The organism is Marinobacter sp. ES-1, assembly GCF_000475255.1.
Taxonomy (GTDB): domain Bacteria; phylum Pseudomonadota; class Gammaproteobacteria; order Pseudomonadales; family Oleiphilaceae; genus Marinobacter; species Marinobacter vinifirmus.
In genome coordinates, this window is sequence record NZ_AXBV01000027.1 from 1 (window position 1) to 56,210 (window position 56,210).

Below are 56,210 nucleotides of genomic sequence, written 5' to 3' on the forward strand. Positions count from 1 at the left end.
CTCCCCCTCCTACTCGATCTTCAGAGGGCTTCTGCCGGCTCGTTCTCGTACTCGAACACCAGCTCGTCGCCTTTCAGGTGGATAAACACATCCCCACCCTTCTCTGCCAGGCTTCCGAACAGGATCTGCTCGGCCAGTGGCCGCTTGATCTTGTCCTGGATCAGACGCGCCATCGGGCGTGCGCCCATGGTCACATCGTAACCCTTCTCGGCCAGCCACACCTTGGCAGCCTCATCCACATGCAACACCACGTGTTTCTCATCCAGTTGCGCCTGCAACTCGGTGAGGAACTTGTCCACCACATGGGTAATGGTGGCCTTCTGCAGGTCAGCAAACTGGATAATGCCATCCAGGCGGTTACGGAACTCCGGCGTGAAGGTCTTGCTGATCACTTCCATGCCGTCAGTGCTATGGTCCTGCTCGCTGAAGCCGATGGAACGGCGAGCCATGCTCTCGGCACCGGCGTTGGTAGTCATCACCAGGATCACGTGGCGGAAATCCGCCTTGCGGCCGTTGTTATCGGTCAGGGTACCGTGGTCCATCACCTGCAGCAGCAGGTTGAACACCTCGGGGTGCGCCTTCTCGATTTCGTCCAGCAGCAACACGCAGTGCGGATGCTTGTTGACCGCCTCGGTCAGCAGGCCGCCCTGGTCGTAACCGACATAGCCCGGAGGCGCGCCGATCAACCGCGATACGGTATGTCGCTCCATGTATTCGGACATATCGAAGCGAACCAGTTCGATGCCCAGAACCTTGGCCAGCTGCTTGGTCACTTCCGTCTTACCAACACCGGTCGGCCCGGCAAACAGGAAGGCACCTTCCGGCTTCTCAGGTGCTTTCAGGCCGGCGCGGGCCAGCTTGATGGCGGTGGCCAGGGATTCGATGGCCGGATCCTGCCCGAACACCACCATTTTCAGGTCCCGCTCCAGGTTACGCAGCAGGTCTTTGTCGCTGGTGGAAACGTTCTTCGGCGGAATGCGCGCAATATTCGCCACCACGTCTTCGATATCCGAAACTTCGATGGTCTTCTTGCGCTTGTCTTCCGGCTGCAGCCGCTGCCGGGCCCCGGCTTCGTCGATCACGTCAATGGCCTTGTCCGGCAGGTGGCGGTCGGTGATGTACCGGTCCGCCAGCTCTGCAGCCACCCGCAGGGCCTGGTCGGTGTAGGTCAGGTCGTGGTGTTTCTCGAAATTCGGCTTCAGGCCTTTGAGAATCTGGTAGGTATCTTCAACACTCGGCTCGTTCACATCGATTTTCTGGAAGCGACGGGCCAGGGCGCTGTCTTTCTCGAAGATTCCCCGGAATTCCTGGAACGTTGTCGAACCGATGCAGCGCAGTTCGCCGGAACTGAGCATCGGCTTGAGCAGGTTCGAGGCATCCATCACACCGCCGGATGCCGAGCCGGCACCGATGATAGTGTGAATCTCGTCGATAAACAGGATGGCATGATCCTGTTTTTTCAGGTCGCTCAGCAGGCCTTTCAGGCGCTTTTCGAAATCACCGCGGTACTTAGTACCGGCCAGCAACGCGCCCATATCGAGGGAATACACCACCGCATCGGAGATGATATCCGGCACCTGGCCGTCAACAATGCGCTTGGCCAGGCCCTCGGCGATGGCGGTTTTACCGACACCGGCCTCGCCCACCAGCAAGGGGTTGTTCTTGCGACGGCGCACCAGGATCTGTACCACCCGCTCCACTTCGTGCTCGCGGCCGATCAACGGGTCGATCCGGCCCTGCCGCGCCTGTTCGTTCAGGTTGGTTGCGTAGCTGTCCAGCGGGCTGGACTGGCTGCCTTCTTCTCCGGCTTCTTCGTGGGCAGAATGATCCATCCCGTCCTGGTCTTCTGCACCCTGTACCCGGGAAATGCCGTGGGAGACAAAGTTGACCACATCGATCCGGGCAATGTTCTGCTTCTTCAGCACGTACACCGCCTGGCTTTCCTGTTCACTGAAGATCGCCACCAGAACGTTGGCACCGGTGACTTCTTTCTTGCCGGAAGACTGCACATGGAATACCGCCCGCTGCAGCACACGCTGGAAGCCCAGTGTCGGCTGGGTTTCGCGTTCGCTGTCGGTGCTCGGTATCAGAGGTGTGGTTGAATCCACGAATTCGACCAGCTCTTCCTCGAGCCGCTGGAGGTCTGCACCACAGGCTTTGAGAACGCCCACCGCCGATTCGTTGTCGAGAAGGGCCAACAACAAATGCTCCACGGTCATAAACTCATGACGCTTGTCCCGGGCATTTTTGAAGGCCGTATTCAGCGTAATTTCAAGATCTTTGCTCAGCATGGGCCACCCCGCCGTCTATCAGTCAGCACGTTCAATCTCACAAAGGAGCGGATGCTCACATTCCGAAGAATACTGATTCACCTGTGCCGCCTTTGTTTCTGCGATGTCACGGGTATATACCCCACATACGGCTTTTCCCTGCGTATGGACGAGCAGCATCACCTGCGTCGCCTTTTCCTCATTCATTCCGAAGAACTTCATCAATACTTCCACCACGAAGTCCATGGGTGTGTAATCGTCGTTCAGGAGCACCACCCTGAATCGGGCCGGGCGCTTCAGGGCAGGCTTTTCAGGCGCAACACTGACCCCCTCATGGCGCCCTGGCTGTTCGTCCTCCCCCTGATTGAATACTAGTAGAGAATTCTTAATTGTCCGCATGGTTCTGTTTACCGGTTATTCGGTTTCCTGACTAAATGTGGTTGCCCGACTGCGGCTTTTCAAGCCGGAAGCGGAGCAAGCGTGCGTTATTTATCAATACGGACATGATACAGCTTCCAGACCTGCTTCAACCACTCATTCACCCCGTCAGAACTCTTGACTCAGACGCCGGATTGGCAGAGAGTTAACCTGCATTGTAAAACAATGTAAATAAACGCAAGACTTATGTAACCAGAAGCAACACTCGCACAACGCTCAATCCAATAATAAGACAGACAGGGAACAAGGGAGTTCATCATGCCAAGAGGCAAAGTCAAATGGTTCAACAACGCCAAGGGATACGGCTTTATTATCGAAGACGGCTGCAGTGACGATCTGTTCGCCCATTTTTCTTCGGTACAGATGGAGGGTTATAAAACCCTGAAGGCGGGCCAGTCGGTCACCTTCGACAAAAAGCCGGTCGAAAAAGGCGTTCACGCCATCAACATCGTACCCGATGAAGCGCCAGCAAAGCGGGAACCGGGCCAGGAGTCCGGGCAAGGCGGCGAGTCCCCGGATAGCGGGCTGTCAGGCCACTCGGGGTATCCTCCGAGAGCTGTGAACGGCTGAGACAGGCGCGGCGATTATTTCCCCGATTCCTGCCGGGTAGCCGGCAGGCCGTGTTTTTTTGTGCTTTTTCCGGAATTCCGAATCCTTTAGGCTTGCCATTCCTTCGCATTACCAACAGGAACCGTGCATGGCCGAGCTGATTCTGTTCAACAAACCTTTCCAGGTGCTGAGCCAGTTCACCGATGACCGCGCCGGACAACCCCGCGCAACCCTTGCCCAATGGATTAAAAAGCCCGGTTTCTACCCCGCCGGCCGGCTGGACTATGACTCCGAAGGCCTGTTGCTGCTGACCAACCACGGCGCGCTGCAGCACCGGATTGCCTCCCCCACCAACAAAATGCCGAAAACCTACTGGGTCCAGATTGAAGGGGAGATCTCCGACGATGCAATCGCACAACTGTGCAGCGGTGTCGAACTGAAAGACGGCCTGACCCGCCCCGCCAGCGCCAGGCGGATGGCAGAACCGGATGTCTGGGCCCGGGTACCTCCGGTGCGTTACCGTGAATCCATCCCCACCAGCTGGCTGGAACTCACCATTACCGAAGGCCGTAACCGGCAGGTGCGGCGCATGACAGCCGCCGTGGGCTACCCTACCCTGAGACTGATCCGCTACCGGATAGGGGACTGGACACTGGACGGCCTGAAACCCGGCCATTTCCGCCTTGAAACCATTCACTTGCCAGACACTCCGCCGGCCGGCAAACAAAACCCGCGCAGGGCCAGGCCCGGGCGCCGCACTACCAACAGGAGGCCAAGCCGAAAATGACCTGGAAACCCCATGCCACCGTGGCCGTTGTGGCCGAAGACGAACAGGGCCGCTTTCTACTGGTTGAAGAGGAAAGCCACGGCAAGGTCGTTTTCAACCAGCCTGCCGGGCATATCGAGGAAGGTGAAGCCATTCTGGATGCAGTCCGGCGCGAAGCACTGGAAGAAACCGGCTGGCAGGTTGAGCCGGAGTCCTTCCTTGGCGTTTACACCTACAAGGCCCCGGCCAACGGCGTTACCTACTACCGTTTCTGTTACGCCGCCAAAGCCATCAGGCAAATCACCACCGAGCTGGATACCGGCATTATCGCCCCGCACTGGCTTACCCTGGACGAAATCCGCAACCTGGGCACCCGGCTGCGCAGCCCGCTGGTGCTGCAGTGCATCGAGGATTACCGAAACGGCCGGCGATTCCCCCTTGAAGTGGTGGTCGACGGACAGACGTAACCGCCACAAGATGGTAAAATCGCCCCTTTTCAGCGGTAACCCGGAAAACCAATGACCCAGACTGCAGAACCCAAGACTCCCCAGAACACCCGCGTGATCGTCGGCATGTCCGGCGGCGTGGACTCCTCCGTAGCTGCCTGGTTGCTGAAAGACCAGGGCTACCAGGTGGAAGGCCTGTTCATGAAGAACTGGGATGAAGACGACGGCACCGAGTACTGCACTGCCATGACAGACCTGGCCGATGCCCAGGCGGTGGCCGACGCCATCGGTATCAAGCTGCACACCGCCAGCTTTGCCGCCGAATACTGGGACCGGGTGTTCGAGCACTTCCTGTCCGAATACAGCGCAGGGCGCACCCCGAACCCGGACATCCTGTGCAACAAGGAAGTAAAATTCCGCGCTTTCCTGGATTACGCCGTCACCCTGGGCGCCGACTACATTGCCACCGGCCACTACACCCGCCAGCGCCCCCTCAACGATGGCACTGGCAAGGCCCAGTTGCTGAAAGGCCTGGACCCGAACAAGGATCAGAGCTACTTCCTGCACGCCGTCTCCGGCGACCGCATCGCCCGCACCCTGTTCCCGGTGGGCGAGCTGGAAAAGCCGGAAGTGCGCCGCATTGCCGAAGCCCAGGGCTTTGTAACCCACGACAAGAAAGATTCCACCGGTATCTGCTTCATCGGCGAGCGCAAGTTCACCGACTTCCTGAAGCAATACCTGCCGGCCCAGCCCGGCAATATTGAAACACCGGACGGCAAGGTGATCGGCAAGCACCAGGGCCTGATGTACCACACCATTGGCCAGCGCCAGGGCCTGGGCATTGGCGGCCTGGCCGAGTTTGGCGATGAACCCTGGTACGTGGCAGAAAAAGACCTGTCCCGCAACGTGCTGATCGCCGTTCAGGGCAAGAACCACCCGCTACTGTTTTCCCGGGGCCTGGTCTCCGGCGCCATCGACTGGGTCGCAGGCGAACCGCCGGCGCAGCAGTTCCGGTGCAAGGCCAAAACCCGTTACCGCCAGCCGGATCAGGACTGCGAAGTCACGATCATCGATGGAGGCGTGAAGGTGGTCTTTGACGATGCCCAGCGTGCGGTGACCCCTGGGCAGTCTGTAGTGTTCTACCAGGGCGAAGTCTGTCTCGGCGGCGGCGTGATTGAAGAAACCTGGCGCGATGGCGAACCCCTGCCCGCCCGCCTGGCTGCGGAAGCCGACGCATGAGCCGTTCCCTGCACGACCAGACCCTGGCCCTGGCGGGTATCTTTCAGGCAGCCGCGCTGGTGCGGGAAATTGCCCATACCGGCTACTGCAACGAAGCGGCCATGGAAACCTGCATCCGCTCGCTGTTTGCCACAGATCCTGAGACCACGCTGGATGTTTACGGTGGCGAGTTGTCCGACATCCGCGATGGCCTGCAGGTGCTGTCGACCGTATTCGCCCAGCAAGCCCGCCCGCAGGACGCAGAGGTCCTGCGCTATGTGCTGAACCTGATTCACCTGGAATCCAAGCTCAAGCGCAAGGGCGATGTGATGGATGTGCTCGGCAACCGCATTGAGCAGGCCCGCCACACCGCCAGCCATTTCGGTTACACCCACAGCAACCTGCTGAGCAACCTGGCATCCGTATACAGCGACACCATCAGTACCCTGGGCCCGCGCATCCAGGTCAGCGGTAACCCCAACATGCTGCAGCGGGAAGACAACCAGCACAAAGTCCGTGCCCTGCTGCTGGCCGGCATCCGTTCGGCTGTACTCTGGCGCCAGAGTGGCGGCCACCGCTGGCAACTGATCTTCAAGCGCAAGAAAGTGATCCTGCACGCCAGGGAGCTGCTGCGCTGATTCGCAGCGCCCTCTGGTGTATCATTAACGCCTTCGCATTTTTCCGATCCGATTTTTCTTTGATGAACTGAGAGGTTTTCGATGGAACTCACCGCCCTGACCGCTATTTCCCCGGTCGATGGCCGCTACGGCAGTAAAGTCAGCGTATTTCGCAGCATCTTCAGTGAATACGGCCTGATCCGTAACCGGGTAACCGTCGAAATCCGCTGGCTGCAACAATTGGCCGCACACCCGGCCATTACCGAAGTGCCGGCGTTCTCTGCCGAAGCCAATGCCTTCCTGGACAAGCTGGTCAGCGAATTCAGCCTGGCCGATGCCGAGCGCATCAAGGAAATCGAACGCACCACCAACCACGATGTGAAAGCAGTCGAATACCTGATCAAAGAAAAGATCGCCGATGTGCCCGAGCTGCACGCAGTGACCGAATTCGTGCACTTCGCCTGCACCTCCGAGGACATCAACAACCTGTCCCACGCCCTGATGCTGCGTGAAGGCCTGGATCACGGCCTGCTGCCAGGCATGGACAAGGTCATCGACAAGCTGGCTGAGCTGGCGAAAGAGCATGCCGAACAGCCCATGTTGTCCCGTACCCATGGCCAGACGGCCTCTCCCACCACCGTCGGCAAGGAACTGGCCAACGTGGTGTATCGCCTGCGCCGCCAGATGATGCAGATTCGCGAAGTGGAAATCATGGGCAAGATCAATGGCGCCGTCGGTAACTACAACGCGCACCTGTCTGCCTATCCCGAGGTGGACTGGGCCGCCAACGCCGAAGAATTCGTGGAGAGCCTCGGCCTGGACTGGAACCCGTACACCACCCAGATCGAGCCCCACGACTACATTGCCGAGCTGTATGATGCCATTGCCCGCTTCAACACCATCCTGATCGACCTCGACCGGGACATCTGGGGCTACATCTCACTGGGTTACTTCAAGCAGAAGACGGTGGCCGGCGAAATCGGCTCCTCTACCATGCCCCACAAGGTGAACCCCATCGACTTCGAAAACTCCGAAGGCAACCTGGGCATCGCCAACGCCATCTTCGGCCACCTCTCTGCCAAGCTGCCGATTTCGCGCTGGCAGCGTGATCTGACCGACTCTACCGTACTACGCAATCTGGGCGTTGGCTTTGCTCACAGCCTGATTGCCTACGAAGCGACCCTCAAAGGTCTGGGCAAGCTGGAAATCAACCCGGCCCGTCTGAACGAAGACCTGAACAACGCCTGGGAAGTACTGGCGGAGCCGATCCAGACTGTGATGCGCCGTTACAACATCGAGAAACCCTACGAAAAGCTCAAGGACTTGACCCGCGGCAAAACCATGAGCGCGGAAGTCATCAAGAATTTCGTGGAGACCCTGGAAATTCCGGAAGAAGCCAAGGCCGAACTGCGCACCCTGACTCCGGACACCTACATCGGTAATGCCGTCGAACAGGCCGGCAACATTTAAACGGGAGCAACACCATGGACATGCTTGGCGGATTGACAGCTTCTGAATTTCTGCGGGATTACTGGCAGAAAAAGCCCCTGGTGATCCGTCAGGCATTTCCCGGTTTCCAGTGCCCGGTCAGCCCGGACGAACTGGCCGGCCTGGCTTGTGAAGAAGCGGTGGAATCCCGCATCGTCATCGAGAACGATGCAGGCAAACCCTGGCAACTGCACAACGGCCCGTTCAACCCGGATCGCTTCAGCGACCTGCCGGAACAGGACTGGACCCTGCTGGTTCAGGGCCTGGACCACTGGGTACCGGAAATTGCCGACTTGCTCGACAACTTCCGTTTCGTCCCCAACTGGCGCCTGGATGACATCATGGCCAGCTACGCCCCGAAAGGTGGCAGCGTCGGCCCTCACTACGACATGTACGACGTCTTCCTGCTGCAGGCCCAGGGCCATCGCCGCTGGACCTTTGGCGGCCACTGCGACCATACATCGCCACGGGTAGAAGGCACGCCCCTGCGTATCCTGAGCAGCTGGGATGGCGAAGAAACCGTCACCCTGGCACCGGGCGATATGCTTTACCTGCCCCCGGGTATCGGCCACCACGGTGTGGCGGAAGACGACTGCATCACCCTGTCGGTTGGTTTTCGTGCGCCCACCATCGACGACATCCTGACCAGCTTTACCGATTTCCTGAGTCAGAAAGAAAAGGCCGCCGAACACCTGGACGACCCGGACCTGCAGGTTCAGGACAACCCGGGCACCATCGGTGCGGAGGTTATCGACCGGCTGGATACGGTAATCCGCGAACAGCTGGGCGACCGCCGCAACCTGGCCCTGTGGTTCGGCCAGTTCACCACCGCTCCCAAGAGCATGGACATCGTGGTGCCGGCAGAGGAACCCGCTGAAGCAGAAGACCTGGCGGAAGCCATCCGCGCCGGCGAGCAGCTGCGCTGGAACGAAGGCTCCCGCTTTGCCTACCATGAACTGGCTGGTGAAACCGCCCTGTTTGTGGATGGTGAGCAATACCTGCTGAAAGGCGATGCCCAGCCACTGGCGCCCTTGCTGTGTGCCGGAGCCCGCATTGATATGTCGGCCCTGGCCGAATTTGCCGGTGACGAGGCCCTGCTGGGCCTGCTGACCAACCTGTATAACCAGGGTTCGTTGTACTTCGAGTAAGCCATGACTCCGAGATTTCGCAAATACAACTGGCAACTGGCCCCGGCCTCTATCCGCGACGTCCGCCAGCGGGTGTTTATTGATGAGCAGAAGGTGCCGCCGGAGCTTGAGTGGGATGACACTGACGAGATTGCCGACCATTACCTGGCAGTCGATCAGGGCAATACCCCCATGGCCACGGCACGGCTGTTTTCCACCATGGAAGAAACCGGTTTTATCGGGCGAATGGCTGTGCTTCCGGAATACCGTGGCCAAGGTGTGGGCGAGGCGCTGCTGCGGCACCTGATTGCGGAATCTGCCGGGCGCTTCCAGGAACTTCGGCTATCAGCCCAGAACCACGCCACCGGATTCTACGAGCGCTTCGGCTTCCACATCTGCTCCGAGCCCTACGATGACGCCGGCATCCCGCACCTGGATATGCGTTGCCTGGCGCCTTCCCTGGCCCACCAGGCGCTCGCTGACCGCACCCAACCGCTGATTCTCGGGGCCGACACCGAAAGCTGGCTGTTTCACGACGAAGCCACCATGCTCGGCCTGATGGATTCGCTGGTGGGCCAGGCCGGCCAGCGCCTGTGGCTGTATGACAACCTGCTGGACCACGACCTGTACGACCGTTACCGGCTGCGGGAACTGATTTCTGCCGTGGCCCGGCGGCACCGCCTGAGCGAAGTCCGACTGCTGATCCACGACGACAAACCCCTGGTGAAACGCCGACACCAGCTGGTTGAGCTGATGCGTCGTCTGAGCAGCCGCATGGAGCTGAGGCTGGTAAACACCGATTACCCGATGGAAGACCAGCCGTTCATGCTGGTTGACCGTGAAGGGGTTCTGTACCGCCACCACTTCAACAAACCCGACGGCTTTGCCGGCTTCGCCGCATCAGGCCGGGTAAAACTGATGGAAGAATCCTTCCAGCGCATGTGGGACGCCGCCCGCCCCTCCATGGAACTGCGGGAACTACCGCTCTGAGTGTTGCCCGTAGATTGCCTGGGGCGATTCGAAACGGGCACCGAACGGCGCAAACTCCTCATCCACCTCCTCGGCCACTTCAATAATCAGCCGGCGCAACCACTGATGGTCACTGTTGTGCTGCAGCAAGGGACTCCAGGCCATTTTCAGTTCGAACGGCGGGATTTCGAACGGCGGCACCTTCACCACCAGGTTCGGATTATCTTTCTGCAGCCAGGCCGCCCGTGACGGCAGCGTTGCAATCAGGTCGTGCTGCTCGGCCAGCAACATGGCCACCTGGTAATGGCGAGTAAACACGGAAATCTGGCGTTTACGCCCCATCCGCCCCAGAGCTTCGTCTACCCACCCCAAACGCTGGACATCTTTCGGGTTTACCCCGACACCCACACCAAAACCGGTTTTGCTGACCCAGATATGGCTGGCTTCCAGGTAGGTGTCCAGGGTGAACGGCTGCCTGAGGATCGGATTGTGGGAATTCATCAGGCAGGCAAAGTATTCGGTCCAGAGGGTTTTCTGGTGAAACGACTGGGGAATCTTGTCGAAGCGGTTGATAGCCATGTCGAGCCGGCCCTGCTCCACGTCCAGGAAGCTGACATCACTGGGGGTCAGGACATCCAGGGTCACATGGGGCGCTTCCTGGCGAATCCGCCGCAATACCCTCGGCATCAGGCAGGATTCTGCGTAGTCACTGGCCATGATCCGGAACACGCGCTGGCTGTCGTGGGCGGCAAACGGCGTCTTTTCCTGCACCGCCTGTTCGATGTTCGACAAGATCCCCCGCACCAGGGGCTGCAGCTCCCGGGCCCGTTCAGTCGCGGTCATGCCTTCGCTGGTACGAACCAGCAAGGGATCGCCGAACAAGTCCCGCAAGCGGCGCAAGCCGTTACTCATGGCCGGCTGGGTAATACCCAGATGGTTGGCGGCCTTGGTCACATTGCGCTCCCGCAGCAACACATCCAGGTATACGAGCAGGTTGAGGTCTACGCGGGAAATATCCATGGGCGACTCCATCAGGGGTTCACGGCCAGACAACCGGCCGACTATTCACCGCTTCAATATACAGGAATCACATAATTCATTAAATGAATGGCCGATGCGGTTACGCAGGTTAACGGACTGATCCGGAGAATTCTGCTACGCTCTGGCGCAAAACACCGCGCTTATCCAGGGATCCACCACCACCGTGTTCAAAAGTTTCAGGCAACGGCTCTCCTACCGCCTTACCCGGGACACCGTTCTGGTTGCCATGGCCGTAGGCCTGGTGCTGAACCTGATCCAGATTACCCTGGATTATTTCGACGCCCGCGATTCCATGGAGCGGGAAGTCAAAGCCCTGATTGAAACCAGCCACAGCCCCGCGTCCCAGATTGCCTACAACATAGACATGCGGCTGGCAGATGAACTCCTCGATGGCCTGCTGCAGCACCCTGCAGCAATCGATGCCCGGCTGATCGATAACGAAGGCCAGACCATGTCGGCCTCCAGCGAAAGCAGCCCGGAATCCCGTTACCGCTGGGCCAGCGACCTGCTGTTCGGCGCGGACCGGGTGTTCCGGGAAGACCTTCGGGTACCCCAGCTGGCAGACCTGCCCCTTGGCCAGCTGGTGGTGACCATCGATACCTATCACTACGGCATACGGTTCCTTGAGCGCGCCACTTACACCCTGGTTATCGGGCTACTGAAAAGCCTGGCGTTATCCGGGGTGTTGCTGGCCATTTTCTATTTTGTGCTCACCCGCCCCATGCTGAACGTGATCAATGCCCTGAGCCAGTTAAAACCCAGTTCGCCGGAGAAAGTGCGCCTGCCGGTTCCGGAAAACCACCGGGAAGACGAGATCGGCACCATGGTGGGCATTATCAACGAACACCTGGAAAACATGGACAACAGCGTTTCGCAACTGCGAACGGCTGAAGCTACCATGAAGAACTATTCCAGCCAGCTGGAACAGGAAGTTGCGGACCGGACCCGGGAAATTTCCGAGAAAAACGACGCCCTTCAGCGGGGTAACCGGGCCCTGGTCAAGGCAAAGGAGGATGCGGTACGGCGCGCCCGCACGAGGGCCAACTTCCTGGCCAGCATGAGCCATGAAATCCGAACGCCCCTGAACGGCGTGCTGGGGATGCTGGGGCTGGCGCTGGAAAGCGAAAAAGACCAGGGCCAGCGCAATCGCCTGGAAATTGCCCTGAATGCCGGGGAAAACCTGCTTGGCCTGCTCAACGACATCCTGGACATTTCCAAGGTGGAGGCCGGAAAGCTAAGCCTGGAGACCATACCGTTCAGCATGCGCGAGCTGATCGACGAATGCACCACGCTGCACCGCCAACAGGCCGAAGGCAAACAGATCCAGCTGATCAGCGAAACCGATCCGGACTTACCCGACTGCTTTCTGGGTGATCCGACCCGCACCCGGCAGGTCATCAATAACCTTCTGAGCAATGCCATCAAATTCACCGACAACGGTAGCGTGAAAGTGCGCACCAGCTGGACCGGGGGCAGCCTGCGTATCGAAGTGATAGACACCGGCATCGGCATGTCTGACGAAGGCCTTGACCGAATTTTCTCGCCATTTTCTCAGGCGGATACCGGCACAACCCGGCTCTATGGCGGAACCGGTCTGGGCCTGGCCCTGTGCAGGCAGCTCGTGGAACACATGAAGGGCCGGATCCTGGTCGATTCGCGCATAGACGCTGGCACCCATTTCACCGTCATCCTGCCCCTGGCAGTGGCGAAGACCGAACCCCGGATGCCAGCCTCCGAACCAGCAGACGAATCTTCAAAGGTGTCACCCCTGAAGATTCTGCTGGTGGAAGATAACCGGGTAAACCAACTGGTTGCCAGCGGGCTGCTGAGAAAACTCGGGCACCGGGTTGACATGGCCGAGAACGGCGAGCGGGCGCTGGCTGCACTGCAGCGCCAGCAATATGACATCATCCTGATGGATTGCCAGATGCCCGTCATGGACGGCTTCGAGGCAACCCGGACCATTCGCCAGAACCCCGAGTGGGCCGAACTTCCGGTTATTGCCGTTACCGCCAACGTGTTACAGGGCGACCGGGAACATTGCCTGGCCTGCGGCATGAACGATTACATCACCAAACCCTATAAACGGGACGAGCTCAGGGCGGTTATTGAGCGCTGGGCTCCGCCTGCTCAAGAACCGCCAGCAGTCCCCTGAGTTGCTGGCGCAGCGCCACCAACTGAGCGGGCTCCACGTCAAGCCCGCACAACAACTGTTCCGGTATGCCCGCGGCCCGGGCCTTCAGTTCGCGGCCAGCATCGGTCAGGGCTATGCGCACCACCCGCTCGTCATCCCCCCGGCGGGTACGCAACAGCAATTTGCGTTCTTCGAGCCGCTTGAGCAAGGGTGTCAGGGTTCCGGAATCCAGCCGCAACCGCTGCCCCAGGTCAGACACCCTTGGCCCGGTTCCACCGTCATCCAGCTCCCACAGCACCAGCATCACCAGGTACTGCGGATAGGTGAGCCCGAGCCCGGCCAGTAAAGGACGGTACCGGGCCGTCACAGCCCGGTTGGCCGCATAGAGCGCAAAACAAATCTGGTTATCGAGTGCCAGCATCGGGCTCTGGTCCGTCATGGATTCAGAGCAGCTTCTCAATGTCAGCGCGGATATCCTCCGGCTTGGCGGTGGGCGCATAGCGCCGGACTACAGCACCATCACGGTTTACCAGAAACTTGGTAAAGTTCCATTTGACCTTCTCCGACCCCATCACACCCCGGGCTTCTTTTTTCAGGAACCGGAACAGCGGATGGGTGCCCTCGCCGTTCACCTCAATCTTGGCAAACATCGGGAAGCTCACGCCGTAGTTCAGCGAGCAGAACTGGCTGATAGCGTTATCGTCACCCGGGTCCTGGCTCAAAAACTGGTTGCAGGGAAATCCCAGCACCTCAAAGCCCTTTTCTCCCAGATCCTTGTGCAAGGCTTGCAGCCCCTCGAACTGGGGCGTGAAGCCGCACTTGGATGCGGTATTCACGATCAGCAAAACTTTGCCCCGATAATCCGCCAGGGACGTTTCGTTGCCCTTGATGTCCGTGGCACTGAAATCGTAAACGGTTGCTTCCGACATAAATCACCTGTCCTGTTGTGAGTCGAATGAATTTGAATTGTGCACAATTTAATTGCTTAAAACCAGAGCTGCTATGTGATCAACACATAATTCGCCACAATTGGTCACAATTGCCCCTGTTACCCCGGTACATCCCTCCGCTAGAATAGTAAGCTTCCGTTATCCGGAAACTTTTCCCGTTTTTCGTTAAGGACGCATCACGCCATGCAGAACTATTTCAAATCCGCCAAACTTGACAACGTATGTTATGAAATTCGTGGCGTGGTTCTGCGTGAGGCGCGTCGGCTCGAGGAAGAAGGCCACCGGGTACTCAAGCTCAATATCGGCAACCCGGCCGCCTTCGAACTGGATGTGCCCGAAGAGATCCAGCAGGATGTGATCTACAACATGCACCAGGCCCAGGGCTATGTGGAGTCCAAGGGCCTGTTCTCTGCCCGCAAGGCGGTCATGCATTACAGCCAGCAGCGCGGCATTCCTCGGGTGGACATTGATGATATCTACCTGGGTAACGGCGTCAGTGAACTGATCGTGATGTCCATGCAGGCCATGCTCAATACCGGCGACGAAGTGCTGATACCGGCCCCCGACTATCCGCTGTGGACCGCAGCCGTCACCCTGTCCAGCGGCAAGCCGGTACACTACCGTTGCGACGAGCAGCAGAACTGGTTCCCGGATATCGACGACATCAAGAAGAAGATCACCCGTCGCACCAAGGCCATTGTTCTGATCAACCCGAACAACCCCACAGGCGCGGTGTATTCCGATGAGCTGCTGCACCAGGTGATCGAACTGGCCCGCAAGCACAACCTGATCATCCTGGCTGACGAAATCTACGACAAGATTCTGTACGACGGCACCGTGCACACGTCCATCGCCTCCCTGGCCGAAGACGTGCTGTTCTTTACCTACAACGGCCTGTCGAAAAACTACCGGGCAGCCGGCTACCGTTCCGGCTGGATGATCATCAGCGGCGCCAAGCACCGGGCACGGGACCTGATCGAAGGCATCGAGATGCTGTCGAACATGCGCTTGTGCGCCAACGTGCCGGCCCAGCTGGCCATCCAGACCGCCCTGGGCGGCTACCAGTCCATCAACGACCTGGTGGCACCCGGCGGCCGGCTCTATGAACAGCGCGAAACCACCTGGCGCATGCTCAACGACATTCCGGGCGTCAGCTGTGTGAAGCCCCAGGGCGCCCTGTACATGTTCCCGAAGCTGGACCCGAAGCACTTCCCCATCGCCAACGATGAAAAACTGGTGCTGGACTTGCTGCTGCAGGAAAAAATCCTGCTGGTACAGGGTTCCGCCTTCAACATCGACGACAAGCAACACCTCCGGGTGGTGTTCCTGCCCCGCCAGGACACCATGGCAGATGCCATGGGACGGCTGGCCAACTTCCTGGAACACTACCGCCAATAATCGGGATCTATCATGGCCGACATTCATGTCGAGGAATTTTACAAGGACGTAGCCATCGCCCTGGCGCAGTTGTACGCTGCCTTCCCCAGGCGCACCAACCTGTTTGTGGAAGACATTGCCGGCCCGGATGAGCCGGACGAATTCGGGCTGCACAGCAAACGCCACATGGCTTGCTTCGGCGCCCTGCTGTGGCTGCAGGAAGAAGGTTTGCTGCGATATGTCGACACCATCCGCCAGGAAGCCCTGGACCAGGCGGTGCTGACCCGGGAAACCTTCGTTCGCCTCAGCGCACCAGCACCACAATCACTGGCCCGGAAGCTGAAGGCCCTGCCCGAGGAAGCGAACCTTCCGGCCTCAGTCCAGCAGGACCTTTCTACCTATATCCACCTGCTTCGGGCCGCCCTGAAAAACGGCAGTTCCACCCGTATCAGCCTGGCCGTGCAGGCCGCTTTCTTTACGGATTTCAGTGCCGAAGGGCTGCATTAAATCGCGGTAAGGATCTTGAAGCAGTGAACCCGGGCCACATATAACGGTCAGACAGCCAACACGATTCAGCGTACGTCACTACAGGAAAACTCTATGCGCATTCTGTTGTTTCTGGCCACTAACCTGGCCGTTATTCTGGTGGCAAGCTTTACCCTGCGCCTGCTCGGGGTCGACAGTTACCTGGCCGGGCAAGGCATTGATTACGGCTCCCTGCTGGCCTTTGCTGCCGTCTTCGGCTTTGCCGGTGCGATCATTTCCCTGCTGATCTCCAAACCCATGGCCAAGTGGAGCACCAAGGCGCAGGTGATTGAGTCGCCCCGCACCCCTGCCGAGCGCTGGCTGGTGGATACCGTCGCGGAACTGGCGAAGAATGCCGGCATCGGCATGCCGGAAGTCGCGATTTTCCCGGCGTCCCAGTCCAACGCCTTTGCCACCGGCTGGAACAAGAACGACTCGCTGGTCGCCGTTAGCGAAGGCCTTCTGCACCGTTTCAACAAGGATGAAATCCGGGCGGTGCTGGGCCATGAGATCGGCCACGTGGCCAATGGCGACATGGTGACCCTGACCCTGATTCAAGGCGTGGTGAACACCTTCGTGATTTTCGCATCCCGGGTGATCGGCTCGTTTGTCGACCGGGTGATTTTCAAGAACGAAAACGGCCACGGGCTTGGTTTCTTTGTGGTCAGCATCGTTGCGGAAATCGTCCTGGGTATCCTGGCCAGCACTATTGTGTTCTGGTTCTCCCGTCGCCGGGAATTCCGGGCTGATATCGCCGGCGCCCAGTTGGCAGGGCGCGGCGCCATGATCAATGCCCTGGCCCGCCTGAAACAGGAAAGCGAGGTGCCGGACCAGATGCCGGATACCCTGCAGGCCTTCGGTATCAACCGCGGAGCCCGCTCCGGCCTGGCGGCCATGTTCATGACCCACCCGCCGCTGGAAGACCGGATTGCCTCGCTGCAGAACGCCAAGCTGTAAGCGGATCAGCCAGGCCATAACGAAGAAGGGGCGCACTATGCGCCCCTTCTGCTTTTCGCCAACCAGGCAAGAACCAGGCAAGCATCCTGGTCAGATTTTCAGCTTGAAACCGATGGCCTTGAAACTGTCCTGCAGGGACTTGCTACTGCCCTTGAGCTGAACCTTCAGGCTGGAGCATTCCCGCCGTACCGGGTAGTCCCGGCGCAGCTGGTCAAAAGCCATGCCCCGCTCTTCCGGGGCTCCTGTCATCGCCAATCGCAGGCGGGCGTCGTCCTGGCGGGGGTCATAACAAGCCCGGAGCGCAATGCGGATCGCCGCATCCTCGGCGGCATTGCTGGTAAACGAGACCTTGCTCATGGCCGGTTCCGGCAAAAACTGGCCGGCCTTCTTGCGCACCGGCAACCCCAGAAACTGACTCAGAGCCTGGTAGATCATCTCTGTGCCCTGAACCTTGCCTTCCAGGCTATAACCGGCAATATGGGGCGTCGCCAGCCAGGTCAGCGCCACCAGTTCGGGATCGATACGGGGCTCGCCTTCCCAGACATCCAGCGCTGCCAGTGGTGCATCAGCCTGTTCGAGGCGATGTTTCAGGGCCTGGTTATCGATGACTTCGCCACGGCCAGAATTGATCAGCAGCTGGTCGGACCGAAGTGCCGCAAGCTCCGCTGAGGAAATCATATGGTGGGTAGCATGGGCACCGGTTCGGGTCAGCGGCGTGTGCAGGGTCACGACATCGCACTCCAGCGCTTCCGCCAGGCTCACAAAGGCTTCGTCTGACTCCGGCTCGGCGTCCTGCCTCGGCGGATCACACAACCGAACCTCGAAACCGAGCCGGTCAAGAACCCGGGCGAGGGTTCCGCCAACATTGCCAACGCCGACAATCCCGACACTCAGAGAGCTCCAGTCATCACGCCCCTGGCGCTCGGCAAACAGCGAAAGCACCGACAACACGTATTCCGCCACGCTGCTGGCATTACAGCCGGGGGCAGCCGCGAAGGCAATGCCCTGCTGTTCCAGCCAGTCCAGGTCCACGTGATCGGTGCCGATGGTGGTGGTACCGACAAACTTTACCCGGGTGCCTTCCAGTAACCCGGGCCCGACCGGGGTTACCGACCGCACCAGCAGGATGTCGGCATCTTCCACCTGGTCCCGGGTCAGGGTTCTTCCGGTAACCCGGCGAATCTCCCCGATATCCCCGAAAAAGGCATCGAGTAACGGAATATTCTCATCTGCAACGATCAACATAACCTGTCTCCGGGTTCCCGATCAGTTGCGGCGCGGGCGCGGACCACCACGGCCACCGGAACCACGGTTGCCCTGAGGCCGGCGACCTCCGCGCTTGCGGGTGATCGGCGGATTTTCCATGGCAGCCATCAGGCCCTCGTCCGGCACCGCGGTCTTCAGCTTCTGGCTGATGTATTTCTCGATCTCCGGCAGCGCAAACGCATCTTCTTCGCCGGCGAAGCTCACCGAAACACCGGTACTGCCTGCCCGGCCGGTACGGCCGATCCGGTGCACGTAGTCCTCGGCGTTCTCCGGGAGGTTATAGTTGAACACGTGGGTGACACCGTTCACGTGAATACCCCGGCCCGCCACATCGGTTGCCACCAGCACCTGGATCTGTCCTTTCTTGAACTGGTCCAGGGTTTTCAGGCGCTTGTTCTGGGCAATTTCTCCGGACATCAGGGAAACTTTAACGCCCTGGTTACGGAGGTCTTCTTCCAGGTCACGGCACTGGTCACGGCGGTTGGCGAAGACAATAGCCTTGTCCACTTCCGGACGCTTCAGGTAATTCACCAGTACTGGCAGTTTGTCGTCGTCAGACACCAGGTAGACCGTTTGCTCAACCCGCTCGGCGGTTTTCTGTTCCGGCTCGATTTCCACAAACTCGGCGTTACGGGTCCACATGGAAGCCAGGTTCAGTACGTCCTGGTTGAAGGTGGCGCTGAACAGCAGGGTCTGGCGCTCATCCTTGGGCGTGCATTTGCGGATAATGCGTTTTACGTCCGGGATAAAGCCCATGTCGAGCATCCGGTCTGCTTCGTCCAGGATCAGGATGTCGAGCTGGTCCAGGAACACATCCTGGGAGCCCAGAAAGTCGATCAGCCGGCCCGGGGTAGCCACCAGGATGTCCACGATTTCGTTCTGCAGCTGTTCCCGCTGCTTGTCGTAGTTCATACCGCCTACCACGGTCACCACGTTATGGCCGGTGTACTGGCACAGCTGCTCGGCGTCCTTGGCAATCTGCATGGCCAGTTCACGGGTCGGCGCCAGGGCCAGGACCCTCGGTTCCGAGGCAAAGCGGTCTTTCTCGTCGATCGGGGTTTCCAGCAGGGTCTGGATGGCGGTAATCAGGAAGGCCGCGGTTTTGCCGGTGCCGGTCTGGGCCTGGCCGATCAGGTCTTCACAGGCCAGGGTCCAGGGCAGGGTTTCCGCCTGGATAGGCGTGCAGTATTCGAAGCCGATTTTGGTAATGGCATCCAGCAGGCGTTGATCCAGGTTGAGGTCACCGAAGCGTAGGTCGCCCGTATGTTTGATTTCAGATGTCATAGAGTGTCTGCTGTCCTTGATTTAAGGTATTCATTCCCCGCGGGCGCTATGCGAACCTTGTCGTGGTTCCAGTCGTGGCCGATGCGGGTTGAAGTGTTGTAGAACTGCTTGAGTGTGTCAAAAAACCGCTGGGCCCGTTCCGGCAGGCCATGCTCGAGGTAATCCGCAGCCTGTTTGCAAACGTTGCGCCGGAAGGCCTGTTCGTCGGCCGCGCCGTCGCCTGCCAGGTTATCCACACTGATATGGAACCGCGAACCGGCCGCCAGCGAAAACAGCCACTCGATGGCCTGGGGCCGGATTTCAACGTTCTCGAAGGCCTGCTGCTGCTCCGGGGTACGCCCGTCCGGACAATACCAGTAACCATAGTCGTGCAGTGTGCGGCGGTGCTCACCGGCAATACACCAGTGGGCAATTTCGTGCAGGGCGCTGGCAAAATATCCGTGGGCAAAGACCACCCGGGCAAACCCGTCGGGCTCGCTGGCAGGAATGTATTCCGGTTCGTCGCTGCCCCTGACCAGTAGCGTCCGGCAGCTTTCCCGGAACAGGTCATTGAACAGCATGATAAGATCGTCTGGATTGTGGTTCATCGGTTGGCTATTGTGCGACTTTACTGCGGCCAATACCAGAGGGAACTTTAGCGGGGCCCCCGTGTCCACCCCCGGCAGAACGACTTCATGCATTTACGACACAGGATTATCACTAATTCATGACAACGCTCTCTGATCCCGGTATCCGCCGCCACGCCCTGTTGCTGCCTGCACTGCTCCTGCTCGCCATGCTGGGCCTGTTGGCGTCCTCGCCCGCGCAGGCTTTCGGCAACTCCGGAAACTCCCTGTTCGGCGGCGGAAACGGTGACTTCCTGCCCGTGGATGAAGCCCTGCCCTTCAACTTCTCCACTGATCAGGACGCTGTTGTGCTGTCCTGGGATATCACCCCCGGACACTACCTGTACAAGTCCCGCATCAGGATTAACCCCGTCACCGAGGGTGTCACCCTCGGAGAACCCGATTTTTCCCTGCCGGGCACCCTGACCGAAGACGACTTCTTCGGTGAAATGGAAGTCTTCTTTGATCCTGTAGACGCCCGGGTGCCGGTAAACCTGCCGGATGGTATCCGCGAAGCAGAACTCCAGGTGACCTACCAAGGCTGTGCGGAAGCCGGTCTTTGCTACCCGCCACAGACCCGGGATGTGCTGTATTATCCGGGCGGCGACGGCAGTGAATCCGCCGCTGTCGCAACCAGCAACAGCAGCGGCAGCGCTTCCGGCACAAATTCCGGCCCGGGCTCTGTTCCGGGGGCAGACACTTCCAGCGCCAGCGGCCTGGCCAGCTTCCTTTCCAGCCAGACCATCTGGATGATTGCCGGCCTGTTTTTCCTGCTGGGGCTGGGCCTGACCTTCACTCCCTGCGTGCTGCCCATGGTGCCGATCATTTCCAGCATGGTTTCGGGCCATAACACCCGCTCCACCGGCCAGGCGTTGCTGCTGTCCGGCAGTTATGTGCTGGGCATGGCCATTACCTATGCCTCCGCCGGGGTGATCACCGGTTTGCTGGGCGCCAGCTTCAACCTGCAGGCGCACCTGCAATCGCCCTGGGTGCTCGGGGTCTTTGCGGCGATGTTTGTTGTCTTTGCGCTGTCGATGTTCGACATGTTTGAAATCCAGCTGCCGCGCTTTATCCGGGAGCCCCTGAACGATGCCAGCCAGAAGATGACCGGCGGTCGGGTACTGAGCCTGTTCGGTATCGGCGCGCTGTCGGCCCTGATCGTCTCGCCCTGCGTGTCGGCGCCCCTTGCTGGCAGCCTGCTCTATATTTCCACCACCCAGGATGCGGTCATCGGCGGCGTTGCCCTGTTGTCCCTGGGCCTGGGTATGGGCGTGCCACTGATCCTGGTAGCCGTGGGCGGGCGCAAGCTGCTGCCTACCTCGGGCCACTGGATGACTACCGTCAAACACTTCTATGGTGTGATGCTGCTGGCCGTGGCCATCTGGCTGGTCGAGCGGCTGATTCCGGCCTGGGCCGGGCTGACGCTATGGGGTCTGCTGATTGCCATCACCGGTGTGCAACTGGGCGCCTTCGATGCCGCCAGGGCCGGTTGGGAGCGCACCCGCAAAGGCTTCGGCCTGGTGTTTTTTGCCTACGGCCTGGCCTTGCTGGCCGGCGCGGCCGGCGGAGCCAGTGATCCCCTGCGCCCGCTGGATCCCTTTGTAGCCACCGCCGGTACCGTGTCAGCGGCTGGCGCTGCCGAAGCACACGCGCCTTTCGAGCGGGTAGAAGACCCGGAGCAGATCCGCGCCATGCTGGCCGATGCCCGCAGCGCCGGGCAGCCCGTAATGCTCGACTTCTACGCCGACTGGTGTATTTCCTGCAAAGTGATGGAACGCAATGTGTTCAGCAAGCCGGATGTGATCCAGGCTCTACAGCCCTATACCCTGTTGCAGATTGATATGACAGACAACACCCGGGCCCAGCAGGCCCTTCTGGACGAACTGGGCCTGTTCGGCCCGCCGGCCATCCTGTTTTACCGCAACAATGGCGAGGAGCTGGGCCAGGCCCGGATTCTGGGAGAAATGGACAGGGAGCAGTTCATGGATCATCTGGGCAAGGTCGCCCGGGAAAGCTGAGCTGACTTGTGCTGACCTGTCCGGCGTTAGCCTTCGCTGCGCCGGATCAGGTATACGTATTCCCCATCCTGCTCGTGTTCACCTATCAGCTCATGGCCAAGGAACTGGCAGAAACGCGGAATATCGCGGGTCGTCGACGGGTCTGTGGCCAGTACCCGCAGCACCTGCCCGGGCTCCACATCGTTAATGCGGTTGTGCAGCATCATCACCGGTTCCGGGCAAAACAGCCCCCGGGCATCAAGTTCCGCGTCAAAATCTGAACCTGCCAACATTGCCTCCAGAAGTTCTCGTGTTTTTTCAGAATTCAGTGCTAAATTATTGTTTATAGAATCGAAAATAAAGGAGATTTTAATGATCCGGGTTCTGATTGAACGCCATATTGCCGAAACACTCGAATCTGCCTACGAAGAGCGGTCCCGACTGGTGCTGCAAAAGGCGGTGGGCGCGCCAGGGTTTATTTCCGGCGAAACCCTGGTCGACAGCCACGACCCCAACCATCGCATCACCCTGGCCAACTGGCGCTCCGAAGCCGACTGGCAACGCTGGTTCCACTCGGAAACCCGCAAGAACCTGATGGCCGAACTGATACCGATGATGGACCAGGATGAGGCCATCACCGTGCTCGAGCAAAGCCCCATGCCTTGAGGGGCTAGTCGAGCCGCTCGATAAAACAGGTGATCTCTTCCCGATCATGGTAAAGGTGGCGGGCCTTCAGCTGACAATGCAGGCCCGCATCCTCCAGGCCCTGAACCAGGATTTCCCGGCACACCAGCCATTCCTCGTAACGTTTTTTCATCGGCAGCTTGAGATTGAACACCGTGTAGCGGCACAGCTTCTCACCCATCCAGTCCACCGCCATCCGCGCCGTCCGGCGGGGTTTATCGACAATATCGCACACCATCCAGTCCACGGCCCGCTTCGGCCGCCAGGCGTAGCCATCGGCCTCCACATGTTCCACATGGCCACTGGCCATCAGCTCCGGGTTCATGGGGCCATTGTCCACCGCCGTTACCATCATGCCCTGGCGCACCAGCTGCCAGGTCCAGCCGCCGGGAGCGGCGCCAAGGTCAACCGCCTTTTTGCCGCCGCCAAGATAATCCAGCCAGCGCTCTTTTGGCAGAAACACCTTCCAGGCTTCTTCCAGCTTGAGCGCCGACCTGCTGGGGGCTGACGCCGGCAAACGCAACCTGGGTACGCCACCGACAAAGAGTGACCGGTTGCCGGCCAGGCTGTAACCCACCACAGCCGTGCTGAAATCCGTCAGCAGAATTTCCAGCCTTACCGGTGCCTCCGCCTCCTGATCGTCCTTTAACAGGCCGGCACCGCGCAGACCTTTTGACAGGGGCGCCACCCATTTGCGGGCGAAGTTGCCAAGGTCCCGGTCGTCATTGATTTCCGACAGCCGTACCTCCAGGCGTGCACAGCGGTCGCCCTGCCACTCCTGATCATTCAGGAACGCCAGGATCGCCCCTACCCGATCGCTGGCCGGCAATTCGCAATCGCCCAGCAGCGCAAACCAGTCCCGGGTGAAGACCAGGCTATCCAGGGCCACGCGGCGCATCAGCTCTTCGGCCGGCTCGTTGCCACCAATGGTGAAGCGGAGTAACCCGGTGTTCTTGCCGGGCTGGAAATAACCAAAAATACCGGCCGCCGCAGCCTGGTCGGTCAGTTCCTGACCTGCCTCGGTCTCGAACCCTGGCCGGCATATCAGCATGATCTGTTGCATATAAAGTGTTTCCCGGGGGCCGTCAGGAAAATGACACCTGGCCGGCCACGAAAGTTGAACCTGTTTAACGGTCGTTCTGGTTTGTTCTGGCTACACTTCCCGCTTTGCTGTTACGGGATGTTGTCTATGCTCAACCGAGCCTGTGCCCTGTTTGTATTGGCTTTGCTGGCCCTGTTCCGCCCGGAGCAGGCCTTTGCCGCCGGGCGCTGCACGGTGCTTGATGCTGCCAGTGCAGACGCCCGACAGCGCATCAATGATCACCTGTGCTTTTACAGCGCCCGCCCCGGCGACCCGGCCCACAGCGCCAGGTTTCCGGGCGCCTTGCCCGAGAACCTGCAATGGCAGGCGGCGCAGGGCCATGACCTGGTGTTCAGCCATACCGACGCGGTGTACTGGGTGACGCTCACGGTCCGTAACAGCAGCCCGCAACAGGCGTTCTGGTTCCTGAAACTCAGTTATCCGCTGCTGGATGAAATCACCTTCTGGCAACACACCCCGGACAATCCCGGGCAGTACACCGAACTGGAACCACCCCTGCAAACCGGTGATCGCTTCCCGTTTGCCAGCCGGGGCATAGATTACCGTTATTACCTGCTGCCCGTCACACTGGATGCACAGGAAGAACGCGCCATTACCCTCCGGATTCACAGCAGCGGAGCGCTCAATGTACCGCTGTCGCTGGTCACACCCGGTGAAGCCGTCGCCGAGAGCAACCACCTGACCCTGGTACACGGGCTGTTCTACGGTGCACTGCTGGTGCTGGCGGTGTTCAACCTGGTGTTGTTCTTCAGCTCCGGCACCCGCTACTACCTCTTCAACGCGTTCTACATAGTCTCCATGGCCCTGTTCCTGTTTGCCATGGGCGGGCTGGCTAACCAGTACTTCTGGCCCGACAGCACCGAACTGGCCAATCAGTCGATCCCCCTGGGGCTGGCCCTGTGTTCCCTGGCCATGGTGCTGTTTGGCGGGTCTTTCCTGGAAATCGAATCGGGCACCCTTGCGGGAAAGGCCATGCAAGTTCTGGCATGGACCTCAGTCGGCTTCCTTGGAGCCAGCTTTATTCTGCCTTACTCGAAAAGCATCCTGCTGAATACCTTCCTGATCCTGTCGGTGATTGCCAGCCTGTCGGTGATTGCCACCATTCGCTGGCGCCAGGGTTACCAGCCCGCGTTCTGGTATCTCGGCGCATGGCTGGTGATGGTGGTTGGCGCTTTGCTGTACGCCCTGGCCGCCTTCGGCCACCTGGGCGACTACCAGGCCCGGGAAGTCATGATGCAGGCGGCCATCGGTGCCCAGGTGGTGCTGCTGAACTACGCCATGGTGCAACGGTGGCGTCTGCTGAACCAGAAGTTGCTGGATATCGAACAGCAAGCCAGGACCGAACTGGAATTCAAGGTACACGAGCGCACCACCCAGTTACGCAACACCATGCAGGAACTGGAACAGGCAAACCGGAAACTGGCGTCTCTGAGCCTCAACGACGCCCTGACCGGGCTGCACAACCGCCGGCACATGGATAACATCATGCCGGAACTCTGTGCCGAGGCCCGGCGCACCGGCCAGCCACTGACGCTGGCGCTGGTCGACGCCGACCACTTCAAGCGGATCAATGACACCTGGGGCCATGATTTTGGCGACCAGTGCCTGAAGAAGATCGCCGACAACCTGGCCGGCCACGTTAAACGCCCCAGAGATGTCGCCATCCGGTTTGGTGGTGAAGAATTTGCCCTTCTGTTACCCGAGACAACGCCCGATGGCGCCGACACTCTGTGCCAGTCCATCCTCCAGGCCATGCGAACCACAGTAATCCGAACGCCCGATGGCACCAACCTGTGCCTGACCCTGAGCGCCGGCATTGCCGCCCTGCAACCGGGCGAAGGCCCCAGGGAGCTGTTCCGCCGGGCCGACGAAGCGCTTTACACTGCCAAGGCGGCAGGACGGGACCAGGTCAGGGGCGCGCCGGGCCCTCACGAAGCTGCGACAAAATCCGCCACAAACTGACAGGTATGGCCGGCCGCCTGCTGAATCAGGCTGGCCTGGGTTTCGGGATGCCGTACCGGAGGCTGGAAATCGTGGTTACCACCATCCAGCCAGACCAGCTTCGAAATCCCCGCAATCTCACCCTGAGCTGCCAGCTCATCCGGCTTGCCGAACGGATCCCGCGTACCCTGCACCACCATCAGCGGGCAGGCCACCTGCGAAAGGTGATCAACACGCCAACGGTCTGGCTTGCCCGGTGGATGGAAAGGATAGCCGTAACACACCACGCCACTGATACCCGCCACGGCTTCGCCGGCAAGCACCGAAGCCATGCGCCCGCCCATGGACTTGCCCCCGATCAGTAGCCTGGTTCCGGGCCCGACTTCCTTCCGGACGGCCGCCACCACTTCTGAAAAACACTCAAGCAATTTCGGCTGCCGGTCCGGCGGGCGTTTTTTGCCGTCTTCCCGGCGTTTCTGCATATAAGGAAACTCGAAACGGACACAGGCAATGCCCTGATCATCCAGGGCTTCGGACAGCGCTTCCATAAAGGGAGAATCCATCGGCGCACCGGCCCCGTGGGCCAGAATCATTACCATTTCGGCCTGTTTCCCATAGCCTTTGGTCTTAATCAGCTTCACATCGTTCACCTGTTACCTCTGAAGGGGTATCATTTGGCCACGCGCAAGTGGGTGCCTGTTGCTCTTTCAGGGCTTCTGAACCGGGAATGATTACCATTGCAACTTACTGGTAAAACTCCGGAATCCGGCGAATTTGACGGATATCAGGAGTTGATCTGAATCATTGCAAACAACTAACGGTTTCTCCATACTTGCGCCCGCATAATTCCCCATCCTGAACCCATTGGTAAGGCTATGAGCACAGTAAATGCAAACCTGACATACAACTACAAGGTGGTGAGACAATTCGCCATCATGACAGTGGTATGGGGTATTGTCGGCATGGCTCTGGGTGTGCTGATCGCGGCACAGCTGGTTTGGCCATCCCTCAACCTCGACCTTCCCTTTACCCACTTCGGCCGCCTGCGGCCGCTGCATACCAACGCCGTCATCTTCGGCTTTGGTGGTAGTGCCCTGTTTGCTACCTCGTACTACGCAGTCCAGCGGACCTGTCAGGCCCGTCTGTTCTCCGATGGTCTGGCAGCATTCACTTTCTGGGGCTGGCAAGCCATCATCGTGGCCGCCGCCATTACCCTGCCGATGGGCCTGACCTCGACGAAAGAGTACGCCGAACTAGAATGGCCGATCGATATCGCCATTGCTGTTGTCTGGGTTACTTACGCCCTGGTGTTCTTCGGCACCATCACGAAGCGCAGCACACCGCACATCTATGTAGCCAACTGGTTCTACGGTGCCTTCATCATCACCGTTGCCGTTCTGCATATTGGTAACAACCTGGCGCTGCCAGCGGGCGCATTCAAGTCCTACTCCGCTTACGCTGGCGTCACCGACGCCATGATTCAATGGTGGTACGGCCATAACGCCGTAGGCTTCTTCCTGACTGCCGGCTTCCTGGGCATGATGTACTACTTCGTTCCCAAGCAGGCCAATCGTCCGGTTTACTCCTATCGTCTGTCCATCGTCCATTTCTGGGCGCTAATCGCTACCTATGTATGGGCCGGTGGCCACCACCTGCACTACTCCGCGCTGCCTGACTGGGCACAGACTGCGGGCATGGTCATGTCACTGATTCTGCTGGCTCCGTCCTGGGGCGGTATGATCAACGGTATGATGACTCTGTCCGGTGCCTGGCACAAACTGCGTACCGACCCCATCCTGCGATTCCTGGTGGTTTCCCTGTCTTTCTATGGTATGTCTACCTTCGAAGGCCCGATGATGTCCATCAAGACCGTAAACGCCCTGTCCCACAACACTGACTGGACCATCGGCCACGTGCACTCCGGTGCGCTGGGCTGGGTTGCCATGATCAGCATCGGTGCCATTTATCACCTGGTTCCGAAGCTGTGGGGCCTGAAGGAAATGTACAGCACCTCCCTGATCAACGTTCATTTCTGGCTGGCTACTGTCGGTACTGTACTGTACATCGCCGCCATGTGGGTGAACGGCATCATGCAGGGCCTGATGTGGCGCGCCGTGAATGACGACGGCACTTTGACCTACAGCTTTGTGGAAGCACTGGAAGCATCCTACCCAGGGTACTTTGTACGCTTCATCGGTGGCGCCATCTTCCTGTCCGGCATGCTGCTCATGGCATACAACGTGTACATGACCGTACGTCAGAAAGAAGCCGTTGCAGAGGACAATGCTGCGGTTCAGGCGGCGTAAGGGGAGAGACCAGATGAGACACGAAATAGTCGAAAAGAACCTTGGTTTGATGATCGTACTGATCATCTTCACCATCAGTGGCGGTTTCCTTGCAGAAGTTGTGCCCCTGTTCTTCCACCAGCAGGTGAATGAGCCGGTAGAAGGCCTTGAGCCTCTGTCTGCGCTGGAACTGGAAGGCCGGGACATCTACATCCGCGAAGGCTGCCACGTGTGCCACACCCAGCAGATCCGTCCGTTCCGTGCGGAAACCGAGCGGTATGGCCACTACTCCGTTGCGGGCGAGTTCGTTTACGACCGTCCGTTCCTGTGGGGCTCCAAGCGTACCGGTCCGGACCTGGCCCGTGTGGGCGGTCGTTACTCCGATGCCTGGCAGCGCCAGCACCTGTACGATCCGCGCAGCGTTGTTCCCGAGTCCAACATGCCGGCGTTCCCCTGGCTGTTCGAAAACCGTGTAGATCACCAGAGCATCGAAGCGCGTATGTCTACGCTGCAGACTCTGGGTGTTCCCTACACCGACGAACAGGTTGCCAAGGCTTCTGCCGACATCGAAGGCAAGTTTGAAATCGAAGCACTAGTTGCCTACCTGCAGCAGCTGGGCACTGTGATTTCAGAGAAACGGTGAGCCAATGGATATCAATGAGTTACGCGGAATTCACACCTTTCTGGTAATGGCCGTTTTTCTCGGCATCGTGTGGTGGGCCTACAGCGCCCATCGCAAGAAGGCCAATGAGGAAGCGGCTCACCTCCCCTTCGACGACGAAGAAGTGGACAAGCGTACTCTCGAACAGGATAAAACGGAGAAAAAACAATGAGTACCTTCTGGAGCATCTGGGTCACTGTGATCGTGCTCGGTACTGTGTTCGGCTGCTGGTGGCTGCTTTGGGCAACCCGCAAGGGCCAGACAACCGACACTGAAACTGACCGCACCATGGGCCATGCCTTTGACGGCATCGAGGAATACGACAATCCGCTGCCGAAGTGGTGGTTCTACCTCTTCATCGCGACCTGCGTATTCGCCCTGGGCTACCTGGCCCTGTACCCGGGCCTGGGTAACTACAAAGGCCTGCTGGGCTGGACTTCCACTAACCAGTGGGAAGCAGAAGTTGCCGAGGCTGACGAGAAATACGGCGAAATCTATGCCCAGTACGGCAACACCGCCATTCCGGAACTGGCCCAGGACGAAGACGCCATGAAAATCGGCCAGCGCCTGTTCGCCAACAACTGTTCCGTATGCCACGGTACTGCCGCTCGCGGCCAGGTGGGCTTCCCCAACCTGACTGACGACGACTGGCTGTGGGGCGGCGAGCCGGACCAGATCCTGCACAGCATCGCCAAGGGTCGTAACGGCAACATGACGCCGAAAGGCGTGATGCCCAACATGACCAACGAGCAGGTTGACCAGGTGGTTAACTACGTTCTGAGCTTCAGCGGCCGTGAACTGGACGCAGAAGCAGCGAAAGCCGGTGAGCAGGTGTTCGCCCAGGCATGTGTTGCCTGTCACGGTGCCGACGGTACCGGCATGGCAGCCATGGGTGCGCCGAACCTGACCGATAACGTGTGGCTGTATGGTTCCACCTACGACTGGATCAAGGAGACCGTGGTAAACGGTCGCCAGAACCAGATGCCCGCGCAGGAAGGTCGTCTGACCGGCGACCAGATTCAGATTCTGGCGGCTTACGTTTACAGCCTGTCAAACTGAGTCAGACCCGGCCAGGCTAGCCCTGGCCCGGTCTTTTCAACCCTGTGCCTGCCCTCGCGGGTACAGGCTTGAGAAGATCAGCAGACCCGCCGAGGCCCGCTCCCAGCTTTACCCTATACCGGGAGGTACCCATGAGTAACGAGATTCCTGTCAAGCAGGTTGACCCATCTTCCGATCACTCGAACAAGAACAACAAGAAAGATGAGACGGTTGACCTCTACGCAAGCCGCGAGAAGATATACGTAAAAGAGGTAAAAGGCTTTTTCCAGAGAATCCGGAATGTCAGCCTGACCGTGCTCATGGGCATGTACTTCCTGTTTGTCTGGCTCACCCTCGACGGCCAGCCCCTGATCCACTTTGACCTGCCCGCCCGGGAGTTCCACCTGTACGGGGTCACCTTCTTTCCTAAAGATTTCTTCCTGCTCTCGGGCATGCTGATTATCAGCGCCTTCGGCCTGTTCTTCATCACCACCCTGTTCGGTCGCGTTTGGTGCGGCTACACCTGCCCGCAAACTGTGTGGACCTTTATCTTCATGTGGATTGAGGAGAAGGTGGAAGGCAGCCGCAACAAGCGGATGAAACTCGACAAGGCCCCCAACTCCCGGGAAAAAGTCACCAAGAAAACCATCAAACATGCACTGTGGCTGTTTGTTGCCCTTGCCACCGGCCTCACCTTCGTTGGCTACTTTTACCCGATCCGCGAACTGATCATTGACCTGTTTACCCTGCAGGCCAACGGCTGGGCCTACTTCTGGGTCGCCTTCTTTACCATTGCCACCTACCTGAACGCCGGCTGGATGCGCGAGCAAGTGTGCCTGTATATGTGCCCGTACGCCCGGTTCCAGTCTGTGATGTTTGACCCGAACACCCGGGTGGTCTCCTACGACCCGAACCGGGGCGAGCCGCGCGGCAAACGCAAGAAAGGCGTCGCACCGGATGAAGTTGGCCTGGGTGACTGCATCGATTGTGAACAGTGTGTGCAGGTGTGCCCGACCGGCATCGATATCCGCGACGGTCTGCAATACGAGTGTATCGGCTGCGCACTTTGTATTGATGCCTGCGACGAAGTCATGGACAAGATGAATTACCCGAGAGGGCTGATTCGCTACACCACCGAGAACGATCTGGAGGGTAAGACCTCCAAGCTGCTGCGCCCGCGTACCTTCGGTTATGGTGCGGTACTGCTGCTGATGATCGGTGCGGTGATCTTTACCGTGGCTACCCGTGTACCGGCCAAGATGGACGTACTGCGGGACCGTGGTGCACTGTTCAGCTTTAACGGCGAAGGCCGGGTAGAGAACTCCTACACGGTGAAGATCCAGAACATGTCGGAAGTGCCCCAGACCTTCGAACTGAGCGTTGACGGCATGGAAGGTATCCGGATCCTGACCGAAACCACCTTTACCATCAGCAGTGGCGAGAACCGCTCCCTGCCGACGGTTGTGGACGTTCCGCCGGAGTCTATTGTCGAATCCAACAACACCATTCGCTTCTTTGCAGAATCAGAGACAGATCCGTCCCTGAACCTGGAAACTGAAAGCCGTTTTGTTGGTCCAAGGCCCCGTTAACGACCCGTGCGCGGGTCTAAAGCCATCATCCGAGATTGAAGAGTAATGACTGATAACGCACCTGTTGCACCCTGGTACCGCCAGCCCTGGTTCTGGTTTCTGACCATTTTCCCGCTGGCGTCGATCATGTGGGGGATCACCACCCTGGTAGTGTCTTCCAGCCTGGACAACTCCATGGTGTCAGACGATTACTCCAAGGAAGGCCGGGGCATCAACATGTCCATCGCCCGGGACGAGCGCGCCGCTGAACTGCAGCTGGCCGGCGAACTGAGCCTGCAGGACAAGTCTGCCACCCTGATGCTGGATACCGCTGACGGTGCGGCAGACTATCCGTACCTGGTGTTCAACCTGTATCACCCGACCCTGTCCGGCCAGGACAAAACCGTTCAGTTCACCCGTGTGGCCCCCGGAGAGTACCGTGGCCAGCTGTTTGAGCAGGTCAGTGGCCGCTGGTATTACGACCTGCAGGGTCCGGACAACGACTGGCGGGTAAAAGGCGAAGTGCGCCTGCCCTCTTCCTCTCCAATCACCATTGATGCGAAAGGCAACGCCCAAGGGTGACCGCCCTGAATTGTTTCCATTGCGGAGAGCCAGCGGACGGTGATCCTCCGATCACGCTGGACCTGAACGGAACACAACAGCATTTCTGCTGCCAGGGCTGCAAAGCCGTGTGTCAGACCATCCACCAGGAAGGTCTGACCGGTTTTTATGACTTCCGTACCGAACCAGCGGTCACGCCCCGGGAACTCACCCGTGCCGAGGTTGAGCGCCTGAGGGAGCTGGACCATCCGCTGGTACAACAGTCCTTTGTTTCGCCCGTCAAAGCGGGACAGGAAGCCCAGCTGCTGATTGACGGGATTACCTGCGCAGCCTGTATCTGGCTGCTGGAAAACCACATGAAGCAGCAACCGGGTGTGCTGAGCTTCACGGTTAACCACACCACCCAGCGCGCCAGGCTGGTCTGGGCACAGGATCAGACCCGCCTGAGTGACCTGCTCATCGCCATCCATGAGCTGGGCTACACCGCCCGCCCCTACCAGGCAGACGAAGCAGAACAGGCCCTGAAGGCTGAACACCGTTCCATGTTGATCCGGCTTGCGGTGGCAGGCATTGGCACCTTCCAGAGCATGATGCTCGCGTTTCCGCTGTACTTCGAACTGATCAACGACCTGTCCAACGATTTTGTCAGCTTCTTCCGCTGGTTCAGCCTGCTGGTGGCCACCCCCGTGGTGTTCTACAGCGCCCGGCCGTTTTTCCGTAACGCCCGGCGCGACCTGCAATCCCGACACCTGACCATGGACGTGCCGGTAGCCATTGCCATCGGCCTGGCCTATGCCGCCAGCGCCTGGATTACCGTGTTCGGCGGCCACGAGGTGTATTTCGAATCGGTCTGCATGTTTACCTTCTTCCTGCTGTTGGGCCGGTACGTGGAAGTGCAGGCGCGATACCGGGCGGGGCTCACCGGCAATGCACTAGCCGGGTTCCAGCCATCAGTCGCCGCACTGGTAAAGGAAGGCCACGCCGATATCGTGCCGATGCACCAGGTCAAGGCCGGCGACATTGTCCGGGTACGCCCCGGGGAAACACTGCCGGTGGATGGTGAAATTGTTTCCGGTGAATCGACCCTGAACGAAGCTGCTCTGACCGGCGAGTATCTACCCGAAACCCGTCGCCCGGGTGACGCGGTCCATGCCGGCAGCGTCAACGGCGAGAACCCGCTGGATGTCCGCGTAATCAAGGCCGGCGCCCAAACGCGGCTGTCCGGAATCCTGCGGGTGCTGGACCGGGTCCAGTCCGAGAAACCGCCAGTGGCCCGGATGGCCGACCGCATTGCCGGCAAATTCGTTGGCCGTGTATTGATCCTGGCGCCGGTCGTCTGGATCGGATGGTGGCTGGCCGGCGCCGATAACGCGTTCGATATCACCCTGTCGGTTCTGGTGGTCACCTGCCCGTGCGCCCTGTCACTGGCTACGCCCACAGCAATTACCTCCGCCACCGTGCGCCTGCGCAAACTCGGCTTCCTGCCCACACGGGGCCACACCCTGGAATCCATGAACACCATCGACACGGTGGTGTTCGACAAAACCGGTACCCTGACCCGGGGCGAACTCAGCCTTAGTGGCCAGCAACAGTTCGGCGGCATGGACCAGGCAAGCGCCCTGAAACTTGCAGCCGGGCTGGAGAAGCATTCAGAACACCCGATTGCCAAGGTGTTTCACAGCCTGGCGTCTGTTCCGGTTAGCGACGTAACCAACCACCTGGGCGGCGGCTTATCCGGCATCTACAATGGCCAGCCGGTGTATATCGGCCACAAGAGCTTTGTCGCCGGGCACACCCAGGCACCCGCGCCGGAGTCGGCCCCCACCAGGGGTATGGAAATCTGGCTCGCCAGTGACACCGAGTGGCTGGCCAGCTTCCAGCTCGATGACCAGATCCGCGACGATGCCGGCAAAGCCGTGCGCGCCCTGCAGGACGCTGGTATCCAGACCATCCTGCTCAGTGGTGACCGCTCCGGCCACGTGCAGACCGTTGCGCAAATGCTGGGGATCGACCGGGCGATCGGAGAAGCCTCGCCGGAGCAGAAACTGGAGGTGCTGGATCAGCTACGGGCCGAGGGCCACCGGGTGATGATGGTGGGCGACGGCCTGAACGACCTGCCCTCCATGGCCGGCGCCGGTATTTCGGTGGCCATGGGCACTGCCGCCGACCTGACCCAGCTCAAAGCCGATGCGGTCCTGCTGAATGGCCAGCTTTACCAGCTGGTGGAGGCTCTCAACACCAGCCGGCAGACCCGCCGGATTATCCGCCAGAATATGATCTGGGCTTTCGGGTACAATGTCTGTGCGCTGCCCCTGGCTGCCGCAGGGCTGGTGGCGCCTTGGCTGGCCGCGATCGGCATGTCTGCCAGCTCACTCATTGTGGTGCTTAACGCCCTGCGCCTTAGCCGGAAGGCCTGAAACACCTGTCGCATTCCCCATGCAAGGAGGTTGTCGTGCACATTGTCATGTTCCTGGTCCCCCTGATGCTGCTTCTGGTGGCCCTGGGCGTGTTCCTGTTCTCCTGGGCCGTCAAGAATGGCCAGTATGACGACCTGGACGGGCCGGCCCATCGCATTCTGTATGACGACGATAAAGACATGATTCCGGATGATGCCCGCACTGACAAAAAAGCGGATCAGGAAGGACAGGCCAGCACCGGGGATTCTGACCAAAACCCCGATAACAAGGCCTGACCGGAACTATGCAGCCGGAACTTTACCTGAGCTATTCGAGCGCCTTCGTTATCGGCTTGCTGGGCAGCACCCATTGCCTGGGCATGTGTGGGGGAATCAGCGCTTCGCTGTCGATGGCGTTGCCGGTCGGCAAAGGGTTTCGCCTGCGCCAGACACTACTGCTGTTGGCCTTCAATTTCGGCAGGATTGGCAGTTACGCCCTGATCGCCACCCTCGTGGCCCTGCTGAGCACCCAGGCCGCCAGCCAATGGCGCTGGGCCGGCTTGCTGCTGATGACCATAGCCGGCCTGCTGCTGATTTTCATGGGTCTTTCCATGGGCCAGTGGTGGCAGGGCATACGCTTTGTTGAAAGGGTGGGGACGCCGGTCTGGAAGGCGTTATCGCCGCTGACCAAACGTTTTATTCCGGTCAATAATGCCGGCCAGGCGCTGGCCCTGGGGGCCCTGTGGGGCTGGCTGCCCTGCGGACTGGTGTACAGCACGCTGGGCTGGGCGGCGCTTCAGCCAACGGTGCCGGCCGCCGCCCTGACCATGTTTTTCTTCGGCCTGGGCACCCTGCCCTCGATGCTGGCCACCGGCTACGCCGCCAACTGGATTCGCGGCATCAAGAGCAATCAGGGCTTCCGCAAGATCAGCGGTGTCCTGCTGATCCTGTTCGGCTTGTGGACGCTACCGTTCCAGGCCTTGTTGATGCACTGATCCAACGGCCGACGGTTGCTGGCTGATCAGAGATTCAGCACGTCCAGCCGGCCGAAGTCCTGTTCCGGCTCCGCAGACTGCACCACCGCCTGGCGCTTGCCGCCCAGCCGCTTGCCTTCCTTGAAGTCGTACAGGTTTGGATCCGCCAGGTGCGATGGCTCTACGTTGCACAGGGCCCGGAACATGGTTTCCAGCCGCCCCGGATGCTGCCTGTCCCAGGCCTGGAACATTTCCTTGATCACCTGCCGCTGGAGGTTTTCCTGGGAACCGCACAGGTTGCAGGGAATGATGGGAAAATTCCGCAGTCCCGCATAGCGGGCAATGTCCTTCTCCCGGGCATAGGCCAGCGGCCGGATGACCGTGTTACGGCCGTCGTCGCTGTGAAGAACCGGGGGCATGGATTTCAGCTTGCCGCCATAGAACATGTTCAGGAACAGGGTTTCCAGCATGTCATCGCGGTGATGGCCCAGGGCGATCTTGGTAACACCGTGCTCTTCGGCAAAGTTGTAGAGAATGCCTCGCCGCAGGCGGGAACACAGACCACAGGTCGTCTTGCCCTCAGGCACTTTCTCTTTGACGATGCTGTAGGTGTCTTTCTCGATGATGTGGTATTCGATACCCAGCGACTTCAGGTACTCAGGCAGGATCTCTTCCGGGAAGCCCGGCTGCTTCTGATCCAGGTTGACGGCAATCAGCTCGAAACGTACCGGCGCGCTTTTCTGCAGGTTCAGCAGAATATCCAGCATGGCGTAGGAATCCTTGCCGCCAGACAGGCAACACATCACCTTGTCGCCTGCTTCGATCATCGAGAAGTCGGCAATGGCCTGCCCCACGTCCCGGCGCAGCCGTTTCTGCAGTTTGTTCAGCTCCAGTTTCTGGCGACGCTCCTGCTCGGACATCGGCGCCTGCTCGGCATTGGCGATCATGGCTTCGGACATTCTGTTGGCACACTTGCAAGGTAAATGAGGCAGCAATTATACGCGCCCCGATTGCCGAGTGACAGGGGCCCCGCGCTCGGTACTTTCCTAAGTGCGCCGCACTCCACTTCCCTCCACCCCGATGCTTTCACGTGCTGGCAGAGTGTCATACCATGGCCGCCATGAATTCACCCGCACCTTCCGCCCGACCGGATCAATCCCCGATCAGCCGCGATCAGCTCGCCTGGCTTGAGCAGCAGGCCGACCACCTGCAGGTGGCTGCCGAACATGAACTTCGGGCGGCAGGCGCTTGCGGGCTGACAGAACTGGCTTTGATCCGTGCATTACAGAGCCCTCGCTGGCAACTGATCGAGCCCGTTACCTTCAGCGACCCGACCGCGCTCTATCCCGTGCACTTCCTGCTGTTCCACGCCCTTTACCGGCTGCAATCGGAGCTGGCCCAGGCCAGTGAAACACTGGTGATTTCCCCGCTTCGATTGTGTATTTTGACGACCGGCTCCGGCAATACCCGGGCCCTGCCGGCAGAAGAAGATCCGCTCAGAAGCTTTTACCTGGATATTTCCCGGTACTTCCTGTCCGGCCACGATATCCGGGGCATGATGGAGCGCTTCCTGGCTGGCGTAACACTGGCCGGCAGCCCGGAGGACGTTCAGGAAGCCGCGCAGGTGCTCGGCTTTGATACACTGCCCGGCGACTTCGATACCGTGAAGCAGCGATTCCGCCGGCGGGTGATGCAAGCCCATCCGGATCGCGGCGGGCGCACAGAAGATATCCAGGAGCTGAACCGGGCGTTTTCCGTCCTCAAACGTCACTTTACCCGGCAATAGACTGACATGACCCGACTCAACCGATTCGCAGCTGCGGCCGTCCTTGGCCTGACAGTTTCCGCACCCCACGCCCTTGCCGACCTTGTTGTGCTGCAGTATCACCATGTGGCGGACCATACGCCTCCGGCCACCAGCACCTCCCGCTCATTGTTTGAAGCCCAGCTGGCCATGATCAGTGACTTGAACCTTGAAGTTGTGCCACTGCTGCCCGCAACCCGGCAGGCGCTGGCCGGTGAGGATGACAGCAACCGTGTTGCCATCACCTTTGACGACGCCTACGAGTCGGTCTATCAAACTGCCGCGCCATTGCTCGAACGTCACGGCCTGCCCTACACCATCTTTGTAAACACCGACGCCATCGGCAGCCGGGGCTACATGAGCTGGGAACAGTTGCAGGAGCTGGCCACCGGTGAACAGGTGACCATTGCCAACCACAGCACTGACCACGGCCACCTGGCCCGCAAGCCCGGTGAACCCGAAGCCCGGTGGCACAAGCGAGCAGAGCACAGCCTGGATCAGGCCCAGCGCACGCTGAAAACCAGGCTGGGGGTGGAAGAGCCGATGTTTGCCTACCCCTACGGTGAGTTCGACGAAACACTGGAAGACAAGCTGGAAGCCCGGGGCTGGCTGGGATTCGGGCAACAGTCCGGGGCAATTGGCCGCTACTCCCACAGCACCCGATTGCCCCGTTTTCCCATGGCGAACAGCTTTGGCCAGCTTGGAAGCCTGAAAGACAAGCTGCTGAGCAAGGCCTTCCCGGTGCCCGCCAGCGAGTTACCCGACGGCGTACTGGAAACCAACCCGCCGGAACTGGTGTTCGAACTGGGGGAAAAACTGACCGCAGACCAGCTCACCTGCTTTGCCTCCGGACAGGGCCGCATCGAATTCCGGACAACCGGCAACCGGGTCTCGGTGAAGGCACCAAAGGCATTCGACAGCCGGCGTTTTCGCTATAACTGTACCCACCCGGCAGGTGATGGCAGCTACTACTGGCTATCCCAGCAATGGCTGAACCTGGACGCTCCGGAAGACTGATCCCTTACTCTTCGAAGGTGGTCAAGCCGAGTTCACCGTATGGCACATGGGGAATCGCCACGGGGCCGTGATCGGCGTCATACACGGTTTGCGCGCGCAGGTCTTCGCTACGGGTGAGCACCAATAACCAACGCTCACCCTGCCCCGGGAATACCGGCACCCAGGCTTCCAGGTAGCCCCGCTTACGCCAGGTTTCCGGGTAATAATCCATCACCAGGTCGGTAATCAGGCGAACCGGGCGAAAATCCCGATCCAGAAACGCCAGTGTGGGCACGAACACGCCCTTGTGGGCGTAGGAGCGCAGTCGCGTTACAAAGCCATGGGTAAACTCACCGGAGGGCAAGGCCACCAGCTGGAAGGCGGACTCGCCACTGCTGAAATCATAAACCGGGGAATCTTCGGTGATACGAACGCCGAACTCCCTTCCCTCCTGCCAGTGCTGGAACTCCTTGTTGGATAACGCTTCACAGCAGTTACCGGCAAAGGTGGTCAACACGTTCTCCGGTTCACGCTCGATGCCGAGGACGGCAAAGGCATCCGGATCATGGCCGGCTACGGGCTCGGCCTCTCCGGATTCCTGCCGGGGCAGGTAAACGCTGGCGGGGGTCAGGTTCAGTGGCGCCATGTCCGGGTTACGTTCCCGCTCGGTGCGGGTATCCGGCTTGTAATAGCTGACCCGGACAATGCCGTTGGCATCTCGCCAGGTGTAATAGGGCTGCCGCTGCCCCGGCCGGATAAAACCGTCCCGGGCCAGCTCTTCGCCATCCGGGTAGTTTTCGGTGGTGTAGTCGCCGGCATCCTCAAGCTTGCTGGCAGCATCGGGCTCGCCCAGTGCCCTCTTGGGAGGTAAGCCCGCAGTCTCGGCAACGTCTTCTCTTTCCGGGCTTTCGGATTCTGATTCTGCTTCGGGAATGCGGGAGTAACGTACCTGGCCCTGTTCGTCTACCCAGGTGAAGTAACCGTCCCGCTGCTCGATGGGGGTTCCGCCCAACTGGCAGCCCGCCGACAGGGCCACTGCCAGAACACAGCCTGCCAACCGGACGGATCGCATCAGAACCATGACAAACTACTCCCCGGACTGCATCAGAATTTGGTACGGAAACTCAGCCCCGCCATCACAACCCGCAGCGAAGTCTTGATCTCCAGATCCGCATAGGGGTTGTAAATGATATTGGTGATGTTGTCACAGTTTACGTTACAGCTGCTGTCTGCCGGAATAGTCTCGATAGACTGCAGGTAAGACAGGTTCAGGTCGATTTCCGTGTCTTTGTCCCAGCGATACCCCAGCCCTACGCTGTACAGATTGGCTCCGCCGAACGGCGCCATGATGGAACGCTGATCGTCCGGAATTACCGAATCCCGGATCTCGACACCCGCCCGCAGGTCCAGTCGGGACGACACATGCAGCTCCGCGCCAAAGGCCCAGTTCCACTGGCTCTTGAAGCCCAGCGGCAGGCGCAGGCTGTCTGGCGTGGCGTTGTCCGGCGACAGAATCCGGGCGGCGTTCAGGAACTCCAGCTTGCGGTCGAACTTGAACTCGAAGGCGTCCCACTGGGCAAAGTCGGTCCAGCCGATGTCGGCGTTCAGGGTCAGCATCGGGTGCACATCCACGCTGATCCCGGTCTGGAAATGCTGCGGATACACCAGGTCCATACTGACGTTCCCGGCCTCCCGGGGGGCACCGGAAGGCAGGCTCAGAATAGCCGAGGTTATAGCCCCCAATACTGAACCGTTAACGCTTTGCCAGAACCCGGTCCAGTCATCGGTGTACTGGATCTCGAACTGGCCTTTCAGGTTCATGTCCGCTTCGGAGGTGTAGCTGGCACCCCAGCGGAACCAGTCCGTGGGCTCCCACATGACACCCAGGGCGTAGGTGGGCGAGATGGTTTCCTGCAAGTTCAGGTTCATCGCGCCGATATCGTCCCAGGGGCCCACGTTACCGCCACACAGAGCCAGCCAGGGTTGCAGGGGTTCGTCACCGCTTTCACAGTTGAAAGCGTCCTGCAGAACCTCTGCCACACCAATCAGCATGTTCGGTGCCCGCATGTACTGGTCTGCCGCAAACCCGAAATGGGACAGGTGAATACCGGCACCCACCGACCATTCATCGTTTATCTCATAGCCAACCGTGGGGGAAAGATAGGTTGTCCGCTGAAGCGTTGCAGCCTGGGGCTGGTAACGGCCGGGATCGTCTTTCTCCCGGTAAAAACCGGCGGCCATCGGCATATAGAACGCGTTGGCAAAGGTCAGCTTTGAGCCGGGTGGCTTGATACTGATACCAGCAGAGGGCGCTACCGCCGGCCCCGGCGGCAGCCGCAGAATGCCATAGCCGGGAACGTACAGGGCGACGTTATTGGTGTGGCTGTGAGTATTGGCCACCGGGTCCCGCTGCTTGCCGGTCAGGGGGTCTGTTTCCAGGCCTTTGATACCGAAAATCTCGTAGTCTTCATCCGCGATGAAGTCGGCATCAATATCCAGGTAGATACTCAGCACGTTGACTTCAAGCTGGCGACCATCCAGCTTGGTGAGGCCTGCCGGGTTGTAATGAATGGCCATCAAACCCGGGGGATCGGCGGTTACCGCGTTCCCCAGTGCCAGTGCCTTGGGGTGCAGCGTCAGGTTCTGGGTCATCTGCGCCTGGGCACCGCAGGACAGGCTTGCCGCGATCAGCGCTCCCAGAATGCGTCGCTTTTGACTAGGTTGTCCCATGAAAATCTTCCCTTCCCGTGAAACGTCTGCAGCTCCAATCACTCTTTGAGGCCGGAGAAATTAATGGGCAGGGATATACCCAGGGAGAAATCCGGGGCATCTTCGGTCAGGCCAATCCCCAGACTGGTGTTTACGATGGTCATATCACTGACCCGGGTACCCAGCGACATGCTCAGGAAGCCCGTCATCTGGTCCTGGGCTACGGCCTGGTCGCCGTTAGAGAAAGTCAGAACGGTCTGGTCGCTGTAGCTGACCTGGGCCGAGATACTCAGGGAAATGTCATAAGACAGTGAATAGGCAAAGCCCGCGGAGCCGGAGAGACCAAAGCCGGGCTCCACCTTCTCTAGCAGGCGGGCACCACGAACCTGTTCCAGGCCGTCTTCGGTCAGGTTATAGGTTGCACTGAGCGAACCGAACACCACCACCGGGTCCAGCACCTTGGACATACTCAGGCCGCCACCAACGGAGTAATAACCGCTACCGGTGGACAGCTGTTCCTTGATGTCGATCTCGTAGGGGCTGACACCGGTCTTGCTGTTCAGGGTGCCAAAGAAGGTAGCCGAAGCCTTGCCGGGTACGTAGGCAAAGGGCTGCCAGCGTGCCGTAAAGGAGATGTCGCCGAAGTCGTAGACATTCAGCTCGTCCTCGGTATCGTACTTGACCACCAGCGGTACCCGGGTACCAACCGTAAGGTTGTCCAGCAAGCCGTAGTCGTAGGAAAGGCATTGGTGAAGTTATGGGTCGCTGACGGCACCACATCCAGGTTGCGCACCGAACCATTGGTAATGGCCAGGTCCAGGCGCTGATCCCCGGTGTAGGAATAGTCGAAGGAATAGTTCAGGGAGTGAGATCCCTTCTTCTGCAACGAATAGTTCTTCTCGGCAGCCTGGAACACTTCCTCGAGCTGCTTGGTGGAATCTTCATCACCTTCCTGGCGTGACAGGGCTTCCCGCGCCTGGTCAACATTTCCGTCCTGGGCCATCGCCATGCCCGGAAGCACACCGGCCGCGGAAACAAGGATAAAACCTCGCACTAACCAACGATTCATCCTGACTCCCTACTTTTATTGGTTTTATTCCTGATCCGGGGAAAACCGCCCGGAAAATTAGTTTCGACGGTAGTAAAGCTGCTTACGGGTATTCTCAACGCTACCGTCAGGATTGTTCTTCTGGCGTTCCAGCAAGTTCTGGACGCGTCTTTCTGTGGATTCGGCGAACGCCGGCATCTGTTGGATAGCCAGCAGTGTCATGGTCTGGTCGTCTACAAAGCGCAGGTCTTCCTCTTTCAGTTCGAGGTTGTCCAGCGGCTTGTCGCTGCCCGGGAAGACGATGAACAGCACGTTGTCGTCCCACTTCTCCTGGAACTGGGCCACGGTAAAGGAAATATTGCCGACGGCGGGATCGGCCAGGTAAACCCGGTCATCCCGGATGGTCCGGAGCACTACGAAGTGTTTGAAGCCGGCGTGGTCGATGGGCACGATAGCCGGGTGATCCAGCTCCATCAGGTCGTCAATCTCGGCCTTGAAGCCGCCAGAGGGATAACCCAAAGCCGTCACCAGGCGCTTCATATCGAGCATGGAAAAGGCCCGGCGCTGGACGATGCGATCGCTCTCACCGTAATGCAGCAGCCCTTCCATCACCTGCCGTTCAGAGAGGGTCCGGCCAAGATAGAAATTGAGGACCGTGGTCAGTGCCGCACTGCCACAGCTGTAGTCGTAGGCCTGGCGCACGATGTTCCGGAACTTCTGCTCGACCAGGGGCTCCACCCGCACATCAGAGCGTTGCTCAACCGGGCTCGCATCCACCTTGTGCTCCAGCACGATGGTGCCCGGCTCGAACGGCTCTACCTCGGTGGCTTCCTGCACCATGGCGAATGTGAGAAGGGATCCGGCCAGCACCAGCAGCATTTTGCAAAGTTCCTGTTTTTATTGGATGTGCAACTTTCTTGGATGTGCAACGTCGGCGTTACATGTTGTAACCGTAAGATACCGAAATCGAATCGGGCTTAAAGATAACTGTGCCTCAAATCTGTAGCTGCAGGCGGGGCCAGCAGCGACAGTACTGAGAACTGGTTCAAGGGAGGGAAAGGCCGGACAGCGTCCGGCCCTCAATCACAGGGAGAAAGCGGTTCCCAACAGCGCGTAGGTAATCAGGGTTACCACCACAATACCCATGATATTGAGCGCAAAACCGGCCCTGATCATATCGGAAATCTTCATGTGGCCACTGGAGAACACGATGGCGTTCGGCGGCGTGGCCACCGGCATCATGAAGGCACAGCTGGCGGCAATGGCAGCCGGCACCGTCAACAGCAGCGGAGAGACGTCCTGCGACATCGCCAGGGCACCCAGCAGCGGCAGGAACGCCGCCGCTGTAGCGGTGTTACTGGTCACCTCGGTGAGGAAGATAATCACCCCAGCCACCAGGATCATCATCACCAGTACCGGCAAGGTGCCGGCCACGCCCATGCTCTCGGCAATCCACTCGGCCAGTCCGGAACTGCTGATCACGCCCGCCATGGCCAGGCCGCCACCAAACAGCAGCAGCACGCCCCAGGGCAGGCGGTTAGCCGAATCCCAGTCCAGCACGAAGCTCCTGTCCCGGGTGCTTACCGGAATCAGGAACATGGCAATCGCTGCAGCAATGGCAATACCGGTGTCACTCAGCCAGGGCGCAATGCTGCCAGAGAGCAAAGGCCGGAAAATCCACAGCGACGCCGTCACCACAAACACCAGTGCAACCAGCTTTTCACCCTTGCTCATGGGGCCGAGCGCGGCCAGTTCGTCCCGAATCATCTGGCCGCTTTCCTGGGCGCCTTCAATGCCGAAGTCCTTGCGGGTCAGCCACCACCAGGTCAATGTCAGCATCACCACCGTCACAGGCACACCGAGTAGCATCCATTGGGCAAAGCCTACGGAAATACCCTGGTTTTCGCTCAGGTAAGCCGCCAGCAAGGCATTGGGCGGCGTGCCAATCAGGGTGGCAATACCACCCACGCTGGCGGAATAGGCGATGGCCAGCAGCAAGGCCGTGGCATAACGGCGAACCCCGTCCGGATTGCTGTCATCCATCATGCCGATGACCGACAAGCCGATCGGCAGCATCATGATTGCCGTGGCAGTGTTGCTCACCCACATGCTCAGGAAGGCCGTCGCCAGCATGAACCCGGCAATCTGCCGTTTCGGCTTATCCCCCATCGCCCGCAAGGTCAGCAGCGCAATCCGCCGGTGCAGGTTCCACCTCTGCATGGCCAGGCCGAGGGTGAACCCGCCCAGGAACAGGAAGATGATCGGATTAGCGTAGGGCGATGTGGCCTGGCTGATACTTCCCAACCCCAGCGCCGGTATCAGCACAATCGGCAACAGGGAGGTAGCCGGAATGGGAATGGCTTCGGTAGACCACCAGGTGGCCATCATCAGCATCATGCCCAGGGCGGCCCAGGCCTTCGGACCCATCGTCTCCGGCGCCGGCACCAGCAGGGTAACCAGCAGGAAAGCGGCGCCAAGAAACAAACCAATGACCTGGCTTTTGGGCAATCCTTGCTTCGGTTCTGATCCAGCGGGGTTCTGTGTCATCTTTACCACTCAGTGTTTGACGGAATTCAGTTGTCGGCGCAATTTACACAAACGGTGGTATAAGGCAACACCTGAAGCCGGCGCGGATCGATCTGCTCACCGCATTTTTCGCATTCGTCCCCTGCTCCGCTGTCGATCCGCTCCAGTGCATGGGCAATCTGTACCAGTTCGGCGCGGGTTTCCACTTCCAGTGAATCGACCACTTCGTCGTTCTGGGTTTGCGTGGCCTGCTCTTCAAAATCCTTATCCAATGCACCCGCTTCACGGTGCTGGTGCGCTTCATACCGGGTCAGGCGGGCCTGTAGTTCCGCTTTCAGGGTTTCCAGTTCGGATTTGCGACTGCTCATGGTTTTCTCCACTGTAAGGTTACAAATTCCAGACTAAAGAATATGCCGGAACGGCGTTTGATGCCTGTCAAAATGATGTCACGCATCTAAAGTTAGACTGAGGATTCCAGTCATTCCAACTACAAAGGAGTTGTACCCCATGAACAATGAGCTGTTCGAAAAAGCCAACCGCCTCAATGAAACCCTGTTCAACCAGTTCGGCAAAGCTGCAGAAATGCAGATGGAAGCGTTCCGCCGGTATGCCGATGTTGCCATGGAACAGGCCCGGAAGATGGCCGAGGTACGCGACCTCGAAAGCCTGAAAACCCTGACCACAGACCAGGCCGAAACCCTGAAAACCATCAGCGAGCAGGTATCTGCAGACTGGAAGGCCTGGCAGGACTACGCCAACGAAACCCGCGAGCAACTGCAGCAGGTGTTCGAGGCAAAACCGGCTGATAACACAGCGGAAAAAACACCGGCCACCGGTAAAGGCAGCAACGGCAAAACCGCTGCCTGACACCCTGAATGACCGGCCGGGCCGGAACGTGTGCGACGCTCCGGCCTTTTTGTATCCGAGGCAAGGAGAACCCCGATGCTGGGTATGGACTACATCAGTAAAACCGCAAAGCAGATGATGAAAGCCTTTGACGACAACGTGCGTCAGGGCCAGCAGCAACTGGAACAATGGCTGGGCGACACCGGCATGGTAGACCACGCCAAGCTGTCCACCCTCAGTGAAATGTCAGACGCCTATCGTGCCATGGCCGAAGACTTGCTGCTGCATCCGCTTCGCTTTGCCAGCGCCGAGATCGAGCTGGGCAAAAGGCATCTGGGCCTCGCCCGTTACACTTTCAGCCGGCTGACCGGCAAACAGCCCGAGCCGGTAGCCGTTCCGGAATCCGACGATCGTCGTTTCCTGGCTGACGACTGGCGCAAGCATGTGCCTTTCGATGTGCTTCAGCAGGTATACCTGATCAATTCCGGCGCGTTCCTGAACTGGGTAGAAAACATGGAGGGCCTGCCCGGCCCCGCCCGGGACCAGATGATGTTCTATGCCCGGCAACTGACCAGCGCCCTGTCGCCCTCCAACTATCCCCTGACCAACCCGGAAGTGCTGCGCATTACCTGGGAACGCAAGGGGATGAACCTGGTGGATGGCGCCCGCAACCTGGCGGAAGACCTGCGCCAGAACCCCGGCCTGTTCAATGTCGGCATGACCGACCGTTCGGCCTTTGAAGTCGGCGGCAACCTGGCCACCACACCGGGCAAGGTGGTGTACCAGAACGAACTGATACAGCTGATCCAGTACACACCCACCACCAAGACGGTAGCGCAGCAGCCGCTGCTGATCATCCCGCCCTGGATCAACAAGTTCTACATACTCGATCTGACCGAGCGCAACTCGTTTATCCGCTGGCTCGTGAGCCAGGGCCAGACGGTGTTCGTGGTGTCCTGGCGTAACCCGGGCCCGGCCCAGAAAGAGACCGGCTGGGATGATTACATGAAGCTCGGCCCCCTCGCGGCGATCGATGCGGTAACAGAGGCCACCGGCGAAGAGCAGATGAACGCCATCGGCTACTGCATTGGCGGCACCCTGCTGGGCTCTACCATGGCCTGGCTGGAGAAGAAGAACCGCAACCCGATCATCAGCACCACCTATCTGACCACCCTGCTGGACTTCTCGGATCCCGGCAGCATCGGCGTATTCATAAACGATCACTCCATCCGTGGCATCGAGCGGGCCATGGAGCGCAAGGGCTACATGGATGGCCGGGCCATGGCCTTCACGTTTAACCTGCTGCGCGAGAACGACCTGTTCTGGTCGTACTGGACCAACAACTACCTCAAAGGCCTGAAACCCGCCGCCTTTGACCTGCTGTACTGGAACACCGACGGCACCAACCTGCCGTACAGAATGCACAGTTACTACCTGCGGGAAATGTACCTGCATAACCGGCTGGTGCAGCCAGATGCCCTGACCATGAACGGCGAAACCATCAACCTGTCGGAAATCCGGGTGCCATCGTTCTTCCTGTCTGCGCGACAGGACCACATCGCCAAGTGGAAAACCACTTACCACGGGGCACACGCTTACGGCGGCGATGTCCGCTTTGTCCTGTCCGGTTCCGGCCACATTGCCGGTGTGATCAACCCGCCCTACAAAGAAAAGTATGGCTTCTGGACCAACAACACCCTGCCGGAAGATCCGGACGCCTGGTTCTCCGGCGCAGAGCAGCATCCGGGCTCCTGGTGGCCGTACTGGCGGGAATGGATTGCCGGCCACGAAGGCGACCAGGTGCCAGCCCGACAGCCCGGCGAAGGAAAACTCGAGGTCATTGAAGATGCCCCTGGCAGTTACGTGAAAGTAAAAGCTGCTGAAGCCGGACAATAAACAACCAGATCAACACCTTCTGAAACTGACGTAAATCAAGCGCCCGCGAATTAGCGGGCGTTTTACACTTTAGTCCCATTGTTGCCTCAAAGCCCCGGGCAGAAACTACGCTATTACTTCAGCCTGACATAAAACAAGAATAGGCTGTGCGAACCCTAAACCGGAGGCCAATCTGCAATGACTTTCAGGACTTTCCTGCTCTCGGCATGTCTGCTTTTGCTCGGCAGCGCCACTGTTTCCGCCGAATCTCTCAAGATCGGTCTTAACTACCCGGAAACGGGACGCTACAAAAACCAGGGCCTGCAACAACGCCTGGCTGCCTACCTTGCGGTTGAGGAAATCAACCAGGCCGGCGGTGTGCTGGGGCAACCACTGGAACTGGTCATCCGCAACACCCGCGGCGAGCCGGAAAAAGGCGCCCGCAACACCGCCGAAATGATTGACCAGGAAGGTGTTCAGATGGTGTTTGGCGGTGTATCCAGCGCCGTTGCCATCGCCTCCGGCAAGGCCGCCCGCGACAGGAACCGCATTTACTTCGGCACCCTCACCTATTCCAACGCCACCACCGGCAGTGAAGGCCACCGGTTCATGTTCCGGGAGCCATACAATGCCTGGATGACCGCCAAGGCACTGGGCGACTACCTGAACCAGAACCACGCAAACGACGATTACTTCTACATCACCTCGGACTACACCTGGGGCTGGTCAGTGGAAGAGTCCGTTCGCCAGTTTTCCAATACCCAGGACACCGAACGCCACCCGGGCGTCAAAACCCCGTTTCCCCGGGCACTGATTACCGATTTCCGCAAGGCCCTGGAACAGGCTGCCGAATCTGACGCCAAGGTGCTGATGATGGTACTGTTTGGCGACGACATGGTGCGCGCGCTGCAGGTGGCCTATGAAATGGGTCTGACCAAGCGCATGCAGGTGGTGGTTCCCAACCTGACCCTGGGCATGGCCCGGCAGGTGGGCCCGGCGATGATGGAAGGTGTGATTGGCGGCGCACCCTGGGCATGGACCCTGCCGTACGAGAACAACTACCCCCGCGGCAAGGAGTTTGTTGAAGCCTTCTCTGCCCGCTATGAAATGCGTCCCTCTTCCTCTGCGGCCTCGGCCTACAGTATTGTGTACCAGTACAAGGAAGCGGTTGAGCGTGCCGGCACCACGAATACTGCCGATGTGATCCGGGCACTGGAAGGCCACCGCTACAGTTTCCTGAAAGACGAGCAGTACTGGCGCGAGTTTGATCACCAGAACGTACAAAGCGTTTACGTGGTGAAGGTAAAACCCCGTGACCAGGTGATGGCCGATGAATTTGCCTCGGATTATTTCGAGATCATCGGTTCCATGGCCGGAGAACAGGCCGCACAAACCCAGGAAGAGTGGGAGGAGCGCCGCCGCGAGGCCGGCAAGCCAGTCCGGCTCTGACACAAGGAGTGAGCAGACAGTGGTTCGGAAAGCACCAAAAACCAGCACAGAAACATCACCGCTCGGCGGATTTCCGGACCACTGCGACTTACTTGTTATCGGTGGCGGCGTAAACGGCACAGGCATTGCCATGGACGCCGCCGGCCGCGGGCTAAGGGTTGTCTTGTGTGAGATGAACGACCTGGCCTCGGCGACGTCGTCCAGCAGCAGCAAGCTGATCCACGGCGGCCTGCGTTATCTGGAGCATTACGAGTTCAGGCTGGTGCGTGAAGCACTGGCGGAACGGGAGGCCCTGCTGGGCAACGCTCCCCACATCATGTGGCCGATGCGTTTTCGCTTACCCCACCAGCCCCACCTGAGACCGGCCTGGATGATCCGCACGGGCCTGTTTCTGTACGACCACCTCGCCAAGCGTGAATTGCTGGCCGGCTCCCGGGCCATCAACTTCGGCAAAGAATCCCCCCTGAAACCGGACATCACCCGGGGCTTTGAATACTCCGATGGCTGGGTAGACGACGCAAGGCTGGTGGTACTCTCAGCTCGCAAGGCCCAGCAAAAAGGCGCCAGTATCCTGCCCCGCACCCGGTGCGTCCGGGCCGAACGCAAGGGCTCTGGCTGGCAGGCGGTACTCGAAGATACCCTCACCGGGCACACACGAACCCTCAGCGCCAAGGTGGTAGTGAATGCCACCGGGCCCTGGGTCAGCCGTCTGTTCGGTGAAAGCCTGGGCATGGCTGCGCCCAAACAGATCCGCATGGTCAAGGGCAGCCACATTGTGGTGCCCCGCCTTAACCAGGATACCGAAGCCTACATTCTCCAGAATGCCGACGAGCGCATTGTGTTCGTCATCCCCTACGAAGATGAGTTCTCCCTGATCGGCACCACCGATGTGGACTACGAGGGCAACCCGTCTGAAGCACGAATTTCCGAAGAGGAAACCCGCTACCTGCTGGACGTGGTGAACCAGTATTTCCGCCGGCAACTGACACCCGGCGATGTGGTATGGAGTTACTCCGGGGTCCGGCCGCTGATGGACGATGAAGGCGGCAATGCCCAGAGCGCTTCCCGCGATTACTCCTACGAGGTCGACGACCAGGATCACCAGGCGCCGTTGATTTCCGTGTTCGGAGGCAAGATCACCACCTTCCGGAAGCTGGCCGAGGCGGTCACCGATGCCGTATGCGATTACTTCCCCGGAGCGGGCAAATCCTGGACCCGGAACGCCCTGTTACCGGGGGCCGACTTTGCCAGCCAGCAACAGCTCGCAGAAGAGCTGCAACTGCACTACCCCTGGCTGGACCGCGCCATTATCCGCCGGTTTGTGCGCAGCTATGGCACCGACAGCCACCACATCCTCAAAGGCTGTACCGGCACAGAGGATCTTGGCCACGCCTACACCGCCACCCTGTACCAGCGTGAAGTGGACTACCTGATTGCCCACGAGTGGGCACTGAGCGCGGAAGATGTGCTCTGGCGGCGTACCAAGCAGGGGCTCTATATCACGGAGCAGCAACGGGAGCAGCTGGACAGCTACATCCATCGGGCGGCAACCCGGCACCAGAGCCTGTTCACCGCCGCCGGGTCAGAGTAATTCCCCGATCCGGGCCTGAAGCCGGGGAATCACCTCCTGCTCGAACCAGGGATTGCTTTTCAGCCAGCGGATATTGCGCGGGCTCGGGTGAGGCATGGGCAATAGCCCCGGCCAGTATTCCCGCCAGGCTTTGACATTATCCGTTACCGATTTGCGGCTGTCCGGCAGGTGCCAGGCCTGGGCATACTGGCCGATCACCAGGGTCAGCTCAACCTTGTCCAGCCGCGCCAGCAAGGCCTCGCGCCAGGTTTCAGCGCATTCCGGCCGGGGCGGCAGGTCGCCGGATTTTCCGGTGCCGGGAAAGCAGAACCCCATGGGCAGAATAGCCACCTGTTCCTCGTTGTAGAATTGCTCCCTGTCCACGCCCATCCATTGCCGAAGCCGGTCACCGCTGGGATCGTTGAACGGAATTCCGGTTTCGTGAACCTTGCGGCCGGGCGCCTGGCCGACCACCAGGATTCGGGACGACCGGGACAGCTGGACAACCGGCCTCGGCCCTTCCGGCAAGACATCTTTACACAAGGTACAGGCCCTTACCTGCTGGACCAGCTGGTCAAAGTCCAGGCTATCCAGATGATTAGCCGTCTGAGTCATGGTCACCTCCCGGCATTGGTCAGGGCCGCTGCAGCGCCGTACAGCCCGGTGTTGCCATCCAGCACCACCTGAACCGGCGTGGCCTCCAATAACGGCCGCATCCGGCCCTTGTTTTCGAAGGCGGCGCGAAAGCCGCTGGCCATGAAAAAGTCGAGAATCGCCGGCACAATGCCGCCACAAAGATAGACACCGCCGTAACTGCCCAGGGTCAGAACGCTGTTGCCGGCTACCCGGCCCAGAATGTCACAGAACAGGCTGAGCGCCCGGGCTGCCAGCTCGTCATTAGCTGCCACGGCCGCTGCGGAAACCTGCTCCGGGGTTTCCTGTACCGGCTTACCGCCGGTAATCTCCGCCAGCGTTCGATACAGGTTCATGATACCCGAACCACACAGCAGTCGTTCCACAGAAACCCGGCCATAGGCGGCGCGAAGACGGCGGGCAATCTCGCACTCAAGGTCATCCAGCGGCGCAAAGTCCACATGGCCCCCTTCGGTTGCCAGCGGTATCCAGCCATCCCCCGCCGGCACCAGTGCCGACATGCCCAGGCCCGTGCCCGGGCCAAGTACCAGTACCGGGCGCGACGGGTCTGCGCCGCCCCCGCCCACCGGCACCCGTTGGCTGGCCGGCACGTGCATTACGCCCAACGCCATGGCGGTGTAATCATTCACCAGCCGGAACCGGTCCAGGCCGAAGCGTTGCGCCAGGTGCCCGGTATCGAACTGCCAGCGGTTGTTGGTCAGGGTGACAACGTCACCGGTAACCGGGGCGGCAACGGCCACACAGGCTTCGCGGACAGTCACCGGCCCTACATGCTTCAGGTACGCGGCAATGGCCTGCCCGGGCCCCGGGAAATCAGCACAGCGGAAAACCTTCAGCGACTGCAACTGCACCGATCCCGGCACCACCAGCGCAAACCGGGCATGGGTGCCGCCAACATCACCCACCAGCGCCATGGCGTGCGGAACAGCTTCCGTCATCAGCCGGCGCTCCAGAACACACTGGCACCCTGCTCCGGATTCGAGACACCCTGGCGCATCCAGCCGAACAGTTCACGGCCATAGCCGGTATGGTTCGCTGCCAGGTCTGCACTGGCCGGGCTGCGGTCAGCCAGTTCCGCCTCGCCGAGCTGCACCGACAGCACACCACTAACGGCATCCACGCAAATAACGTCGCCGTCACAAATCCTGGCCAGCGGGCCGCCCGCCAGTGCTTCCGGGTAAACATGGATAGCCGCCGGCACCTTGCCGGAGGCTCCGGACATCCGGCCATCGGTCACCAGCGCCACCCGATAGCCTCGATCCTGAAGTACACCGAGGTAAGGGGTCAGCTTGTGCAACTCCGGCATGCCGTTGGCTTTCGGCCCCTGAAAGCGCACCACCACCACGCAATCCCGGTCCAGGTCGCCAGCTTCAAAGGCGGCTTTCAGTTCGTTCTGGTCGTTGAACACCACCGCCGGCGCCTCAACCCGATGGTGTTCCGGCGCCACCGCCGACACCTTGATCACTCCGCGCCCGAGATTGCCATCCAGCACCCTCAATCCGCCATCCGGGGCGAAGGGCTCTGCGGCGCTGCTCAGCACATCCGGGCGCTGGCTCTTGGTAACCGCCGGCTGCCAGCGAAGGCTTTCCCCTTCCAGCTCCGGCATCCGGGCGTAGGCGTCCAGCCCCTTACCGATCACTGTGTTGACGTCGTTATGCAGGTAGCCTTGTGCCAGTAATTCCCGAATCAGGAACGGCGTGCCACCGGCTTCGTGAAAGGCGTTGATGTCTTCCTGGCCGTTCGGGTAAATGCGGGTCATGGAGGGCACCACCGACGACAACTCGGCGTAGTCGTTCCAGTCAACCAGGATCCCGGCCGCCCGGGCAATGGCGATCCAGTGGATGGTGTGGTTGGTGGAGCCACCGGTCACCAGCAGGGCTACCAGGGCATTCACAATGGCTTTCTCGTCCACCATATGGCCGAGCCCCAACTCGCCGCCGTGGGGCCGGGACAACTTGATGACCTGCTCGGTCGCCGCGCGGGTCAGGGCATCCCGCAGGGGCGTATCGGGGTTTACGAAAGCCGCACCGGGCAGGTGCAGGCCCATTACCTCTACCAGTAACTGGTTACTGTTGGCGGTGCCGTAAAAGGTACAGGTGCCCGGGCTGTGGTAAGACTGGCTTTCGGCTTCCAGCAATTCATCCCGGCCGATCTTGCCCTCGGCATAGAGCTGGCGAATACGCTGCTTTTCCTTATTCGGCAGCCCCGACGGCATGGGGCCGGATGGCACCAGAATGGCCGGCAGGTGGCCGAAACTCAGGGCACCAATCAGCAACCCTGGCACAATTTTGTCACATATACCCAGTAGCATAACCGCGTCGAACATGTTGTGGCTCAGTGCCACTGCCGTACTCATGGCGATGGTGTCCCGGGAGAACAGGCTCAGCTCCATTCCCGGCTGGCCCTGGGTGACCCCGTCACACATGGCGGGAGTGCCGCCGGCAAACTGGGCTACCGAGCCCATGCCATGGGCCGCTTCGCGTATAATGTCAGGAAAGCGCTGATAAGGCTGATGGGCAGACAACATGTCGTTGTAGGCGGAAACCATGGCCACATTGGCCCGGTTAAGAAATTTCAGGGTGTCTTTATCGCCCTGGCTACAAGCCGCAAAGCCATGGGCCAGGTTACCGCAAGACAAGGTGCCACGATGGGGGTCCTTTGCCGCCAGCCCGGCCATCCTCTCGAGATAATCCGCGCGGGAAGCCCTGCTGCGTTCGATGATGCGGTTGGTCACCTTCTGAACCGTAGAGTGCATGGGCTCTCTCCCTGTATCGTGGTTATTCCAGACCTAAGTGTACTTTCTTTACCGGAGGCTTTCAGGTTCAATTGAACACTCAAATTTTACAGACAAGGACACGCACTATGCTCAGGCGCACCAAGATTGTCGCCACCCTCGGCCCCGCCACCGACAGTGAGGAATCGCTGGCAGGTATCATCGCCGCCGGCGTTGATGTTACCCGCCTCAACTTTTCCCACGGCAGCGCCGAAGAGCATATGGAACGGGCCCGCCGGGTTCGTGCAGCGGCCGCCACCCAGGGTCGCTTTGTGGCCATCCTGGCCGACCTGCAAGGCCCGAAACTGCGCATCGCCCGCTTCACCGACAACAAGGTCACCCTGGAACGGGGCCAGACCTTCGTGCTCGACGCCACCATGGACAAAGAGGCTGGCACATCGGAGCAAGTTGGCATTGATTACGAACAACTGATCAACGACGTCAGCCCGGGCGATATCCTGGTGCTGGATGACGGCCGCATTGAAATGGAAGTGACCGCGGTCGACGACCACAGCATCACCTCCACTGTGCTGATCGACGGCCCGCTGTCCAACAACAAGGGCCTGAACAAGCGCGGTGGCGGCCTCTCAGCGGACGCCCTCACCGAGAAAGACAAGCAGGACATCGTAACCGCAGCCCGCCTGGACGCCGACTACGTGGCGGTTTCCTTTGTCCGTACCGCCGACGACATGCATGTGGCCCGTCAGCTGCTGAAAGAAGCCGGCTCCGATGCCGGCCTGGTGGCGAAGATTGAACGGGCCGAACTGGCCCACGATACCGACGCACTGGATGCCGTTATCGAAGCGTCAGACGCCGTAATGGTCGCCCGGGGCGACCTGGCCGTGGAGATCGGCGATGCCGAACTGGTGGCGGTTCAGAAACACATCATCAAACGGGCCCGGGTACTGAACCGGGCCGTGATCACCGCCACCCAGATGATGGAGTCGATGATCACCAACCCCATGCCCACCCGGGCGGAAGTGTCTGACGTTGCCAACGCGGTGATGGATTACACAGATGCCGTGATGCTGTCCGCCGAGACTGCCGTAGGCGATTACCCGAAAGAAGCCGTGGAAGCCATGGTGCGCATCTGCACCGGTGCGGAACGGCACCCGTCCATGCACCAGTCCCAGCACCGGATCCACGAGAGCATGGAAAAGGTAGACGAGGCGATTGCCCTGTCTGCCATGTACGCCGCCAACCACCTGCAGGGTGTGTCTGCCATTATCTGCCTGACAGAAACCGGCTCTACTCCGCGCCTGATGTCACGGATCAAATCCAGCCTGCCGATCTTTGCCTTCTCACGGCACCACTCCACCCAGCACCGGGTGGCTCTGTTCCGGGGCGTGCAGACGGTTCCGTTCGATTCTGCCAACCACGCCAATGAAAAGGTCAATGCACTGGCTGTCGACGAACTGAAGAGCCGGGGTGTTGTGCAGGATAACGACCTGGTGGTGATCACCAAGGGCGACTATGTGAACGCCCAGGGTGGCACCAACTCCATGAAAATCGTTCGTGTAGGGTCCGACATCCAGTAGCCTGCGCCGGTCAGCCCCGGTGGCCAATGGCCGCCAGGCTGGCCCGGGCGATGCCGGTAATGGTCTGCCAGTCCTTACTGGCCACGGCTTCATCCGGCGTCAGCCAGGTACCGCCCACCGCAGAGACATTATCCAGCGCCAGGTAGGCCGCAGCCGTCTGCTGGCGAACCCCGCCGGTCGGGCAAAAGCAGACATCCGGGAAGGGGCCGGCAAACGCCTTCAAGGCCCTTTCACCCCCGGATACTTCCGCGGGAAACAACTTGAAGTGCCGGTAGCCGTGGCTGTACCCCATCATCAGTTCTGATGCGGTGGCAATGCCCGGCAGCAGGGGGGATTCCGAGGTCACACCGAAATCCAGGATGGCATCGGTTACACCAGGGGTAATGACAAACTCGGCCCCGGCTCGCTCGACGTCCCGGTACTGATCGATGCTGATCACCGTACCCGCCCCCACAATCGCGTCCGGAAGCGCTTCCCGAACCCGCCGGATGGCATCCAGGCCATGTTCTGTGCGCAAGGTGATCTCCAGCGCGCGAATACCGCCGTCAAACAACGCCCGACAAAGCGGGATGGCATCGTCCGGATCACGGATGGTGATCACGGGTATCAATGGCGACTGCGCCATCACAAACTCGATCTTTTCCTGGTGCTCCACAGACAGCAATGGCATTCAAGTCTCCCCCGGCGCTAACCGGACAACAGCCCGTTACGGGCTCCAGTAAATTCGCAAGCCTGGTTTCAGAAAAGCACGGATTGGCATTTCCCGCCAGTCATCCGGGGCCTTCAGGGCCCGCTCCAGGGTTTCCAGCTTGTCCTCACCCCTGAGATGCAACGCCAGGAACCGGGCGCCCGCCAGCACCGGCCGGGTCAGGGTTACCCGGGTATGGGCCTGGGACGGCGGTGTCATCACGCACACCCGACCGGGCGCCTGAATAGACATTGCCTCCGGCAGCTGGGGCGCATCCGGGAACAGCGACGCCGTATGGCCATCGTTGCCCATGCCCAGAACCACCACATCCAGCGGCAACTTCAACTCGGCCAGCAGCTGCTCGATAGCAGGCAAGGCTTGCTCGGCGCTGCACAGCGGCTGCCGCAGGCTGAGAAAGCGTGCCTCCTTTGCCCTGCCCTGCAGCAGGTTCTGCCGCACCAGGGTCGTGTTGCTGGCGGGGTCCCCTTCCGGCACCCAGCG

55 protein-coding genes (1 of these 55 running past the window's edge) are annotated in these 56,210 nt (G+C 59.8%); 31 read left to right on the plus strand and 24 right to left on the minus strand.

Annotated features, from left to right (window positions below; all coding sequences use genetic code 11):
• Positions 1 to 20: 20 nt before the first annotated feature.
• Both clpA and clpS read right to left on the minus strand, forming a co-directional pair.
• Complete coding sequence (gene clpA, locus Q668_RS02345) at positions 21 to 2,291, minus strand: ATP-dependent Clp protease ATP-binding subunit ClpA (protein ID WP_022987988.1); 2,271 nt, start codon at positions 2,289 to 2,291, stop codon at positions 21 to 23.
• Positions 2,292 to 2,309: 18 nt separating this feature from the next.
• A complete protein-coding gene (gene clpS, locus Q668_RS02350) occupies positions 2,310 to 2,669 on the minus strand; it encodes an ATP-dependent Clp protease adapter ClpS (protein WP_022987989.1) in 360 nt (119 codons plus the stop codon).
• 297 nt (positions 2,670 to 2,966) lie between these two features.
• On the opposite strand from clpS, the gene Q668_RS17645 reads away from it, so the two are divergent.
• From Q668_RS17645 to Q668_RS17595, 8 genes are all read left to right on the plus strand, one after another.
• Positions 2,967 to 3,278, plus strand: coding sequence for a cold shock domain-containing protein (locus Q668_RS17645; RefSeq protein ID WP_022987990.1), 312 nt, complete (start codon positions 2,967 to 2,969; stop codon positions 3,276 to 3,278).
• Positions 3,279 to 3,405: 127 nt separating this feature from the next.
• Positions 3,406 to 4,044 (plus strand): pseudouridine synthase, encoded by a 639-nt coding sequence (locus Q668_RS02360; RefSeq protein ID WP_022987991.1) that lies wholly within the window; start codon positions 3,406 to 3,408, stop codon positions 4,042 to 4,044.
• Positions 4,041 to 4,490: an NUDIX hydrolase gene (locus Q668_RS02365; RefSeq protein ID WP_022987992.1), complete on the plus strand. Its 450-nt coding sequence runs from the start codon at positions 4,041 to 4,043 to the stop codon at positions 4,488 to 4,490. The genes Q668_RS02360 and Q668_RS02365 overlap by 4 nt, the downstream gene beginning before the upstream one ends.
• 51 nt (positions 4,491 to 4,541) lie before the next feature.
• Positions 4,542 to 5,708 (plus strand): tRNA 2-thiouridine(34) synthase MnmA, encoded by a 1,167-nt coding sequence (gene mnmA, locus Q668_RS02370; RefSeq protein ID WP_022987993.1) that lies wholly within the window; start codon positions 4,542 to 4,544, stop codon positions 5,706 to 5,708.
• The gene (hflD, locus tag Q668_RS02375; protein WP_022987994.1) at positions 5,705 to 6,325 is read left to right on the plus strand and encodes a high frequency lysogenization protein HflD; all 621 of its coding nucleotides are present in this window, start codon (positions 5,705 to 5,707) and stop codon (positions 6,323 to 6,325) included. Before mnmA ends, hflD begins: the two co-directional genes overlap by 4 nt.
• Before the next feature lie 81 nt (positions 6,326 to 6,406).
• Positions 6,407 to 7,774 carry an adenylosuccinate lyase gene (purB, locus tag Q668_RS02380; protein WP_022987995.1) on the plus strand — a complete coding sequence of 456 codons (1,368 nt, stop codon included), beginning with the start codon at positions 6,407 to 6,409 and terminating at the stop codon, positions 7,772 to 7,774.
• 14 nt (positions 7,775 to 7,788) lie between these two features.
• Positions 7,789 to 8,940, plus strand: a complete 1,152-nt coding sequence (locus tag Q668_RS02385) for a cupin domain-containing protein (RefSeq protein ID WP_022987996.1) — start codon at positions 7,789 to 7,791, stop codon at positions 8,938 to 8,940.
• Positions 8,941 to 8,943: 3 nt separating this feature from the next.
• Positions 8,944 to 9,909, plus strand: coding sequence for a GNAT family N-acetyltransferase (locus Q668_RS17595; protein ID WP_022987997.1), 966 nt, complete (start codon positions 8,944 to 8,946; stop codon positions 9,907 to 9,909).
• Here Q668_RS17595 and Q668_RS02395 read toward each other — a convergent pair.
• A complete protein-coding gene (locus tag Q668_RS02395; RefSeq protein WP_022987998.1) occupies positions 9,898 to 10,908 on the minus strand; it encodes a LysR family transcriptional regulator in 1,011 nt (336 codons plus the stop codon). The genes Q668_RS17595 and Q668_RS02395 overlap by 12 nt on opposite strands.
• Before the next feature lie 184 nt (positions 10,909 to 11,092).
• Between Q668_RS02395 and Q668_RS02400 the strand changes: the two genes are divergently transcribed.
• Complete coding sequence (locus tag Q668_RS02400; protein ID WP_022987999.1) at positions 11,093 to 13,084, plus strand: ATP-binding protein; 1,992 nt, start codon at positions 11,093 to 11,095, stop codon at positions 13,082 to 13,084.
• Here the strand turns inward: Q668_RS02400 and Q668_RS02405 are convergent.
• Together Q668_RS02405 and Q668_RS02410 are read right to left on the minus strand one after the other, a co-directional pair.
• Positions 13,035 to 13,502 (minus strand): MarR family winged helix-turn-helix transcriptional regulator, encoded by a 468-nt coding sequence (locus Q668_RS02405; RefSeq protein ID WP_036218965.1) that lies wholly within the window; start codon positions 13,500 to 13,502, stop codon positions 13,035 to 13,037. The genes Q668_RS02400 and Q668_RS02405 overlap by 50 nt on opposite strands.
• 4 nt (positions 13,503 to 13,506) lie before the next feature.
• Positions 13,507 to 13,992: a glutathione peroxidase gene (locus Q668_RS02410; protein WP_022988001.1), complete on the minus strand. Its 486-nt coding sequence runs from the start codon at positions 13,990 to 13,992 to the stop codon at positions 13,507 to 13,509.
• Positions 13,993 to 14,196: 204 nt separating this feature from the next.
• Between Q668_RS02410 and Q668_RS02415 the strand changes: the two genes are divergently transcribed.
• From Q668_RS02415 to htpX, 3 genes are all read left to right on the plus strand, one after another.
• Positions 14,197 to 15,411, plus strand: coding sequence for a pyridoxal phosphate-dependent aminotransferase (locus Q668_RS02415; protein WP_022988002.1), 1,215 nt, complete (start codon positions 14,197 to 14,199; stop codon positions 15,409 to 15,411).
• A gap of 12 nt (positions 15,412 to 15,423) precedes the next feature.
• Entirely contained in the window at positions 15,424 to 15,897 is a 474-nt protein-coding gene (locus tag Q668_RS02420) for a hypothetical protein (RefSeq protein WP_022988003.1), read from the plus strand.
• Between the two features lie 93 nt (positions 15,898 to 15,990).
• On the plus strand, positions 15,991 to 16,872 hold the full coding sequence (htpX, locus tag Q668_RS02425; RefSeq protein WP_022988004.1) for a protease HtpX: 882 nt from the start codon (positions 15,991 to 15,993) through the stop codon (positions 16,870 to 16,872).
• Positions 16,873 to 16,962: 90 nt separating this feature from the next.
• On the opposite strand, the gene pdxB is transcribed toward htpX, so the two are convergent.
• The 3 genes from pdxB to Q668_RS02440 are packed head-to-tail and all read right to left on the minus strand — an operon-like array spanning position 16,963 to position 19,982.
• Entirely contained in the window at positions 16,963 to 18,117 is a 1,155-nt protein-coding gene (gene pdxB / locus Q668_RS02430) for a 4-phosphoerythronate dehydrogenase PdxB (RefSeq protein WP_022988005.1), read from the minus strand.
• Positions 18,118 to 18,138: 21 nt separating this feature from the next.
• Positions 18,139 to 19,422 carry a DEAD/DEAH box helicase gene (locus Q668_RS02435; RefSeq protein WP_022988006.1) on the minus strand — a complete coding sequence of 428 codons (1,284 nt, stop codon included), beginning with the start codon at positions 19,420 to 19,422 and terminating at the stop codon, positions 18,139 to 18,141.
• On the minus strand, positions 19,419 to 19,982 hold the full coding sequence (locus tag Q668_RS02440; protein ID WP_022988007.1) for an elongation factor P hydroxylase: 564 nt from the start codon (positions 19,980 to 19,982) through the stop codon (positions 19,419 to 19,421). The genes Q668_RS02435 and Q668_RS02440 overlap by 4 nt, the downstream gene beginning before the upstream one ends.
• 146 nt (positions 19,983 to 20,128) lie before the next feature.
• Between Q668_RS02440 and dsbD the strand changes: the two genes are divergently transcribed.
• A complete protein-coding gene (dsbD, locus tag Q668_RS02445) occupies positions 20,129 to 22,045 on the plus strand; it encodes a protein-disulfide reductase DsbD (RefSeq protein ID WP_022988008.1) in 1,917 nt (638 codons plus the stop codon).
• 26 nt (positions 22,046 to 22,071) lie between these two features.
• On the opposite strand, the gene tusA is transcribed toward dsbD, so the two are convergent.
• Positions 22,072 to 22,317, minus strand: coding sequence for a sulfurtransferase TusA (gene tusA, locus Q668_RS02450; protein ID WP_022988009.1), 246 nt, complete (start codon positions 22,315 to 22,317; stop codon positions 22,072 to 22,074).
• A gap of 79 nt (positions 22,318 to 22,396) precedes the next feature.
• Between tusA and Q668_RS02455 the strand changes: the two genes are divergently transcribed.
• The gene (locus Q668_RS02455) at positions 22,397 to 22,690 is read left to right on the plus strand and encodes an antibiotic biosynthesis monooxygenase family protein (protein WP_022988010.1); all 294 of its coding nucleotides are present in this window, start codon (positions 22,397 to 22,399) and stop codon (positions 22,688 to 22,690) included.
• 4 nt (positions 22,691 to 22,694) lie between these two features.
• Here Q668_RS02455 and rlmM read toward each other — a convergent pair whose 3' ends face one another.
• Positions 22,695 to 23,771, minus strand: coding sequence for a 23S rRNA (cytidine(2498)-2'-O)-methyltransferase RlmM (rlmM, locus tag Q668_RS02460; RefSeq protein ID WP_022988011.1), 1,077 nt, complete (start codon positions 23,769 to 23,771; stop codon positions 22,695 to 22,697).
• Positions 23,772 to 23,897: 126 nt separating this feature from the next.
• On the opposite strand from rlmM, the gene Q668_RS02465 reads away from it, so the two are divergent.
• Positions 23,898 to 25,772, plus strand: coding sequence for a diguanylate cyclase (locus Q668_RS02465; RefSeq protein ID WP_022988012.1), 1,875 nt, complete (start codon positions 23,898 to 23,900; stop codon positions 25,770 to 25,772).
• Here the strand turns inward: Q668_RS02465 and Q668_RS02470 are convergent.
• A complete protein-coding gene (locus tag Q668_RS02470; RefSeq protein ID WP_227498258.1) occupies positions 25,739 to 26,392 on the minus strand; it encodes an alpha/beta family hydrolase in 654 nt (217 codons plus the stop codon). The genes Q668_RS02465 and Q668_RS02470 overlap by 34 nt on opposite strands.
• Positions 26,393 to 26,626: 234 nt before the next feature.
• Here Q668_RS02470 and ccoN point away from each other — a divergent pair, with 234 nt between their 5' ends.
• The 9 genes from ccoN to Q668_RS02515 all read left to right on the plus strand — a co-directional run bounded on the left by ccoN (position 26,627) and on the right by Q668_RS02515 (position 35,254).
• Complete coding sequence (ccoN, locus tag Q668_RS02475; RefSeq protein WP_022988014.1) at positions 26,627 to 28,057, plus strand: cytochrome-c oxidase, cbb3-type subunit I; 1,431 nt, start codon at positions 26,627 to 26,629, stop codon at positions 28,055 to 28,057.
• Between the two features lie 13 nt (positions 28,058 to 28,070).
• On the plus strand, positions 28,071 to 28,679 hold the full coding sequence (gene ccoO, locus Q668_RS02480; protein ID WP_022988015.1) for a cytochrome-c oxidase, cbb3-type subunit II: 609 nt from the start codon (positions 28,071 to 28,073) through the stop codon (positions 28,677 to 28,679).
• Between the two features lie 4 nt (positions 28,680 to 28,683).
• Positions 28,684 to 28,869, plus strand: a complete 186-nt coding sequence (locus Q668_RS02485) for a CcoQ/FixQ family Cbb3-type cytochrome c oxidase assembly chaperone (RefSeq protein WP_022988016.1) — start codon at positions 28,684 to 28,686, stop codon at positions 28,867 to 28,869.
• Positions 28,866 to 29,756, plus strand: coding sequence for a cytochrome-c oxidase, cbb3-type subunit III (gene ccoP, locus Q668_RS02490; protein WP_022988017.1), 891 nt, complete (start codon positions 28,866 to 28,868; stop codon positions 29,754 to 29,756). The genes Q668_RS02485 and ccoP overlap by 4 nt, the downstream gene beginning before the upstream one ends.
• Positions 29,757 to 29,887: 131 nt before the next feature.
• Positions 29,888 to 31,324 carry a cytochrome c oxidase accessory protein CcoG gene (ccoG, locus tag Q668_RS02495; RefSeq protein WP_022988018.1) on the plus strand — a complete coding sequence of 479 codons (1,437 nt, stop codon included), beginning with the start codon at positions 29,888 to 29,890 and terminating at the stop codon, positions 31,322 to 31,324.
• 45 nt (positions 31,325 to 31,369) lie between these two features.
• The gene (locus Q668_RS02500) at positions 31,370 to 31,885 is read left to right on the plus strand and encodes a FixH family protein (RefSeq protein ID WP_022988019.1); all 516 of its coding nucleotides are present in this window, start codon (positions 31,370 to 31,372) and stop codon (positions 31,883 to 31,885) included.
• On the plus strand, positions 31,882 to 34,281 hold the full coding sequence (locus tag Q668_RS02505) for a heavy metal translocating P-type ATPase (RefSeq protein WP_022988020.1): 2,400 nt from the start codon (positions 31,882 to 31,884) through the stop codon (positions 34,279 to 34,281). Before Q668_RS02500 ends, Q668_RS02505 begins: the two co-directional genes overlap by 4 nt.
• Before the next feature lie 35 nt (positions 34,282 to 34,316).
• Positions 34,317 to 34,556 carry a cbb3-type cytochrome oxidase assembly protein CcoS gene (ccoS, locus tag Q668_RS02510; RefSeq protein WP_022988021.1) on the plus strand — a complete coding sequence of 80 codons (240 nt, stop codon included), beginning with the start codon at positions 34,317 to 34,319 and terminating at the stop codon, positions 34,554 to 34,556.
• A gap of 8 nt (positions 34,557 to 34,564) precedes the next feature.
• The gene (locus Q668_RS02515; RefSeq protein ID WP_022988022.1) at positions 34,565 to 35,254 is read left to right on the plus strand and encodes a sulfite exporter TauE/SafE family protein; all 690 of its coding nucleotides are present in this window, start codon (positions 34,565 to 34,567) and stop codon (positions 35,252 to 35,254) included.
• Between the two features lie 26 nt (positions 35,255 to 35,280).
• Here the strand turns inward: Q668_RS02515 and ttcA are convergent, their stop codons facing one another.
• Positions 35,281 to 36,153, minus strand: coding sequence for a tRNA 2-thiocytidine(32) synthetase TtcA (ttcA, locus tag Q668_RS02520; protein WP_227498260.1), 873 nt, complete (start codon positions 36,151 to 36,153; stop codon positions 35,281 to 35,283).
• Positions 36,154 to 36,344: 191 nt separating this feature from the next.
• Here ttcA and Q668_RS02525 point away from each other — a divergent pair, with 191 nt between their 5' ends.
• Both Q668_RS02525 and Q668_RS02530 read left to right on the plus strand, forming a co-directional pair.
• The gene (locus tag Q668_RS02525) at positions 36,345 to 37,019 is read left to right on the plus strand and encodes a DNA-J related domain-containing protein (protein WP_022988024.1); all 675 of its coding nucleotides are present in this window, start codon (positions 36,345 to 36,347) and stop codon (positions 37,017 to 37,019) included.
• Between the two features lie 6 nt (positions 37,020 to 37,025).
• Positions 37,026 to 38,054: a polysaccharide deacetylase family protein gene (locus Q668_RS02530; protein ID WP_022988025.1), complete on the plus strand. Its 1,029-nt coding sequence runs from the start codon at positions 37,026 to 37,028 to the stop codon at positions 38,052 to 38,054.
• Between the two features lie 4 nt (positions 38,055 to 38,058).
• Here Q668_RS02530 and Q668_RS02535 read toward each other — a convergent pair whose 3' ends face one another.
• The 7 genes from Q668_RS02535 to Q668_RS02560 form a co-directional block, all read right to left on the minus strand.
• Positions 38,059 to 39,114 (minus strand): MalM family protein, encoded by a 1,056-nt coding sequence (locus tag Q668_RS02535; protein WP_022988026.1) that lies wholly within the window; start codon positions 39,112 to 39,114, stop codon positions 38,059 to 38,061.
• A 23-nt stretch (positions 39,115 to 39,137) separates the two neighbouring features.
• Positions 39,138 to 40,763 carry an OmpP1/FadL family transporter gene (locus Q668_RS02540; RefSeq protein ID WP_036218974.1) on the minus strand — a complete coding sequence of 542 codons (1,626 nt, stop codon included), beginning with the start codon at positions 40,761 to 40,763 and terminating at the stop codon, positions 39,138 to 39,140.
• A 38-nt stretch (positions 40,764 to 40,801) separates the two neighbouring features.
• A complete protein-coding gene (locus tag Q668_RS02545; protein ID WP_227498259.1) occupies positions 40,802 to 41,467 on the minus strand; it encodes a transporter in 666 nt (221 codons plus the stop codon).
• On the minus strand, positions 41,398 to 41,811 hold the full coding sequence (locus tag Q668_RS17400; protein WP_022988029.1) for a hypothetical protein: 414 nt from the start codon (positions 41,809 to 41,811) through the stop codon (positions 41,398 to 41,400). Before Q668_RS17400 ends, Q668_RS02545 begins: the two co-directional genes overlap by 70 nt.
• 57 nt (positions 41,812 to 41,868) lie before the next feature.
• The gene (locus Q668_RS02550) at positions 41,869 to 42,669 is read right to left on the minus strand and encodes a C39 family peptidase (RefSeq protein WP_022988030.1); all 801 of its coding nucleotides are present in this window, start codon (positions 42,667 to 42,669) and stop codon (positions 41,869 to 41,871) included.
• A gap of 204 nt (positions 42,670 to 42,873) precedes the next feature.
• On the minus strand, positions 42,874 to 44,337 hold the full coding sequence (locus Q668_RS02555) for an SLC13 family permease (RefSeq protein ID WP_052009658.1): 1,464 nt from the start codon (positions 44,335 to 44,337) through the stop codon (positions 42,874 to 42,876).
• Between the two features lie 26 nt (positions 44,338 to 44,363).
• Positions 44,364 to 44,684: a TraR/DksA family transcriptional regulator gene (locus Q668_RS02560; protein WP_036219003.1), complete on the minus strand. Its 321-nt coding sequence runs from the start codon at positions 44,682 to 44,684 to the stop codon at positions 44,364 to 44,366.
• Between the two features lie 139 nt (positions 44,685 to 44,823).
• Between Q668_RS02560 and Q668_RS02565 the strand changes: the two genes are divergently transcribed.
• The 4 genes from Q668_RS02565 (at position 44,824) to glpD (ending at position 50,077) form a co-directional block, all read left to right on the plus strand.
• On the plus strand, positions 44,824 to 45,183 hold the full coding sequence (locus Q668_RS02565) for a phasin family protein (protein WP_022988033.1): 360 nt from the start codon (positions 44,824 to 44,826) through the stop codon (positions 45,181 to 45,183).
• A 75-nt stretch (positions 45,184 to 45,258) separates the two neighbouring features.
• Positions 45,259 to 47,058 carry a PHA/PHB synthase family protein gene (locus tag Q668_RS02570; RefSeq protein ID WP_022988034.1) on the plus strand — a complete coding sequence of 600 codons (1,800 nt, stop codon included), beginning with the start codon at positions 45,259 to 45,261 and terminating at the stop codon, positions 47,056 to 47,058.
• Between the two features lie 177 nt (positions 47,059 to 47,235).
• Positions 47,236 to 48,486 (plus strand): ABC transporter substrate-binding protein, encoded by a 1,251-nt coding sequence (locus tag Q668_RS02575; protein ID WP_036218977.1) that lies wholly within the window; start codon positions 47,236 to 47,238, stop codon positions 48,484 to 48,486.
• A gap of 19 nt (positions 48,487 to 48,505) precedes the next feature.
• Positions 48,506 to 50,077, plus strand: a complete 1,572-nt coding sequence (gene glpD / locus Q668_RS02580; RefSeq protein WP_022988036.1) for a glycerol-3-phosphate dehydrogenase — start codon at positions 48,506 to 48,508, stop codon at positions 50,075 to 50,077.
• On the opposite strand, the gene Q668_RS02585 is transcribed toward glpD, so the two are convergent.
• From Q668_RS02585 to edd, 3 genes are read right to left on the minus strand one after another with little or no spacing between them, the layout of a single operon-like run.
• Positions 50,069 to 50,671, minus strand: a complete 603-nt coding sequence (locus Q668_RS02585; protein ID WP_022988037.1) for a uracil-DNA glycosylase family protein — start codon at positions 50,669 to 50,671, stop codon at positions 50,069 to 50,071. The two genes, glpD and Q668_RS02585, sit on opposite strands and share 9 nt — an antisense overlap.
• A gap of 2 nt (positions 50,672 to 50,673) precedes the next feature.
• Positions 50,674 to 51,648 (minus strand): glucokinase, encoded by a 975-nt coding sequence (gene glk / locus Q668_RS02590; RefSeq protein ID WP_022988038.1) that lies wholly within the window; start codon positions 51,646 to 51,648, stop codon positions 50,674 to 50,676.
• Positions 51,648 to 53,465, minus strand: coding sequence for a phosphogluconate dehydratase (gene edd, locus Q668_RS02595; protein ID WP_022988039.1), 1,818 nt, complete (start codon positions 53,463 to 53,465; stop codon positions 51,648 to 51,650). Before edd ends, glk begins: the two co-directional genes overlap by 1 nt.
• A 107-nt stretch (positions 53,466 to 53,572) precedes the next feature.
• Between edd and pyk the strand changes: the two genes are divergently transcribed.
• A complete protein-coding gene (gene pyk / locus Q668_RS02600; protein ID WP_022988040.1) occupies positions 53,573 to 55,021 on the plus strand; it encodes a pyruvate kinase in 1,449 nt (482 codons plus the stop codon).
• Positions 55,022 to 55,031: 10 nt separating this feature from the next.
• Here the strand turns inward: pyk and Q668_RS02605 are convergent, their stop codons facing one another.
• Together Q668_RS02605 and pgl are read right to left on the minus strand one after the other, a co-directional pair.
• The gene (locus Q668_RS02605; RefSeq protein ID WP_022988041.1) at positions 55,032 to 55,691 is read right to left on the minus strand and encodes a bifunctional 4-hydroxy-2-oxoglutarate aldolase/2-dehydro-3-deoxy-phosphogluconate aldolase; all 660 of its coding nucleotides are present in this window, start codon (positions 55,689 to 55,691) and stop codon (positions 55,032 to 55,034) included.
• Positions 55,692 to 55,727: 36 nt separating this feature from the next.
• Positions 55,728 to 56,210: the 3' portion of a 6-phosphogluconolactonase gene (gene pgl, locus Q668_RS02610; RefSeq protein ID WP_022988042.1), read on the minus strand. The gene runs 237 nt beyond the window's last position; 483 of the gene's 720 nt are visible here — the last part of the coding sequence; its start codon lies off the right edge, out of view — the gene reads right to left on this strand; its stop codon occupies positions 55,728 to 55,730.

What these genes read in the sequence shown, in the direction of transcription:
- hflD (WP_022987994.1), top strand. Translation starts at nt 5,705, where the DNA reads ATGAGCCGTTCCCTGCACGACCAGACCCTGGCCCTGGCGGGTATCTTT.
- Q668_RS02530 (WP_022988025.1), top strand. Translation starts at nt 37,026, where the DNA reads ATGACCCGACTCAACCGATTCGCAGCTGCGGCCGTCCTTGGCCTGACA.
- Q668_RS02410 (WP_022988001.1), bottom strand. Translation starts at nt 13,992, where the DNA reads ATGTCGGAAGCAACCGTTTACGATTTCAGTGCCACGGACATCAAGGGC.
- Q668_RS02515 (WP_022988022.1), top strand. Translation starts at nt 34,565, where the DNA reads ATGCAGCCGGAACTTTACCTGAGCTATTCGAGCGCCTTCGTTATCGGC.
- ccoO (WP_022988015.1), top strand. Translation starts at nt 28,071, where the DNA reads ATGAGACACGAAATAGTCGAAAAGAACCTTGGTTTGATGATCGTACTG.
- Q668_RS02570 (WP_022988034.1), top strand. Translation starts at nt 45,259, where the DNA reads ATGCTGGGTATGGACTACATCAGTAAAACCGCAAAGCAGATGATGAAA.
- Q668_RS02420 (WP_022988003.1), top strand. Translation starts at nt 15,424, where the DNA reads ATGGCCGACATTCATGTCGAGGAATTTTACAAGGACGTAGCCATCGCC.
- pyk (WP_022988040.1), top strand. Translation starts at nt 53,573, where the DNA reads ATGCTCAGGCGCACCAAGATTGTCGCCACCCTCGGCCCCGCCACCGAC.
- Q668_RS17400 (WP_022988029.1), bottom strand. Translation starts at nt 41,811, where the DNA reads ATGAATCGTTGGTTAGTGCGAGGTTTTATCCTTGTTTCCGCGGCCGGT.
- Q668_RS02605 (WP_022988041.1), bottom strand. Translation starts at nt 55,691, where the DNA reads ATGCCATTGCTGTCTGTGGAGCACCAGGAAAAGATCGAGTTTGTGATG.
- Q668_RS02385 (WP_022987996.1), top strand. Translation starts at nt 7,789, where the DNA reads ATGGACATGCTTGGCGGATTGACAGCTTCTGAATTTCTGCGGGATTAC.
- Q668_RS02405 (WP_036218965.1), bottom strand. Translation starts at nt 13,502, where the DNA reads ATGACGGACCAGAGCCCGATGCTGGCACTCGATAACCAGATTTGTTTT.
- glk (WP_022988038.1), bottom strand. Translation starts at nt 51,648, where the DNA reads ATGACGGAAGCTGTTCCGCACGCCATGGCGCTGGTGGGTGATGTTGGC.
- Q668_RS02575 (WP_036218977.1), top strand. Translation starts at nt 47,236, where the DNA reads ATGACTTTCAGGACTTTCCTGCTCTCGGCATGTCTGCTTTTGCTCGGC.
- Q668_RS02535 (WP_022988026.1), bottom strand. Translation starts at nt 39,114, where the DNA reads ATGGTTCTGATGCGATCCGTCCGGTTGGCAGGCTGTGTTCTGGCAGTG.
- Q668_RS02585 (WP_022988037.1), bottom strand. Translation starts at nt 50,671, where the DNA reads ATGACTCAGACGGCTAATCATCTGGATAGCCTGGACTTTGACCAGCTG.
- ttcA (WP_227498260.1), bottom strand. Translation starts at nt 36,153, where the DNA reads ATGTCCGAGCAGGAGCGTCGCCAGAAACTGGAGCTGAACAAACTGCAG.
- clpS (WP_022987989.1), bottom strand. Translation starts at nt 2,669, where the DNA reads ATGCGGACAATTAAGAATTCTCTACTAGTATTCAATCAGGGGGAGGAC.
- Q668_RS02415 (WP_022988002.1), top strand. Translation starts at nt 14,197, where the DNA reads ATGCAGAACTATTTCAAATCCGCCAAACTTGACAACGTATGTTATGAA.
- Q668_RS02365 (WP_022987992.1), top strand. Translation starts at nt 4,041, where the DNA reads ATGACCTGGAAACCCCATGCCACCGTGGCCGTTGTGGCCGAAGACGAA.
- Q668_RS02485 (WP_022988016.1), top strand. Translation starts at nt 28,684, where the DNA reads ATGGATATCAATGAGTTACGCGGAATTCACACCTTTCTGGTAATGGCC.
- Q668_RS02440 (WP_022988007.1), bottom strand. Translation starts at nt 19,982, where the DNA reads ATGCTGTTCAATGACCTGTTCCGGGAAAGCTGCCGGACGCTACTGGTC.
- ccoG (WP_022988018.1), top strand. Translation starts at nt 29,888, where the DNA reads ATGAGTAACGAGATTCCTGTCAAGCAGGTTGACCCATCTTCCGATCAC.
- rlmM (WP_022988011.1), bottom strand. Translation starts at nt 23,771, where the DNA reads ATGCAACAGATCATGCTGATATGCCGGCCAGGGTTCGAGACCGAGGCA.
- dsbD (WP_022988008.1), top strand. Translation starts at nt 20,129, where the DNA reads ATGACAACGCTCTCTGATCCCGGTATCCGCCGCCACGCCCTGTTGCTG.
- Q668_RS17595 (WP_022987997.1), top strand. Translation starts at nt 8,944, where the DNA reads ATGACTCCGAGATTTCGCAAATACAACTGGCAACTGGCCCCGGCCTCT.
- purB (WP_022987995.1), top strand. Translation starts at nt 6,407, where the DNA reads ATGGAACTCACCGCCCTGACCGCTATTTCCCCGGTCGATGGCCGCTAC.
- mnmA (WP_022987993.1), top strand. Translation starts at nt 4,542, where the DNA reads ATGACCCAGACTGCAGAACCCAAGACTCCCCAGAACACCCGCGTGATC.
- Q668_RS02465 (WP_022988012.1), top strand. Translation starts at nt 23,898, where the DNA reads ATGCTCAACCGAGCCTGTGCCCTGTTTGTATTGGCTTTGCTGGCCCTG.
- Q668_RS02525 (WP_022988024.1), top strand. Translation starts at nt 36,345, where the DNA reads ATGGCCGCCATGAATTCACCCGCACCTTCCGCCCGACCGGATCAATCC.
- tusA (WP_022988009.1), bottom strand. Translation starts at nt 22,317, where the DNA reads ATGTTGGCAGGTTCAGATTTTGACGCGGAACTTGATGCCCGGGGGCTG.
- Q668_RS02435 (WP_022988006.1), bottom strand. Translation starts at nt 19,422, where the DNA reads ATGACATCTGAAATCAAACATACGGGCGACCTACGCTTCGGTGACCTC.
- ccoP (WP_022988017.1), top strand. Translation starts at nt 28,866, where the DNA reads ATGAGTACCTTCTGGAGCATCTGGGTCACTGTGATCGTGCTCGGTACT.
- Q668_RS02395 (WP_022987998.1), bottom strand. Translation starts at nt 10,908, where the DNA reads ATGGATATTTCCCGCGTAGACCTCAACCTGCTCGTATACCTGGATGTG.
- htpX (WP_022988004.1), top strand. Translation starts at nt 15,991, where the DNA reads ATGCGCATTCTGTTGTTTCTGGCCACTAACCTGGCCGTTATTCTGGTG.
- Q668_RS02500 (WP_022988019.1), top strand. Translation starts at nt 31,370, where the DNA reads ATGACTGATAACGCACCTGTTGCACCCTGGTACCGCCAGCCCTGGTTC.
- ccoN (WP_022988014.1), top strand. Translation starts at nt 26,627, where the DNA reads ATGAGCACAGTAAATGCAAACCTGACATACAACTACAAGGTGGTGAGA.
- Q668_RS17645 (WP_022987990.1), top strand. Translation starts at nt 2,967, where the DNA reads ATGCCAAGAGGCAAAGTCAAATGGTTCAACAACGCCAAGGGATACGGC.
- clpA (WP_022987988.1), bottom strand. Translation starts at nt 2,291, where the DNA reads ATGCTGAGCAAAGATCTTGAAATTACGCTGAATACGGCCTTCAAAAAT.
- Q668_RS02550 (WP_022988030.1), bottom strand. Translation starts at nt 42,669, where the DNA reads ATGCTGCTGGTGCTGGCCGGATCCCTTCTCACATTCGCCATGGTGCAG.
- pdxB (WP_022988005.1), bottom strand. Translation starts at nt 18,117, where the DNA reads ATGTTGATCGTTGCAGATGAGAATATTCCGTTACTCGATGCCTTTTTC.
- edd (WP_022988039.1), bottom strand. Translation starts at nt 53,465, where the DNA reads ATGCACTCTACGGTTCAGAAGGTGACCAACCGCATCATCGAACGCAGC.
- Q668_RS02455 (WP_022988010.1), top strand. Translation starts at nt 22,397, where the DNA reads ATGATCCGGGTTCTGATTGAACGCCATATTGCCGAAACACTCGAATCT.
- Q668_RS02560 (WP_036219003.1), bottom strand. Translation starts at nt 44,684, where the DNA reads ATGAGCAGTCGCAAATCCGAACTGGAAACCCTGAAAGCGGAACTACAG.
- Q668_RS02565 (WP_022988033.1), top strand. Translation starts at nt 44,824, where the DNA reads ATGAACAATGAGCTGTTCGAAAAAGCCAACCGCCTCAATGAAACCCTG.
- Q668_RS02360 (WP_022987991.1), top strand. Translation starts at nt 3,406, where the DNA reads ATGGCCGAGCTGATTCTGTTCAACAAACCTTTCCAGGTGCTGAGCCAG.
- Q668_RS02540 (WP_036218974.1), bottom strand. Translation starts at nt 40,763, where the DNA reads ATGGGACAACCTAGTCAAAAGCGACGCATTCTGGGAGCGCTGATCGCG.
- Q668_RS02555 (WP_052009658.1), bottom strand. Translation starts at nt 44,337, where the DNA reads ATGACACAGAACCCCGCTGGATCAGAACCGAAGCAAGGATTGCCCAAA.